The organism is Leptospirales bacterium (assembly GCA_019694655.1).
GTDB lineage: Bacteria > Spirochaetota > Leptospiria > Leptospirales > Leptonemataceae > SSF53.
This window is the reverse complement of the sequence record JAIBBN010000009.1, coordinates 56,386-114,056: the sequence shown is the minus strand read 5'-3', so window position 1 is coordinate 114,056 and position 57,671 is coordinate 56,386. Positions and strand designations below refer to the sequence as shown.

Genomic DNA, 57,671 nt, shown 5'->3' with positions numbered 1-57,671 from the left:
GAGGCGATCAACTGCCGGCCGAAGCGGCGCGGGAAGGAGTCGATCTGCTTTATACCGGCGCCTATGCCGATGGCAATATCATCAACCTCCTCTTTCTGAACATGAGTCGCCTCGGCGTTTTGCCGCAACTCTACCACGAACGCAGCATCTACTACCATCGACTCAAGAACGATCTGGCCGCAGAGAAGAACCGCTTCCTGATGGAGGCCCAGGAAAAGCAGTTCTTGTTCTTGAGCCAAAGCGATGTGGCCGGCGTATTCCAAACTCAGGATCCATATCGTGCGGATACCTTCGACGAAATCCTTGGCGTATATCGGTCGGCACAGGGAGAAGCGGCCGATGCCGGCGACCTATCGATGATCTATGGCTACGCCTATGCCCTGATCAAGAAGAACGTCGAGAAGGAGGCCTTCTACGCTCGCATCCAGGAGGCCGCGGCATCCGAACAACGCACGATAACCGAACGACTGCGCCCAGGCGGAGTCTATCTGCCTCCGGATTTGTTGCGCCAAAAAAAGGAGGAAACGCTCAGGGACCTGAAGAGCGCCGAATACTTGCTGATCTACATGCTCAACGTCGATCCGCTGCAGGCCGATGCCTACCTTCTGCTTGGCTGGCTCTATCAATATCTCGACGAACAGCAGCAGCGCCGAGTATATACTGTCCCGACTTTATTGGAAGATACATACTATTTTGTTACTCGCACCGAACCTGTCGCTCCAACCGATCGCAACTTTTATGCAGACCTGTATCGCAACTATTTCCCGGAGTCATTGTATGAAGGCAGCATTGAACTCTACCGCCAGGCGCTGGAGAAGCAGAGCGCCCTGAATGACCCGCAGGCCTCAGGTGCATTGAATCTGAATTTGGCCAATAGCTATTTTCGACTGCTGAACTTCAAAAGGGCCATTTTGCACTACCAGGCGGCGGAGGACAGTTTTGCGCGCATCCGCGGCGAGGGCTTCACCGACTATCGGCAGCGCGCACTTTTTGAAGCGAATCTTGGACGTGCGCTCTACTACGATGGCCAGCCCGGACCCGCGGCAATACGCCTGCAGCGCGCCTATCGCATCTATGATGAAATGGAGCGCAAGCCGCTGCACGAGCGCTACTCAACTATTAGCTTTCTATTGCGATCTCAGGCCGGCGAGCGACCGGCGGGAAATGCCGTAGAGTCCCCCGAGGTTCTCAAGGTTCGTCTGGATCAATTGCAACATGCCATCGAGCAGGTACGCTACAAAATGGCCTTGCTGGCGGCGCTAACCGGCCTGTCGCACTGGGAGGCCGGCGAATACGAAGAAGCGCATCTGCACTATCGAGACGCCGAGCTTCGACTCTATGGCGACGCCGGCGGCCACACCGGCTCGATTGATCGATCCAGCTTGATGAACTTTATCGCCCTTGCTCTGCAGGGGCAAGGCGAGTATGCCCAGGCCGATGAGCGCGCCGAGCAAGCCGCCCGCTACGCGCGCGATTCCAGTCTGATTCGCTTCGACGAGCAGTATTTGCCGCAGACTGTGGGCGGTCGCGCTCTGGGCTGCGTATTGCCCTATGGCGAGGACTTTTCGGTTGTCGGCGATGGTCGCAATCCCTATGGGTTTTCTCCGCTCCGTCAGTACGAGCTGGCGCTGGGCATTCAACTGGAAAACCGCATCTTGCAGGGCGACCTCTCCGGCGCCGAGTACCTGCTTCGGCAACGTCGCCAGATTTTCGAGGAGCGCGACTTTGATCTGCGTCTGGGACGCCTGGGCGCCATTGCAGCGCTCAGCCAGTCGGCGGTGAATTCTTACCGTTCGCGCGATTTTTCGCGCGCCGCCAGCCTTTTTGGGGATGCTGCCAGCGCCGCGCGTCGCTATTCAATTCTGAATAGTTTTCGAAGGAATTTTTCCAATCGATTCAAGTCGCTCTTTGCCTTTTTTGAGGAAGAAAGGACCGAGGCGACGGCGGTCCTGAGGTCCATTGATGAAGGTCTGGATGAGGTAGCTGCCTTCCGCAATGACTATCGCGAGCAGGTCAAGGCGCAGTTTATTGCCGAGCAGCAGCAGGAACAGCCGGACTACGAATATGATGATCTGCGCGATGGGCCGGCCCTGGCGGTCCGCGTCAATCGGCAACTGAGCGAAATCCTCACCATTGAAGGAGGCCTGCACTTTTATCGCGGGCGCAACCTGCAGCGCGCCGGCGGCCAGGATGCCGCCGTACAGGCCGAATATGAGGCGGCCCTGAAAAATTACGGCGATACGCTCTCGCTACTGAGCGGCGAGCAAAACTCCTCGCCCCGCGCAATTCGCCTGAGAATCAACCAGTCGCGGATACTGACTGCCGCTGGCCGTCACTATGAGGCGCGACGTCAATTGAATGAACTCATCGAACTCAGCTTTGAGTTTGGATTGCGCGCCGAGGAGTGGCAAGCGCGTTCCTTGCTGGCCCAACTGGAAGCCGAGCTAAGCCGACTGCCCGATCGCGAGGGACGCCGCAGCGCCGCGCTGGAACAATTCAATCGATGCATCGAGATGCTGGTGGAAACGCCTCGTCTCTACGCCTCTGTCTCGCGCAGCGCTGATTCGCTGTTGCAGCAGGCGGCGGAGTATCTGATTGAGTCAGGCAAAAGCAATGAGGCGCTGCGTTCGCTGGAACTGCAATGGGAGCTCCATCTCAACTGGCAATTCCTGCGCAATCCCATTCAGTTTGCCGATGCCGATCTGCAGCGGGCCTTCCGCCGCATGCGTTTTGCCCAGAATGAATTGATTCGACTGGATCGCGAAGAGTCGCGTCTGCGCTACTCCCGACAGAATTTGCAGGAATTGTTGGCGGCGCGCGAACGAATGCTTTCGGATTTTCGAAAGCACCGAGATTTGATGCTCCAAATGAGACCGGCGTGGCGTCCGTTTCTTGTTTTGATCTCGGCGCAAGGCGTTCCATTGCCGCAACTGCTGCCTGATCAAGCCATCGTTCGCAATTTTCAGACGCGCCATGGCGTCGCGCTGTGGTGCCTGCGCGGCGGCCAGCCGCTGCACTTCATTGCGCCTTCTCCCGAAGTCGGCCCCGATGACCTCCGACCCGGACTGCAGGCCTGCCTGGGCGCAAATAGCAACCTTCAGTGGACTCTGATTCCAGATTCCCGCCTCTACAACGGGGCCTATGAAAACCTGGCCCGCGAAGCGGGATGGAGGCCGCCGCTCTTCGCCACCCGATTCAGCGATCTATTTCCCGCATATCTAGATCGTCCGCAGCTCAGCGCGCCGCCGCAATTGCGCGCCTACAATTTGAGGACATTTGCTGCTCTGGACTATGAAGGCGCGGCAGCGCAAGACGCAGACATAGTGGCCCTGCCCGCGCCCGATTCCGAGATCCTATTTCGAGCCGGCGAACGACTCTTCTTTGATGCACGAATCTGGTTTTCCGAGGAGCGCTTCACCTCGCTGGCGTTCGCCTGGCGCACGGGCGACGATGGTTCCTCGTTTCGCGCCGTTGCCAGACTGTACGAGGCGCTGCGCGCCCAGGGCGTCAGTACGCTGGCCGCTGCCAGAATAGAGCAAAACGACGTCGAAACAATGCAAACTATGTTTCGCGGCGGCAATCCGCAGGCCCAGGCGGCAGCGCTGGTCGCCGCCAGGGGCGCGACAACTCCCGATTTGCGGTACGTTGCCAGGCTGCTGGAAGAACGAGGCGCAACTCCCTACGAGGAAAGCGGACTGCGCATTTTCGGCGCGGCTGGCTTTCGTCGCGAAGCGCAACAGCTGCAAATTGCGGCGCAGCGCAGCCAGACATTGAGCGAGGCCAGGCGCCTGGAGGCCGCGGGGAACCTGATCGAGGCTGGCGACCGCTATCGTTATGCCGCTTCGCTGCAAACAGCCGCCGTCGACGAGCTGCAGCTTTTTGAGGACGATCGCGCCGTGGCGCGCATCGACCTGCGCCTGGCGCGAAATACTGTAGAACGCGAGGCAATTTGTCAGCGATTGCTCAATCAGGCTGGTGCGACCGGTCCGCTGCGACAGGCGGCGCTGCACGATCTTGTCGAGTCTCTGCTGGAGGTCGGCGATCTAGGTCTGGCGCGGCGAATGAGCGAACAAGGGGCGGCAGGCGGCGACCGTCAGGAAATGGCCAACCTCGAGCTACTGGCGCGCCTGCGGCGCAATCGCTTTGGCGATCGTAACGACGAACGCGCTCAATTTCCGCAGAGTTTTGATCGCGCTCTGCCACAAATCAGCGGGAACTCGCGCGCCGTTGAAGTAGGCGCATTGCTCAACTCTCACGCCCTGCTGCGAGAAGCGACGCTACTGAGCGATGCACTACAAAGACGAGGCCAGACCGAAAGTGCGGCGCTAATTCGATTTGAAAGCCAGTGCGTTCGCTACTTTCTTTTTGGCGGCGCGATGCCGGCAAATCTGACCGTTGATCAGGCGCCGCAGCCCGATCAAATGCTGGCCAGCGCGGCCTTCGATTCCGACGTCGCCTTCAACGCCAGGATCGATACGATAGCCATCGACCGCGGCGGCCTGGCGCTGGCCAAGTTTCGACGTCGCCTCTATGAACAAACGCGCGCCTTCATGAAAGGCCAGACGCCGACCCTGCTCGATTTGAGCGATGTGACAACCCCGGAAGGCGGATCCGCCTATCGTTCCGTTGCGCCACTGGAGCGGGCGGCGCTGTTTCGGTTGCTGCTGGCGGCGATGCCTTACGATGGCGAATTGCAAGCTCTACAGTCGACCGAGATGCTGCTGCGGGCCGAGCGATCGGGCAGCGAAAGCAGAGCAGCATGGATGGCCCTGATTGCCGCAGAATACTTGATTGAACTGGAGGACTTTGCGGGCGCTGCGCGACTGCTGCAACTGCATTTTGAAGCGGCAGCGAACGCAATTCCGGATGATATGCGAGATACGCGCGCAGCGCGCGCCGCGTTGATCGAACTACGCGCGGGGTGGCGCACGCCGCTCAGTAGCCGGGCGGCCTCATGGACGTTGCAGTTGCAGCGGCGCGGCCCTGGCGGTTTGACGGATCTGCTTTCTGCTATTCCGCTAAATGCTTCTCCAGATTCGATCGCGCACTGGAACGCGGCCATTGGCCGCATAACTCGCGACGGCGACGGACTGCTTTCCGGCGCCGCGCAATTGAAGGCTGCCGCAGCGCTGGCCAAGCTGGAGGCTATCCGCCAATCTAATTGGACTTTTCTGGCGAACGCCGCTTTGCACCAGGAAGCGCTGCTGCGCTGGATGCAATCGGAAGAACAGAGTGCATCCTCGCCGCCAATGTTTGAGGACGCCGTTGCCGGACTACTGGCCCGCCTGCCTGCCAGTCAAAATTACGCAATTCTTGCGGATACTGCAGATCAGGCCTTTCGCATCCTACTGCACGACGGCAAGGTAGAGGCCAGCGAATTGGATGGCGGCGGACGATACTTGCGCGGAAGTACGCGGGAATACCTCTCCCGCTTGCGACGCGGACAGGATGCCGGCGCCGTGTTCAGCGATCTTTCCCGACGCATGCGCGCTATGGCGCCTATTTCCGCACGCGGATTGATCTATGTCTGGATGCCAGACGTTCTGGCCATGGCCCCGATACCGCCGCAACGCGGAGACCGCCTGTTTCAGGCGCTGGACCCGCGATCGATGGCGCGCACCGCGCCGGCCGCCTGGCGAGGGGGGGAGGAATATCCCGATCAATTCCTGGTAGCACTGAGCCGATCTGGCGCCGCCGAAGGCGCCTTGCAGCAGACGCTGGATCGCATGGAGCAACTCTCTCTCGGCCAGCGCGATGACCGCAATGCGGCCGCCGCCCGGCACTGGATGTTGCGCAGCCGCGACGCTGAGGGCGCACTGCGACAGTGGACGCAGGGAGCATCGACTCAGCCCTGGTTCCTGAGCGCTGCTACCGATAGCGACGACGTTCTGGCCAATGTTCGCACCTTTCGGTCCTTGCAGCGTCAGCTGGCGGCGCGCCTGCACAGCCCCGGGCTGATGACCCTGCACGAACCAAACAACTTCCAGCACGCCTATTTCATTCGGCTGTTTTACAATCGATCCCTGCGCGAAACCGATATTGCCCGTCGCTACCTGGCGGCAATCTTCAATCTGCGCCGGAACAATGGCGCCGTTGAAACGGACGCCAATCTTTACCGTATTTTCACGCCAGTCTGGATTGAGGATCCGCCCGTTCAGTAGTCGATGCTGAGTTCGCGAATTTTCTTATCCAGCGTGTTGCGGTTGATGCCCAGATAACGCGCCGCCTGTGTCTTGGTGTAGCGGAACTTCTTGAGCGCCATCAGGATCAGTCGCTTCTCTACTTCCGCTATGACAATGTCGTAGACGCGGCCCTCCATTTCGCGAAGTCGTTCCTCGGAAGGCAAAGTGCGCTCGGCCCAATCGCCGCCGCCAACGGCAAGCTCAACTGTTTGCGGCGCAGCGTGGCCGACCTCAGCTTCCGCCGTATAGTTCTGGAATTCCCGAAAAGGCAGAGTACTGTCCTGAAAATCCTCGGCGGTCAATGCATCGCGCTGACTGAGAACAACGGATCGCTCCAGCACATTTTCCAGCTGGCGGACGTTGCCCGGCCAATCATAGTTTTCCAGCAATTGTATGGCATCGGGGGCAATGCCGGCGATGTTCTTCCCGTTCTCCTTGTTGAATTTTTCGATAAAATGGTGCACCAGCGCCAGAATATCCTCTTTTCTTTCGCGCAATGGCGGGATCTTCAAATGAATTACATTCAAACGATAGTAGAGGTCGGCGCGAAAGCGCTTTTGCGCAATCTTCTCTTCAAGATCGGCGTTGGTCGCAGCGATGACGCGGATATCGACCTGTCGCGTGCGGCCGCCGACCGGTTCGATCTCCCGCTCTTGAAGTACGCGCAACAATTTGCTCTGCAGATTTAGATCCAGCTCGCCAATTTCGTCGAGAAAAATGGAACCGCCATCCGCCGCTTCAAATTTGCCCTTCTTGTCCGCCACAGCCCCGGTAAAAGCGCCCTTACGGTGACCAAAGAGTTCGCTCTCCAGCAGATTTTCGGGGATCGCTGCACAGTTGATTTTTACGAATGGTCCGTCGCGTCGCGGGCTATTGTAGTGGATCGCGGAAGCGATTAGCTCCTTGCCGGTTCCCGATTCTCCAGTAAGCAGAATCGAAGCTCGCGAATCGGCAATGATGCGAACCTTTTCAAAGAGCCTCATCATCGCCGGCGAGCGGCCAATGAGGCTGCCAAACTGGTATTTGCCGGAGAGCTCTCGCTTGAGTTGAATGTTTTCAAACATTACAACTCGCGTTTCATCTCTCACCAGCTTCTGGATGGTAATAGCCTGGGAAATGAACGAGCCAACGATCTCAAGAAATTCGAGCATCGAATTGGCTTCGTCATCGCGCGCCTGGCGGGTAAAGGTTGAAAAGACGCCGACCACATCCGGTCCAGAGAAAATTGGACAACAGAAAAAGGCCATGTCCTCGCTATCGCCTACCAGCTTCATGCGGTTCAGAAAATCGGGCGCCTGCAACACGCTGGGAACATAGGCTGCCTTCTTGTTCAAAAACACCTGGCCGGTGATCCCCTCGCCCGGCGCATAGCGCAGCGCCGCTGTTTCATCGCGCGGAGCATTCACGCTCGCTTCGATCTTCAGTACGTCCTCTTCACGATCGTAGAGCAGAAGGGTGCTGCGATGCAATCGAAAGGCCTTTTCCGTAATCGTCATGATCTCTCGAAACACGTCCTCAAGGCGCAGCGAGGCGGAGACAACGCGAGAGATTTCGATCATCACGCGGTGGAAGCGGTCGCGAATCTTCAGCAATCGATTGTCGCTGAGCTTCTGGAAAATCTGCGCGGCCAGATTGGCCATGATGCTCAAGATATGTTCCTGCTGAACGTTGAAGGCGTTCGCTCGCCTGGAATCAACGGAGACTACGCCAATTACGTCGGCGCGCACAAGCATTGGCGCCACAAGCTCGCTGCGCAGCTCGTCATTGACCGCCACATAGTCCGGCTCCAGCTGGGCATCATGCACCAGGCGCGACTTGCCGTGCAGGGCCGCCCAGCCGCTAACCCCCTGCCCCACCGCCAGACTGAAGGTCTCTGTATCCACGCTGAGTCCGCGGGCTACGCGGATACGCAGAGTCTGTTTGTCCTGATCAAGCAGCATTATGCTGCCGGAATCGGCAGCGGTGATCTGCATGCAGGCAGAGAGAATTTGGTCCAGAACCGATTCTGGCTCATCATTCTGGCTCATCGCCCGCGTGATATTGCTGATGAAGTTGAGAGCCTCGCCCCGCATGCTAAGTTCGCTTTGCATCGCCTGTCCCTCTGCCTATTTTTGACGCACCAAAGGGTCAATCTGCCCCTTTTGCAGACACTAGTTTTTTTACCAGTGATCAGCGACCATAAAAAAAGCGAATTTCCTGATTTGAGGCGCCGTCTGGACCCTGAATTATTCTAGAATCTGCTGGTAGATTCAACAAGGCAAAGCAGATCGCACGGAAAATGCAATATATGCCTTCTTTTTATACTACCTTTTTGGAGTGGAGGGGTATCAGACTTGCGCTTCATCACCTTGGCGCGCCTGCTGAAGCGGGACAGATCAAGCGACGCGGAAGTCTCCTGCTGCTGCATGCCACGGGTTTTCCCTCCGGGGCCTACCTTCCACTGCTGGAACGTTTTGGCAGCGAAGGCCTCGACGCCTGGGCCCTGGATTTCAGCGGACACGGCGATTCGGAAGCCGTGCGCCCGCAAAGCTGGGCCGACTTTGGCGACCAGGCGCTTCACGCCCTGCGTTTTCTCCTGGCTGAGCAAGTCACCGGCCAGGAACAACCGCTGTTTCTGGCGGGTCACAGCCTCGGCGGCGCGGCGGCCCTTCTGGCCGCTGCACAATGCACAGATCGGCGCCTGCGGGCCCTGGCGCTCTTTGACCCAACCGTTTTCTCGCCCTGGCTCAGCTACCTGCTGCCCTACCTCCCTCATCCGCTGGCCAGGCAAGCGCTGCGCCGACGCGAGCGCTTCGCCTCGCGGGCGCTCGTAGAGCGAGCCTACTTGCGCAGCCCCACCTTTCGCGCCTGGGACAGAGCTTGTTTTCAATCCTACCTTGATTGCGCTCTCAAAGAAGATGGGGCCGGAGGGATGCAATTGCGACTCTCGCCGGAGCTTGAAGCGCAAACTTTTCTGAGCTTTCAGGGCGGGCAGTGGCGCAGTCATCGGAAAGTACTACAACCGATGCTGCTGCTTCGCGCCCAGGCTTCCGGCGTTTGCCCGCCGCGCGCCGCGCGCCTGCTCTGCCGAGGCCATTCCGCTTCACGCCACGAAACCCTGCCAGCCGCCTCGCACTTCTTTCCCTTCGAATCGCCGCAGCGAACCGTAGAAAAGACGCTGGCGTTTCTCAAGCCGTGGACGACCAACTAACCCTTTACGCACAACAACTGTTTTAGTTCCGCAAAGACTTCCACCAGATCGCGCTGACGCTCCATTACCTGATCGATATCCTTGTAAGCCCCAGGAATCTCGTCGACGACGCCGGCATCCTTTCGACATTCGATGCCGGCAGTCTGGGCGAGCAAGTCGTCTTGATTGAAACGTCGCTTTGCTTCCCCGCGGGACATCCTTCGGCCGGCGCCGTGTGAAGCGGAATGCATGGAGTCGGCGTTGCCCAGACCCCGCACCACAAAGGAACGAGCGCCCATGGAGCCCGGGATAATGCCAAACTGCCCTTTTTGCGCCGAGATCGCGCCCTTGCGCGTAACAAAGAGCTCTTCGCCAAAGTGCATTTCTTCGGCCAGATAATTATGGTGGCACTGGATCATTTCGCCAAAGGAAATTCCCGGAAACAGGTCGCAGAGGATATCTTTCAGATACTCAACCATCAATGTTCGGTTCCAGCGTGCGTACTCTTGCGCCCAGTTGAGATCGCTTCGGTAGCTCTCCATTTCCGGAGTGCCGGCCAGAAAGACAGCCAGGTCCCGGTCTGGCAGGGACTGATTGTGGATCAACTCCCTGGCCCTTGCAATGTGGATTTCTGCCAGACTCTTGCCTATGTTTCGACTGCCGCTGTGCAGCAGCAGCCAGATTCCTCCCGCCTGGTCCGCGCAGAGCTCGATGAAATGGTTTCCGCCGCCTAGCGTTCCGGCCTGGCGCTCCAGGCGCTGGCGAAGCGAAGCTACGCCGCGATCCAGCTCCGCCGACTTTTGCAGGTGAGCGTAGAGTTGCTCCTGCAGGGAGCCGCTGCGAAAAGCCCGAGGAAGCTGCCGATTTTCCGGATGAGATTCGAAACCAACAGGTATTGCGCCTTCTATGGCGTTGCGCAATGCCCTGAGCGAGTCAGGCAGCTGCGAAATTTTCAAGCTGGACGGCAATGCACACATGCCGCAGCCAATGTCTACGCCGACCGCCGCCGGACTGACCGCGCCGCGCATGGCAATGACCGATCCAACGGTCGCTCCCTTTCCAAAGTGAACATCCGGCATGATCGCCAGGCGCGCGCACCACGGCATGGAGGCGATATTGCGAATCTGACGCTGAGCCGATTCCTCCACCTCCGAGAGCGGAATCCAGAGTTGCGCTTGCACATTGGTCGAGGATAAGGTGTCGATCATTTGCAGAGCCGCTTTTCGGGGACAGCTGACTGCCACACTGCAGGCAGCAATTCTATTTGTCGAAAGCCCGAGGTCGTTCAGCATGATACATGCGACCAGGAGTGAAACTTGTTTTTTTACCTCTCCAAAATATTCAGCGGCTTGCTTTTCCCCTATGCTCTGTTTCTGTTACTGTCCATCGTCGCTGCAATCAAGCTGCCACGCTCTCGCTTTCGTTTGGTCTTTCGATTGGCCCTGGTTGCAATTTTCTTGCTCTCCACCAACCGCATCAGCGGCGCGCTGATTGCGCCGCTGGAGTCAGCCTACCCGCAAATGCGCAGCGCCGACGCGCCACAGGCTGACGCCATCGTTGTTCTGGGCGGAATGAGCGATCCTTTGAGTGCGCGACTGGAAGGACCTGAGTTTCTGGATAGCGTAGACCGCATCCTCGCCGCCGAGCTCTTGTGGCGGGCGGGCAAGGCGCCGCTACTGGTAATCAGCGGCGGCCTGGGTTTGATGTTGCAGCGCGGCGAGCCGGAGGCCCGCGCCTTGCAGCGTTGGCTGCTGGCCCGCGGCATTCCACAGAGCGCGATCGTCATCGGAGACCGCTCTCGAAATACGGCGGAAAACGCCATTGAAACGGCGGCGCTGGCGCGCAGCCGCGGCTGGACTCGAGTGCTGTTGGTGACTTCGGCCTTCCACTTGCCGCGCGCAACGCTCTGTTTTCGTAAACAGGGCCTGGCGGTTATTCCCTTTCCGACAGACTACTATCGCTCAGTTGTCGATCCAGGCCCGGAGGGAATCATGCCGGCGCCGGGGGCCATGTCACTGTCGACAGTGGCAATCAAGGAGTACCTTGGCATCGTCGCCTACTGGCTACGAGGTTACATTTGACAAACACTGTCTATGGAGACGGCGGGAGTCGAACCCGCGTCCTACGGTGCGCAACCAGAACCACTACATGCTTAGCCGGCGGAGTTTAGAGCGTCGCCCTTACCCGTCGGCGCGACGAGCGACGCTTTGCGAACCAAAGGCTTACTCGGAATGCGATTCGCGCCATTCCGCAGCGCCCCCCGAAGTTTGACGCTCTACGACCGCCCCGAGGGGGAGGCGATCAAGAGCGCTGGAAGCTTATTAAGCAGCCAGTGCCAGTTCGTTGTTGGCAGTTAAAGGTTGAGGTTTTTACGAGTTCCTCAACTCGGCATGCGCCCCTGACTACGGATCACAGCAGTCGAAACCGTTTCGTCCCCGTATTCAAACACAAATAAAGCATACAAATCGAATGGAAGCAAGGATTTTTTCGATTGCTGGGTTGTAGCTCAGAGCTCGTTTTCCTGGCCCGGGCCAAGCAGCAGAATCTCCATATTTTCACCAAGCACCGTATCGCCGTGGGGCGCAAAGATCATTCGACCGCCAACCGTTCGAATGCCCACGGCCAGGTAGCCTCGCTCGCGAAAGTCGGTATTTGCCAGGGTTGCGCCCAGCAGCGGATCGCCGGCGCGCAGCGTATGGATTTTCATCTCGAATTCGTAATGCGCCCGCTTCAAGATCACTTCCAGAAACTCGTCTACCTCCGGATGCAGGAGGCTGCGCGCCATATGCAATCCGGCCGTGGAGTACGGCGACAGCACCCGGTCAGCCCCGGCCTGCAGCATTTTTGGGCGCGTGCTTTCTCTGGCAATGCGCGTCTCAATGCGAATTGAGGGATTCAGGCGCCTTGCCGATAGCACAACGAAAAGATTGTCGGCATCAGTAGGAAGCACAGCTGCCAGGCCGCGGCATTGTTCAATGCGCGCGGCAAGCAAAGACTCCTCCTGCAAGGCATCCAGCAGCAGGACCAACCACTCAACTTTGCCAGCCGAACGCAGCAGCTGGACTGCGGAATCCGGGTTTGGATCGAGGACCACAAAAGGAACGCCTGAGCGATCAAGCTCGCGGGCCATCGCTTCCGCCATACGGCCTCCGCCACAAATGATAAAGTGATTCTTCAATCTGCTGATGCTTTCTTGCATGCGGACTTCCTCAAAGAATGTGCGAAAGCGAGCGCCGACAAAGGCCTTTAGCACCCCGTCCAGAGCCAGACCATAAAAGAGTACGCCGCCCAAAATGAGCGACATGGTAAACATTCGTCCGTGATTGGAGAGCGGATGTATCTCGCCAAAGCCAACGGTGCTCACCGAAATCACCGTCATATACAGAGAATCAAACAGCGTCCAGCCCTCGATCAGATGGTAGCCGCTGACGCCGCCGGCCAGCAAGAAGCAAAGAAAGAAGGTCGGCCTTGCCAGGCTGAGTCCGCTATCGCGGATCAGACGCCAGGCCCCCCGCAGCGGCAGACGCCAGCGGCGCAGTAAACCAACGTTTCCATTTGTCTTGATCATCGCCCCGGCAAAGCGCCCCACATTGGACGCCTGCAGCATTCCGCGATTCCCGTTGCCAGAGGCAAGCGAAGGTCTCCTGCATCTTACAATATTGTAGTCGTCGTCATCGCCCGGAGCGAGCCCGCTGACCATGGAGCCGCGATGATTTCCCAGCAGCCGCGAGAGCAGCGCATCTTTGCCGCGCTTTGTCTACTTTTTCTGGTCTACAGCATAGCTTCCCGAGTCTGGGTGACAGAGGACGCCTACATCACTTTTCGCTCGGTGGAGAATCTCTATCGCGGCCTGGGCCTGGTTTACAACCCCGGAGAGAACATCGAGTCCTTTACCCATCCGCTCTGGATGATGTGCCTGGTATTGTTGAAGGGCGCCGGCTTGCCGCTGCACAGCGGCGCCATTGTGATCGGACTGTTATGCAGCGGCTGCGCCCTGGCGCTGCTGGCCCGCCCGGCTCTATCCGCCGGCCGCCTGCCGCTTGCGGCCCTGGCCCTGGCCGGGATTTCAGGATTTCGCGATTTTGCCACCGCGGGGATGGAGTACTCGCTGCTCTTTGTGTTGCTGGCGCTTTTTCTCAGGAACGCCTACCGCGGTCGACTGCTGGATCATCCTCTCCAAAATGCCGTACTGCTGGGACTGATCTACCTGTGCCGACCGGAACTGGCGCTGCTTGGCCTCTACTACTCGGGATTCGCGGCGGTGGAAGCGCTGCAACGCGACTGGCAAGGACGCTGGCAACTGCGACTGACGCCAGCGATATTCTGGGCCGCTGGTCTGCTGCTTACGGTAGCCCCCTATCACCTGTTTCGCTTTCTCTATTATCACGATCTATTTCCGAATACATACTATGCGAAGTCCGGTTTGCAACCTTACTACCGCCAGGGACTGCAGTACCTCTACGCCACGCTTTCGGGGGCGCCGATTCTCTGGCTGCTCGGGCCGGCGGCCTTCCTGCCAACGCTCTGGCATCGGTGGCGGCGAGAGCTTGGACCCCAGCGTTCGCTGGCCAATCTGCGCGAGGCCGGCGCCGCGGCGCTTTCCGCTTGGTACATCGTACGAGTGGGCGGCGATTTTATGGCCTACCGTTTCTTTTTACCGCAAATTTTCATTCTGTCCGTCCTTGCTGAGCGCTGGCTCCAGGCGACGCCGGCGATTGCTCCGTTACAATCGCTCCGCAATTGGCTGGAAGGCATGCTGGCCCAGCGCACGACAGCAGCGCTGCGCTGGGCGGGCCTTTTAGCGCTGACTGCGCTGAGCCTCTGGCCCCAACCCTTAACGCGCGGCGGAATCGCCGATGAGCGTCGCTATTTCTTTGAAGCCTCCGGCGCCTCGCCGCTCTCGCTCTTCTTTGGGCAGCGCCACGCCTGGGGTTTGACAGGCGATCGCTATCGTCGTCTTGCAGAGTGCCTGGACCTCCGTCCCCTGCACATTGCTAACAGTCAGGCACAGGCGCACTGCCTGCGCGGTATTGGCCTGGGATACTCGGGAGTCGCCGCCGGTCCTCGCGTCTACATTCTGGATGAGCAGGCCCTGCCCAATCGCGACGTTGCGCTGTCGCCGGTTCTGGTTCGCTGGCGACCGGGACATGAGCACTACCTGGACCGCGAACATGTATTGCGACGCGGGATGTTGTTTTGTTCCAGCGGAGAACCGCACTACGATCGCGCCATGCGCACCGACCTGGGCATCGTGCTGAGCCTTGATCCGGAAATCCTGGCCAGACTGGACCGGCCTGTGCAGCGCCTGCAGCAGCTCTTGCTCTTGAAACAGGAAGGCAGCAGCATCGTCAAACGCCTGGAGCTGCGCTACGGTCAAACCATCGAACAGCTCCTGCCGCTGGCTGCCAGATGGGAACAGGATCCATTTCTGGAACGCTACCGCAGTTGCTGGCAGGATGCGCGCGGCAGCGACGCGCTGTTTTTTTATTGAGCCTGGCGCTTGCAGCGCGCGGCCAATCATTCAGGCGGTTGCGCCTGCCTTTCAGAGCAGCTATTCGGGATTGGGCGCTGAACCTCCCTTTCAGGTGATCAGCCGCAGCGACATCTATGCACAATCGGCAATTCCCTACCTGAACTTACAAATGCGTTTAGAAGTCTCCGCTTTTCATTTCCTTGCAAATTACACGGTTGGCCAGCGCTACCGCGTCGTTGCGCTGGCAGTTGAGGCCTTCTGGTAGATCCTTGAGGCGGGCGCCGCTTCTACTTTCAGTTGACCGTGGCGCCGCCTGGGAATACACGGTATCCGGTCTCCAGAAAGCGCCCATAGCTCAGCTGGATAGAGTACTTGGCTACGAACCAAGGGGTCGGAGGTTCGAATCCTTCTGGGCGCACAAAACTGCGCAAAGGCCTCAATTCAGGCGGCCTCATGCGAGACCGCCGGCATTGAGCCCTATTCGCACACGTAGTCGATGCGCCATTCGGTAATATCCCGAGTGGTCAAATTGCTCACGGTTTGACTTTGACTGTCGGTGCGGCGTTGACCGACGCCCACATTGCCAACCCGGACGCCTGCCGCGTTGGTTGTGGATTGCCCGCTGGTCTGGCTGGAGCCGCTGCTTGTCTGACCAACGACTACTTCACCTTCGCTGACGATGCGCGGCGATTTGTTTCCACAGTTCGTCGCCATCATTGCATTGGCATTGGCGCGCGCGTCATCGCGCTGCAGGAATCCTCCGCCGATGCCTATCGTGCCGCCCGCGCCCGGCTGAACGGAAACCATCCGGGCCGATGCACAGCCGGCGGTGACTGACGCAGCCAGCAAAGCCAAAAACAGCGAAATTCGTTGAATATGCCTCATATCCTTTAAGAGACCTCCAGATCAAATACGAGATTTGGCGCCTGTCTGATCAAAAAAAAGGGGGCGGCCTCGGAATTTTCTGGGGCTTTTCGTTGCAGCGCTCGCGCAAATGATCGTAGGTATAGATGCCCGTGTCGTGGCCGTCCGACCAGTTCAGTTGCAGGGCATAGCGACCCACTTTCTTCCAGGAAAGCAAGGCAATCGATTCAATCCCGCCGGTTGTGGGACGCGCATCGGCCTCATGTCCGCCGCGGCAGACGGCACAGGGGCAATTGCGACGCAAGGCCAAAAGCCCAAGCCGACACTCCTTGCCATCCTTCCAGCGGATGTGCAGGTCCTGAGCATCAAAATCGATCTGATCGGGAAGGGTTGATAGCATTCTACTCTCGCTTTGCGCTTGACCAAAATTGACTGACTTGTCAATCAATACCTGAGCCCTGTAGCGCCCGCTTGCAGCGGCGCTCAAGAGGAGAGGCCTCACGCATGAATCGAAATGGCGCACTGCGTGCACAGCGCAAGGCCAATCGTCAGGAGCACATTCTGTCCTCGGCCATTACTGTCATTGCCGAGAAGGGCTACCACGGCACGCGCATTGCGGACATTGCCGAGCGCGCTGGCGTCGCCTACGGCCTGGTCTACCACTACTTCGGTTCCAAGGAGCGGATCTTTTCCCATATCGTGGAAAGTCTCTGGCAGCGCTTTGGCGATCGTATCCGCCGCATCCGGCAGCAGGAGTTGTCGGGCGTCGAAAAGCTGACGCAAATCAGCGATTACATGCTCGATACCTTGATTGCCCGGCCAGATTTGATTCGGCTGCTGGTGCAGGAGGTGGTGCGCGCTCGAAATTTCAAAGAACTGCCGCACTTTGAGCTGGTACGACGCATCGTTGAAATGATCGAGGAGATTTTTCAGGCGTCCATTGAACGCGGCGAATTGCCGGCGGATGCCGATCCACGCTTCTTGAGTTTTGCTTTTTTTGGCGCCGTAGACACAACGCTGACAATGCTTTCCAGCGGCGTCTACAGCGATGGTCGCAAAGTAGACGCACGCTATGTCAAGGGCGTAAAGCGACGCATGCGCACCTTTCTCCATTCCGGAAGTTTTGGGAGAGTCGTATGAACTTCGCCATGCCAGCGGACGTACTTGAGTTTCGCGAGGCCGTATTCGATTTTGCCCGGCAACATGTAGCTCCCAGCGCCGAAGAGCGCGATACCGAGGAGCGCTGGGACCCGCAGCTATGGCGCAAAATGGGCGAGATGGGTCTTCTGGGGCTGAGCTTTCCGGCAGAGTACGGCGGCCAGGGCGCCAGTTGCCTTGCTACCACCGCAGCTACCGAGGCCTTTGCTCATGGCAGCAGCGACGGCGGTTTGACCCTCGCCTGGGGCGCGCACACGATCATTGGCGGCATGCCCATTGCACTGTGTGGTACGGAGGATCAGAAGCGGCGCTACCTGCCGCTACTGTCCAGCGGCGAATGGACCGCCGGTCTCGGCCTCACCGAGCCAGGCGCCGGTTCCGACGCTGCCGGCAGCATGGAAACCCGGGCGGAAAAGCGAGGAGATCGTTATATATTAAATGGTTCGAAGATGTTTATCACCAACGGACCGATTGGCGATCTCTTTACGGTCATGGCCGTAACCAACAAGAAGCGCGGGGCCATGGGGATATCCGTCTTTCTGGTGGAGAAGAATTTTCCGGGCTTTCGCGTCGGTCGAAGGCTCAAAAAGCTGGGTATGCGCACCAGCCTCACTTCCGAGCTCATTTTCGAAGATTGCGAGGTCCCGGAGGAGAATCTGGTAAGCGTCGAGAACAGCGGTTTTGCCCGCGTTGGCAGGGCGACGCTCGAATGGGAACGCACCGTTCTCGTTGCTGGCGGCGTGGGCGGCGCCATGGCAGCCATGGACAGCGCATTGCGCTACGCGCGGGAACGACATCAATTCGGTCAGCCGATTGCAAATTTTCAGGCCATTCAGGACAAGATTGCTCGAGCGCGGATGAAGCTCGATGCCAGTCGCCTGTTGCTTTTCCGCAGCGCCTTGAAAGAGGACCGCGGCGAGGCGGCGCCCATCGAATCGTCGGCGGCAAAACTCCACGCTACGGAAGCGATGATCGAAATCGGCTACGAGATGGGTCAAATTTTTGGAGGCTACAGCTTCATGCACGAGTATCCGGTAGAGCGCTTTTACCGCGATGCGCGCCTTGGCACGCTGGGCGCCGGCACCAGCGAGGTGATGCGCTCGATCATTGCCGCCAATCTCTAGTCCGGAGTCGCACATGGATCTGGAACTGAATAGCGAAGAACAAGAGTTTTATGATAGCTTCCGGGAGTTCTGTCAGCGTAAGATCGCGCCCACAGCGGCCGCGATGGACGCCGCCGGAATGTTGCCGCGCGAACGCTGGCAGGAGCTGGGACGCGCTGGATACAATGGCCTTGGCTTGCCAGCTAAGTACGGCGGCGACGGCGCCAGTTATCTGTTGAACACCCTGGCGCACGTGGCGCTGGGCGAGGCTTGCGGTTCCAGCTTTCTTTCGGTGGGCGCCTCGGTCAGCCTGTTTGGCGGTCCGATTGCCATTCACGGCAGCGATTTGCAGCGCCAGCAACACCTGCCGGAGCTGATTGCCGGCAATGAAATTGGCTGCCTTGCTGTGACCGAACCGGGCGCCGGCTCGGACGTTTCGGCTTTGCGCTGTAACGTTCGGCAGCGCGGCGACGAATTTCTGCTGAACGGACAGAAGACCTACATCACCAATGCGCCGCTTGCCGACTACGCTTTGACGCTTGCTCGCACCTTCAGCGAGGATGGCCGCGATCTGGGTTTGACGCACTGGATTGTGGACTTGCACGCCGCCGGCGTCAGTCGCGGCAAGCCCATGGAGAAGCTTGGCTTTCGCGCCTCGCCTACGGGCGAACTTTTCTTCGAGGATGTGCGATTGAAGCGCGAAAATATCATGGGCGGCGTTGGTCGCGGCTTTCGGATTACTATGGAAGCCTTCAATAAAGAACGCCTGGCCCTTGCCGCCTATTCCGTTGGCGCCATTGAGGCCTGTCTCACGGCCGCGCGTCGTTACGCTCGCGAACGCAAATCCTTTGGCCGCCCCCTGCAGAAGCACCAGCTGGTTGGCTTCATGCTTGCAGATATGCTTACGCGCCGCGATGCGGCCTGGCTGCTCTTAATGGAAACGGCCTGGCTCTACGATCAAGAGCGCGAGGCAACAGGCGAGGGTGAAGAAGGCAGTTCAAGCAGACGCCGCGGACGACAGCGTCAACACAACGGCGTGGGCATCGAGCTGGCCGCTCGCTCGGCGGAGGTCAAGTTGCTTGCTTCCACCTACGCTCGCGAGTGCGCCAATATGGCGCTGCAAATCCACGGCGGCGCCGGCTACATGGAGGAGTATCCTGTAGCCCGGCTGTACCGCGACGTGAAGCTGGCCGAGATTGGCGGCGGCGCTTCCGAGATCCAGAAACAGATCATCGCCCGCGCCGAATTGCGTCGGCTGCGATAAAGCTACGATTGGCTTTCCCGCCCGGCACCATCGGCAGCCGTTAGATCCTGCGCCTCAAGCAGCACTCAATCAGGCAAGTCTCTTTTAAGGCAGTCAACGGCCCTGACTCTTTTTTGGGCGCCATCGTGGCGGCCGCTATTTATGTTTGCAGGCGATTGCCAGGCTGCAAGTCTGAGAAGGCCTGTAGAGTCATGCGCCTGTTTCATCGCCAGCTTATCACCGCGGCAGTGGCAATCGTTCCGATGGCCGTCCTTGGACTGCTGGCCATTCACTTTTTTGCTCAGCGGCAGCTGCGCGCCCAATTTGAGGATTCCGCTCAAAGCGAGGCGCGTTTGAGCGCCCATTTGCTGGGCGCGCGCTTCGAGGAGCGTCTTGCGATTCTAGAGACAATCGCACGTTCGCCGGAGCTTTCCAAACTTCCCGCCAATGCGCTTGCTGTGAGCTTGCAACACGAGCAGCGGCGAATTAGCGACGACCTCTCCTATCTGGCCTTCGCCAATCTGGATGGCATGGTAACAAGGCCTGACGGCAGCCGGGTAAATATGGGCGACATGCCCATTGCTCGACAATTTCGCACCGGCAAACCGGAAATCAGCGACTTTTACGAAAGTCGGATCTCTGGACGGAGCGTGGCCTTGTTCATGGTTCCGGTCCGCGATCCTGCCGGGAGTTTGCGCGGCGTCGTAGGCGGCACCGTGTTTCGCGAGGAGCTGCAAAACGCTGTGGAGGCGCTTTCCATCTCTCATGGCGGACTGGCCTTGTTGATGGACCGCCACGGCGCCTACGTGGGCGGCGGCAATCGCTTTCAAGCCAGAGAACTGGCAGCGCAGGGTTTGCCAGGCGAGGAAGGCGGCTGGATCGGATTTCGCTCTTCCGGCGAAAGCTACAGCGGATATCGGCAACCAGTCTATCCAGGCGGCTGGACCGTAGCTGTAGTTTATCCGGATGCGGCAATTGGCGCCTCGACTCGCTGGTTGCGCCTGGCATTGATGGCTGTTGTAGCCCTTGCCTTTTTCGCCGGCGCTGCACTGTTCATCTCTGGAGACCGCCAGTTTCTACGCCCTCTGGAACATCTGGTCGATGCAATGCGTCGCTTTGGCGAAGGCCAGCATCGCGCCCGTGCGTCGATCGATTCACACACGCACGAAGTGCGAGATCTCGGTTTGGCTTTCAATCGCATGGCCGCCGCCCTGGAGGAACGCCAGCGTGATCGCGAGTCGACATTGCGCGAACTGGCCGACCGCGAGGCGCTGTTGCGGATTGCATTGAGTTCCTCGAATCTTGGCGCCTGGGTCTGGCACGTCGCAAGCAACCGCGTCGATTGGAGCGCCGAGGTTGCCGCCCTCTTTGGCGTGCCGATGGCGGCCTTTGGCGGCAGTTATGAAGCATTCATACATCATGTTTTTGCCGACGACAGGCCGGCCATACCTGAAGCAATCCAACGTTGTTTTCTGGATCCGGCCGGCGCATACTCCGTAAAATTTCGCACGCGCCGGCCGGATGGCGCCCTGCGCTGGATGGAAGCTTCCGGTCGCCTCTACCGCAATCCGCTTGAGGAACCAGAACGATTGTTTGGCGTGATGGCCGATATTACGGATCGTATCAAACATGAGGAACAGCTAAGAGAGACCGAATACTTGATCAGTTCGATCGCCAATAATATTCCTGGCGGCGCAATCGCACGCTACGTCCGCACTGCCGATGGCGCCATACAGTACCGTTACTTGAGCAACTCCATCGAAGACCTGCTCGGCTATTCAACCGAAGAGATCATGAGTCATCCACAACTTTCCTTTGCTGGATTGCACCCCGAGGATCGCCAGTCTCCTGCGCTGGGAATGAAGGATTGCCCCGGGGATTTACGAATTCTTGAGGAAATTGTGCGCGTGCAACATCGCAATGGCAGCTGGCGCTGGCTGCAAGTCCGCGCCCAGCCGCGCCGCGAATCCAATGGGGCGCTGCGCTGGGACAGCGTTATACTGGACGTTACGGAGCGGATCCGCAATGAACAGCTGGTGGCCGAGCAACGCGGCCAGCTCGCCGCAATATTTGAAAGCGCCGGCGATCCAATCTTTTCGCTGGATGCGCAGGGCAAACTGCTCTCGTTTAACCAGAAACTATCCGACTTCGTCAGGAATATCTACGGCATCAGCGTTGCCGCGGGACAGAGTTTTCTGGAAACGCTGCCGGCCTCCGCCGATCGACAGATCTGGACGCAGATCATTACCGCCGTAAACCAAGAGCGCGCCTACAGTCGGCGCGTCGAATTGATAGACCGCCACGGTCGAGCGCACTACTATGATTTTTCCTGCCAGGCCATCTACGGCCAGAATCAAGAGGCGGTAGCTGGATCCTACTTTCTCCGAGACGTTACGGCGCAGGTAGCCAGCGAGCGCCGTGCTGAGGCATTTCGGCTGAAGCAGCAGGCCGCAGCGAGCCGGCGCCAGCAGGAACGCTCGCGTTTGCTACTGCAGGGACAGGAAGAAGAACGGCGACGCTTTGCGCGCGAGCTGCATGACGGCGTCGGCCAGATGGTATCGGCGACGCTGCTGGGCGTCGAAAACGCGCGAAGCATGATTGCCGATGATCAAAGGGGCGAGGCCTCCGAAGCGCTCGATCGCATCCGCCAGATCGTCCTCGATACTATCGACGAAATTCATAACATCGCTCAGCTTCTGACGCCTGCCACATTACAGGGCTTTGGTCTGGCCGCAGCATTGCGGCAAATGGCGGCGCAGATTACAGCCATTGCCGGATTGCAGGTCGAAGCGGCCGAGGACATGCCGGAACAGCGTTTTGAAGAGGTCGTTGAAATTTCAGTTTTTCGAGTCATGCAAGAGGCGCTGAGCAATGCGCTAAAGTATTCGGCAGCCAGTTTGTGCCGGGTACGGCTGCATCTGTATCGCAATCGGCTGGTGGGGCTGGTCTGCGACAACGGCGCAGGTTTTGCGGCCCCAGCACGGCGGCCACAGGGCGGCAGCGGTCTTGGATTTATGCGCGAGCGCATTGCACTGCTTGGCGGACGAACGCGTATCTGGTCGCGTCCGGAACGCGGCGTGGTCGTCTATTTAAGCGTTCCGCTTCTGCCGACCGCTCCCGATATCCTCGAACCTGAAAATGCCGAAGCGACGCACGGCCTTGAGATCAGGCCAGCATGATCAGGCGCCCGGGGCCGTAGGCTGCTTCAGGCGCTGCCAGAGGAGCGCAGCACCCACTCCACTGCAGCCTTGACCAGCTGACTGTTACTCTGTAGTTTCAGCTTGCTTTTGATATTAGCGCGATGCGTTTCGATCGTCGACACGCTGAGCGCTAAAGCTTGCGCTATTTCTCTGGTGCTTGATCCGCGGCCGATCATTTCGAAAATTTCAAGCTCGCGATTGGAAAGATTCTGTACCGGCTCGCGCCGCGTTTCCGGCTGTCCCTGAAAGAGACGATCGACAATGCGACTGGCATTTTCGGGATTCAAATAGGTCTCATTCTTGAGCGCCTTTCGAATGGCAGCCAGCAGGGCCTCATTGCCTTCGCGCTTGTTGACATAGCCGCGCGCCCCGGCATTGAGCGAGCGCTCGATATAAGTATGCTCGGTGTGCATCGAATGCACCAGAATCGGCAGTGCGGGATGTAGCTCGCGCAGCTTGCTGATCGATTGCAGTCCGTTTTCTTCGCTTTTCAGATTGAGGTCGAGTATCAGGACATCTGGGGCTGCGCTCTCAATTTTCTTTAGCGCCTCGGCTATTGTCTCGGCGCTGCCGCAGACTCCAAGGTCCGGCGTGCGGTTGATGGCAATCGTCAGCCCCTCGACCATCAAGGGATGGTCTTCAACTATCAGGACCTTTTTCTTTTCCTGGGTCACGACCTGAGTCATCTATCCCTGCCAACCCGGAACAAATCAATCGGATTCGTGGCTGTATATGGCGTCAATTTCCTTGTGGTAGAGGTCCTGAACCACGTTTCTTTTTACCTTCATTGTCTCGGTCATTTCCCTGCCCTTCTCGAAATCGCGGTGGAGAATGGAAATACCCGAAAGACGTTCAAAGGCCTTAAAGCCGCTTTGCGCTGAGACCTTCTCTTTGACCACTTCCGCAAAAAGACGCTTGATATCGGCGTTGTGGGCCCACTGACCGCGATCCTCCGGCGGACTCTTGCCCTGCTCTTTCAATCGTTCGGCCACCCGATCCCAGTTGGGTACAATCAATGCGCCAAGGGTTTTGCGATCCTGACCGATCACCATGCAATGACCGATAAAATCGCTCTCCAGCAGCTTCATCTCAATTGGACCCGGCTCCACATTTTCTCCGCCAGCAAGCACAATGGTATCCTTGGCGCGACCGGCGAACTTGACCTCGCCGCTCTGGGTCCACATGAAGACGTCCCCTGAATTCAACCATCCGTCCTTCATAACTTCGGCCGTCTTGTCCGGGGCCTTGAAGTAGCCCTTCATCACGTGCGGTCCTTTATGCCAGAGGATGCCTTTGACGCCAGGCCGGGCTACAACGCGGCCCGTTTCATCGCGCAACTGAATTTGCACTCCGGGCAGAGGTTTGCCTACCGCTCCGCGCTTGGGCCAGGGAAGTTCGCCAAGCGCCGCCACGCCGGTTGTCTCGGTCATTCCATAACCGTCGAGAATCGGTATGCCAACGGCGCGGAAGAAGACGGCAACATGTTCCGGGATTGCACCGGCGCCGGAAATGGCAAAGCGAATGCGTCCGCCCAGCGTCTCGCGCACCTTCTTGAGGATCAACTGGGCGACGATGTTCAGTACCGAATAGGGAATCAAGAGTCCAATGGCAATTCCTTTGCGCAACGCTCGATCGACAGGCTTTTCCTCTTCGGTCTCGGCAAAACGATCGAGCAGCGTATCCAGGGCGTCGGTGTAAGTCAGGGCCACATCCAGCGCAAAATTGAAGAGTCGCTGCTTCTTCTCGTCCGCTTTGCGTACGTTGTCAAAAACGCGCTTGTAAAGGCCCTCCCAGACGCGCGGCACCGATACCAGAGCGGTCGGCTTGATGGCCGCCAGGTCGTGAGCCAGATGGATGACTGAAGAAGGCGCCATGCTTGCGCCACAGGCCAGCAGCGTCAGCTCCAGCAGGCGCTCAGCAATGTGCCAGGGCGGCAAGAATATCACTACGCGGTCGCGTTCCTCCAGCGGCGTGGCAGTCTGAACCTGCGAGACCTCCCAGCAGAAGGCGCGGTGATCAAGCATTACGCCTTTGGGCGAGCCGGTAGTGCCGCTGGTGTAGATAATGGTGGCCAGATCATGCGGACGAATCTGCTCGCCGCGTTTCTTCAGCAGACTCTCGCCGTGCTGCTCGATCAACTCTTCGCCAATTGCCAGGGCGTCGGTCATGAAGTGCAGCTTGACCTTGCCCAGCTTTTGCTTGCTGTCTTCCAGCTTCTTGTGTCGCTCCGGCGGTTCGATGGAAAGGATATGCTTTACATGCGGCAGTTCTGAAAGCAGATCCAGGATTTGCCTGAACATTCGCTCATGCTCAACGACTACAATGGCGCTTTCGGTGTGATTCAGGATGTATTTGATATCGCCGGCGGTTGCGTCGCATCCGCGCGGCACGTCCACGCCGCCAACGGTATCAATCCCCAGGCAAATCAGATTCCATTCGTAGCGATTGTCGCAGAGTAAAGCGACCGGCTCGCCGTGCTGCAGATTTAACTTGTGCAGCAGGAAAGCGCTAAAGCGCTTCATGTCGGCCCGCCAGCCGAAGTAGGAGACAGCTTGAAAATTCTGCCCGTCCGGCTTTACCCAGTAGATTGGACGCTCAGCAAAGGTTGCCACCGTATCGCGCACCAGGTGGTAAAGCGACTCTTTCTCCATGCAGCGGAGCCTCCGCCGGCTGCCCGCCGGGGGTCAACTAAAGACGGAAGTCCGGTCCGCAGGCGTCTGCCATTGGCAAGAATACCAGGCCCCTGGCAGCGACCATTGACCTCCGCCGCCGCGGCCGCTTCAGGCCTGAATCAGGCCAAGCCGATGGAAAATGGCGTCCACATTGCGCAAATAGGGGCCAATTTGAAACAGCTCATCAAGTGCGGTCTTATCCAGCAGGGGGCCGGCGACCGCATCACGCTGGATACGATCGCGCAGTGTCAGGCCGGGATCGGCCCATACATCCATCGACGCGGACTGCACACACTGGTAGGCCTGTTCGCGTTCCAGGCCCAGGTCAATCAGTCGCAGCAACAACTTTTGAGAAAAGAGCAGTCCGCGCGTGTGGTTGAGTACACGCTGCATATTTTCTGGATACACATGCAGGTTGGCAATGACGTAGTGCATCTTGCCAAGGATGTATTCCAGGGCAATGATGCTGTCCGGCAGGATTACCCGCTCGGCAGAGGAGTGTGAGATATCTCGCTCGTGCCACAGCGGCATATCACGGTAGGCGGCTTGCACATTGGACTGAATCACGCGCGCCAGGCCGCAGATTCGTTCGCAGATTACCGGATTGCGCTTGTGCGGCATGGCGCTCGACCCTTTTTGACCGCTGGCAAAAGGCTCCTCAAGCTCCCGGCCTTCGGATTTCTGCAGCAGTCGAATCTCCTGGGCCATCCTTTCCAGGCCGCCGGCGATAACCCCCAGCACGGCCATGAACATCGCATGGCGGTCGCGATTGATTACCTGAGTGCTGATCGGATCCGGCTTCAGGCCAAGCGCTGCGCAGACCTCGGCCTCAACATCCGGATCGATATTGGAAAATGTTCCGACAGCGCCGGAAAGTTTGCCGACAGAAATTTCTTCGCGCGCCCGCTGCAATCTGGCCAGATCGCGCTGCAGCTCCGCGTAAAAGTAGGCAAACTTCAACCCCAGCGTCGTCGGCTCGCCATGGATGCCGTGCGTACGACCAATCATCGTTTGATCTTTGTGGCGAATGGCCTGCAGGCGCACCGCCTCGATCAGAGACTGCAAACGTTGTTCCAGAATTTGCGCGGAACGCATCATCTGAACACAAAGCGCCGTGTCGCCGACGTCGGAACTGGTCAGACCGTAGTGCACAAAACGGCCGGCCGGTCCAATGTTTTCGCGCAAATTGGTCAGGAAGGCAATTACATCGTGCTGCACCTCGGCTTCGATTTCCAGGATGCGCGGCAGCTGAAAGCGCGCTCCCTTTTGAATTGCGGCAAGATCTTCGGCGCTGATCACGCCGCGTCGCTGCCAGGCCTCGCAGACCGCCAGCTCGATTTCAACCCAGACCTGAAACTTGTATTCCAGTTCCCAGAGACGGGCAATTTCTGGATTGGAGTAGCGATCGATCATATCTGGTTCCTGCAGCGACGAAAGGCGCAGTTCCACTGGCGTGCGCCGGCGCCTCGGGTCAATCGCGTTCGCTAGCGGACAGGCCCAGAACGCGCTGCAGCCGGAAGTAGAGACTCAAGGCGGCCAGGAGCGACAGGCCGCCAAGACGAAGCACGTGCTTGCCGCGCAGAGCCAGCGCGCCTTCAAGATCGCCAGCTTCTCGGAACAGAATCAAGGCCGGTTCCTGATCCAGACGCAGATAGAGCTTCATCGCCCGCATTGAGCGGCGCTCCATGCTGTAGCCCTCCAGCGACAGCCGGCCCTGCTCAAGTTGCAATGTCGAAGCCCGACGCCAACGGCGCATCGCCGCAAAGAGCGATACCGTCGCCAGAACTGCGAGGATCAGCGCCACTGCCGTAGAGATCCAGACCATGAGGCCGGCGTCTTGCAGCCTGCTTTTCGAAAACAGTTCGCTCAGGGGTCCGCATGCCGCCAGCGCCATCGCTGCCAGGAAAAGGGCCAGCCATAGCAAACTACCAGCATCCGTGTTGCGCCACTGCCAGCGCCAGCCCTCGCCGTGGCGACTCTCGACCACGCTCTCGTCCAGATCGGGCGTCGACTGCGAACGTCTGCGCATCCGTTGCAGACAGCGGTCGAGGCAAGCAGCAAAGGCTTCGGCGCGCCGCAAGCTACCGGGTCGTTGCAGCACAATGACGCTGCCATCTCTTAGCAGCAGGCTGGCGGCTGAGCGTCCGCGACCGAGGGGCTGGACGCCAATGCCAGCAACCTGCGCGGCCCCAAGATCCAGACGCCTGGCGCCCTGGCGAAAGCGAAGCTGTCCCTCGCCAAAATCAAAACTCAGTAAGTCCGGTATCGCCTGCGTCTGCCGGCGCAGGATGCGCGCCGCCGCCGCCAATGCCAGAGCCATGGCCAGCGGCGTCAAAGCCGCCGCCGGCCAATTGTCAGCTACGATCCAGAGCGCCGAGCCGGCCAGGGCCAGCGCCGAAAGTATCCGCGCCGCCCATGCCTGTCGCATGTACAGCGCTTCACGGCGCAAGACAGCCTGGCGATCGTCTTCACTGAACAATTGGTAGGGCACGATCGCTTACTCGGAAATCGACGCTTCAGGGCGTCTCCCAGCCAACGCGACGCATCACCAGCTTGATGTCTTCCCAGACTTCGCGACGCAAGGGCGATCGATCGCCGCCATTGCGTAAGACGTAGCTGGGGTGGAAGGTGGGCATGACTGGCGTGCCCTGCCGCTCGCCCCAGTGTCCGCGCAAACGCGTGATGCCAACATCGGTCGCCAGCAGATGCTTTGCTGATGGGCCGCCCAGGGCGACGATGGCGCGCGGTTTGATGATGGCAATCTGACGATCCAGGTAGGGCGCGCAAGCGGCGGTTTCATCAGCGGCGGGGGCCCGATCCTTTTCGAACTTCATATCCACTGTCGGTCGACATTTGACAATATTTGCAATGTAGACCGTCTGCCGCGGGACGCCCATCCCCTGCTCAATAATGCGCGTTAGCAATTCGCCAGCGCGGCCGACAAAGGGACGCCCGCTTAAATCTTCCTGACGGCCTGGACCCTCGCCCACAAAAAGAATCGCCGAATTGGCATCGCCCTCGCCAAACACTGTCTGGGTCCGCGTCTCGCAGAGCTGACACTTACGACATTGCGCAACCTCGGCCTGTAAGGCCGAAAGCATTTGCAGCTTTTCTTTTCCAGCTTCGCTCATTTCGACCAGGTTGCAGAGCCTTCCCGCGCAGCTCAAGGTCCAAGCTATTTTTGTGTTGTCGACTGCAGCGCGGCCAGTTCCTCGCGCATCCCCGGTTCCATCTCCTGGAAACGCTCCCGCCAGGAATCGCCTCCTCGAGCCTCTCCCTCTTTGGCGACCTCCAGCGCACGCTCCATCAGATTGCAGGCGGCGCCGGACGGCCCAAGCAGCAGGGCATGCAGGCGCAGCATGCCGGAAAGCATATAGGCGCGCTCTGCAAAGCGATCGGGGTCGGCGCTGATCAATGCCAGCAGGGGCCCCAGGCCGAGCGCCTGCACCGTTTCCGGCGGCAGTCCAAGGTACTGACGGTACATGTTTTCCAGCGCCATCCGGGCCTGCAGCTGATCGCCATCGCGCAGCAGTCCCATCGCTCGCGCCAGAGCGATCACAAATTGTTCAATCAAGTGCAATATGTAGTCGCGCACCGCACTCTCCGCCCCGCGCTAACGGCGCAGGTCCGGCCCGTCGGCGGCCATTCCTTCAGCTGCGGCGCCGCGTCCGTTTGCCGCTTGATCCTCCACCAAGAGTACGACTCTTCGATTTTCGATCGTAATGCGCAGCTGACCGTCGATGCGTTCCACGCGGATATCCCCGCCGAGATCGCGGCGCAATTGCTCTACAGTGTTGCGGTCCGCAACTGAAGCCGACGCGGATGCAGCCGGCGACGACGCCGTCGGCGTTCCGCGGGCGGCCGTGGGCGCAGAAGTTGTGGCGCGTCGACTGGCGGCCCGGGCCCGCTGCAGCTGCTGGCCAAGCTGTGCGATGCGCGCCTTCAGTCCCCGGATCTCCGACTGCAGAGACTTGATCTGCATCTGCTGCTGCGCGTCTGTGCTGCGCATTGCCATTTCCTTTTCGGCCAGGCGGTCGCGCTCCTGTCGGGCCTGATCGCGCTCTGTACTGCGCTCCTCAAGCCTTGCTTCCAGTGCTGCCATGTTGTCCATAGCGCGCTGGCGCTCGGCGTTGCTGACACAGGCCAGTGGCAGGAGCATCAGCAGCGCAGCCGTCGTCGACTGAATCAGGAGCAGAGTGCGATTGCGTCGGAATCGATTCACCTGCCGATCGTAGCGCCTCCCGCAAGACCGGTCAACCAATGCGCGGCGAACCTTTCCTGCAGCCAGCGCTTGCAGCTAGGCGCCGCAACCTAGCCCTGCCCTGGCTAAACGCCGCGAATGAACTCGTCGACCTTCTTGTAGATGCCGCCAAAGGCCCCGTTGGACATCGCCACAACCACATCGCCATCTGCGGATGGCTTGAAGCGCTTGCGAAAGACCTCGACCAGCGCATCAGGATCGCGGGCAAACTGCGCCTCAAAACCGCGCGCCGCCTTGCCGCGCTTTGCCGACTGCGTCTTGATATCGGCGACCAATTTCTTTACGTCCAGACGCAGGCCGGCCTCGACCTTGTTGCGATCGAAGACATCGCAGAGGTAGGCGGAATCGGCCTGAGCAAAGGCAGTTGCATATTGCTTGTGAAACACAGACCGATGACTGGAGGCGCTGCGCGGCTCAAAGAGCGCGTGGACGCGGCGACCGGGATAGGCCTCGCGCAAGGCGGCGATGGTTGCCGCGACCGCCGTGGGATGATGAGCGAAGTCTTCTATAAAGGTGACCGGCCCTCCGGCGCCCTTGCTGCGATCGGTCTCCACACGCACTTGCTGACGGCGCAGGACTCCCGGAAAACTGACCAGCGCTTCACGAATCTTCTCCTGGGGGACTCCAACCTGCCGGCCGATCAGGGCCGCAGCCAGAGCATTGCCGGTGTTGTGAGCGCCAATCAGGGCAAAGCGCTCCAGGCGGCCCGGAAAATCAAAGGAGACGCTGCGACCGACGCGGGTGAAGGTCTGCACCTTTCCATGGGGCGATAGCTTTTGCTTGAGCGCCGCAAATTCTTTGGATGCGTACCACTCGACGGGCGCCAGATCATAGTGATCCAGCGCGGCGCGCACGCCGGCATCGCTGGCGCAGGCCACCACCAGACCTTGCGACGGAATCAGGCGCAGCAGACGCTGGTAACTCTGCATATAGGACGCTTCATCGGGATAGATGTCAGCGTGGTCATACTCGATGGCTGTAAGCGCCAGGAAGCGCGGTCGATAGTGCAGAAATTTCGGACCTCTGTCAAAAAAGGCGGTGTCGTATTCATCGCCCTCGATCACAAAGTACGGCGAGCGCGGCGAGATGCGAAACCCATCCATGCCATCGGCGCGAACGCCTCCGGCAAATAGTCCGGGCTTGCCTTCCTTGCCATGAGCCAGCACATGATCGACCAGGAAGGTAGTCGTGGTCTTGCCATGCGTTCCGGCAATGACCACCACCTGCTTGTCCTTGAGGGCGAACTCGCGCAAGGCCTGGGGCATGCTCAAATAGGGCAGCCCCAGATTGAGCATGGTCTCTACCTCGATATTGCCGCGAGAGACGGCATTGCCAACCACTACCAGCTCGGCGCCCTTCAGGTTGGACTCGCCAAAGGGGCGCGCCTCGATCTTCCAATCCTTGAGCCGATCGGACATCGGCGGGTACAGCGCCTTGTCCGATCCGCTGACCTGATGTCCCAGATCGCGCAGCATGGCGGCCAGATTGCCCATTGCCACGCCGCCAATGCCTATCAGATGGATGCGCATGTTTCTCCCCCCAATCCGCTAGCTCAACTGAACGCACGCCAGAGGCGCACGGCGCTGATCAGATTGGTCAGCAACAGAAACAAAAGTAATGGCAACATCAGCAAGACCAGCGCGCCAATCAGCGAGGTCAAAATGCGCGCGGCGCTACGGTGGTACAATCTCCCCAGAACGCCAACCGCCAGCCAGAGGCAGTAGGCGGCGCCAGCCACAACGCCCATCAAACCCAGCAAAGGATGGACCACAGCCAGCAGCCCCAAAGAGAGGGCTGGCAATTGAAGATACAGTGCAACATTCTCGATCGGCGGCTGGTCCAGGTTTTCCAGGACAGGATGCTGGCCGTAGAGCAAAAGACGATCGAAGGCCATAGACGCCAGCATCGCCCCACAGGCAGTTAGAGCAGGCGCCAGGGCCATTTTCCAACCAGGGCCGCCGGAAAAGATCCAGCTCAGTGGCGAGAGGATTGCCGCAATCGTTGTTAGCAATAGGAGCGGCAGGTGCCAGCGCCAGATCATCTCTCGAGCGCGCGGCGCGACAGCGGCAATCAGCTCCAGCGCCGCCGTGTTTGGATCGGCGAAGATGCGGCGCAGATGCTCAACTGCCGCGGCTAGCTGCATGGCGATCGGTTGCCAGAGCAGCGCAATCAGCCGGCCGCGGAGGCCGCCGCCTTGAGCGCCTGCTCGTAATTTGGCTCTTGCGCAATATCGGGGACCAACTCGACGTAGCTCAGTCGATCATTCTTATCGACGACAAACACAGCGCGCGCTGAGAGTCCGCGCAGTCCGCCTTCAGCTATCAAAGTGCCGTAGCTTCGCGAAAATGCGGCGTCTCGAAACTGCGAGCCAGGAGTGACATTCGCCAGACCCTCCGTCGAACAGAAACGCTTCATGGCGAACGGCAGATCGCCAGAAACGACGATGACCGCTGTATCCTTGAGCGCCGAAGCGCGCGCATTGAATTCGCGGGTTTCTTTGGCGCAGACGGGAGTATCCAGGCTGGGCACAGCGACCAGCACCTTCACCTTGCCGTTGAAATCCTTTAGCGAGACCTCGCTCAAATCATCACGAACGACCTTAAAGTCGGGGGCATTCTGACCGACGGCAGGCAAATCGCCTTCCAACCGCAGGGTTGCGCCTTTATGGGTCACTGTAGCCATGCTTCAAACTCCTGATTGAGAGGCGGCCCTGCCGCCCGCTCCCGCCGAAGGGGCGGGGACCTGTCTCAGGAGATGCGATTTCCGGGCAATTGCGCTGTCACGTAATTTACCGCCAGCGATCTGAAAACGGTTGCAGCTCGACCGGCTGACCGGCGGCTGTAGGCAACGATGCGGCGCTTTCTCTTCGATTGGTCCGCCTTTCTGCTGCAGCCTGTCGCGATTCTTTCGCTGACCCTGGCCTTTGTGCCGCTGCTGCTTACGACCGTCTTAACTCTGGCGGCGCTGACAGCCTTGCTGGCGGCGCTGGTGGTGGCGCTCTATCCGCGGGCGCAAGGCGAGGCCGCCGATCCTGCCGCCCGATTGCCTGGCCGTTTCACGCGCGAATTCCTGCGCAGCCATGGGGGGACGCGTCGCGCTATGCGCTCCCTGCGCATGAGCGCTTACGCTTCCATCCTGTCGCTTGCGCTTTACTACGGTTGTACTGGCTATACTCGCTGGTTCTATGTTGACAGCTTGCGCAACGATCTGGAACCCCTGCGTCAGTCTTTCAAAGATGAACTGCGGCCCATTGAAGCGCCTGCGGAAAGCCCAGCCCAGGAGAGCAGCCCATGAATATCGTAATCTTTACAGATACCTACCTCCCCAAGATCGATGGCGTCGGCATTTCGGTCAGTAATTTCTCGCGCCTGCTTGCGGCCCGCGGCCACCATGTGACAATCTGCGCGCCGGAGTACGAGGCAACGGAATCCATTTCGCCGCCGTCGGGCGTTGAGATCCTGCGCTTCAAGAATGCGCCGCTGCCTTCTTATCCCGAAATCAAGGTGGTCCTGCCTTCGCAGAAGAAAATCCGCAAGGCAATGACCGAACCCAGGGCGGACTTAATCCACATACAATCGCCCGGCCTGCTGGGCCAGTATGGCGTGCTGGCGGCGCGCATGTATGGCGTGCCGCTAATCGGGACCTACCACACCCTGGTCTCCGAACAAGAAACCTATGTATCGCTTTATCGATTGCTCAAAGTAGATACCTTGTTGAATTACTTCACTTCGAATAAGAAAGTGAAGAAGCGTTTGGACAAAGTAGAGCGCAAGGAAGCCAAGAGCCTCAAAAAGCGAATCATCATGAACCTGGTCAACCGCATGTACGATCAATGCGAACTGGTCATCAGCCCCAGCCACCTGATTCGCGAGGAGTTGATCGAGTCCGGGCTGCGCAAGCCGGTTGAAGTCGTCTCCAATGGCATGGACCTGACCAAATTCCGCGGCTCGGTAAAGGATCGTCCGGCCAGCCCGCCTCGCTTCCTGCACGTGGGCCGCATTTCCTATGAAAAAAACTGCGAGGTGGTGTTGAAGGCTTTTGCCCTGGTGCGCGAGAAAATTCCGGATGCCACTCTGGACATAGTTGGCGACGGACCGGCCATAACCTCGCTTAAGATTGAAGCCAACCACCTCGACATCGCCGGCCATGTTCGCTTTCACGGATTCGTAAAGCACGAGGACTTGCCCGATCTTTACCCGCAATATGACGTACAGATCACGGCCTCAACCATGGAAACGCAAGGATTGGTTGTTCTCGAATCTATGGCCTGCGGCCTACCCTGCATTGGCGTCGACGCCTTCGCGTTGCCAGAGCTGATTCATGACAACCGCAACGGCTTCATAGTGGAGCCCTTTGATCACATTCGCATGGCCGAGCGCGCCATCGAACTGGTCAGCGACGCGGCCATGTTCCGCCGTTTTTCCGAGCGCAGCCTGGAAATTGCCAGCGAACACGAAATCAACAAATGCGCGGACAAACTGGAGACCGTCTACCGACTGGTAGCGGAGCGAAAACTCCACGCCTGAATGCCCTCGCCCGCTCCAAGCGGCGGCGGCGAATCTTCAGCGCAGCGAATCAAAGCGCGAGGGTTCATCAAGACGAACAACGTCCGGTATATTGCGAAACAACCCGGAATAATCCATGCCGTAGCCAGCAACAAAGGCTTCTGTATCGAGTTCAAATCCTGTATAGCGCAGTCCCGGCAGGCCGCTGCGTTTCCCGGAACGCACCAGTAGCGCCGCAGCCTCCACTGATAGGGCGCCGCGTGCGCGAAACATGTCGTAGAGGTAGTGCATGGTCAGGCCGGTATCCACAATATCTTCCACCAGCAGGATGTGCCTGCCGGCCGGATCGTGGCTTAGATCGCGCACCAGCTTCACGGCCCCGGAGCTGCTTGCCGCCGCGCCGTAGGAGCTTACCTCGATAAAGTCGATCCACAGCGGCAACGGCAGGCGCCGCGACAGGTCCGCCAGGAAGACAAATGCACCCTTCAATATGCCAACCAGTGTAAGCGCCTTGCCGGCGTAATCTGCGGCAATCGTCTGCGCCATTTCGTTGATGCGGGCGGCCACCGCCGCCGAGGAAATCAAGACTGGCAGATCCGGGATTGACGCGGGTTCGCTCATAGCGTGGCGCTATACCGGATGGGCCAGGCTACGCGCCATTGCTACATTTTTTGGTAGCAAGCTCGCCGAAAGACGATGGAATGCCAATACTTGCGCCGGTACGGCGCTCCAGAGACGACCATGTCGGCCAATTATGAACCCATAGAGGCGCCTGCAGCGTTGCTACAATGGCTCAAAGCGCTTGGCCCCGCGGCGCCGCATTTGACCGGCGAGAGCTTGAAGTTTTTCGCCGCTGGCGCCCCGGTCGCACGCGCCGTGTTGCCAGCCGATCAATTGCAGCGAAGACTTGAGCACTGGCAGCAGGATCCGCCGCCGGGGTGGATTCGGCAGGCGCGCAGCGGGGAGCAGTGGCGCATCTGGCTTGATCTGGAAACGCCTGACGACGATTTTCATCTCTTGTTGCATAGCGAGGAAGCAGCCAGACAGGAGTGCCGCTACAGTATCGATCGGCTGCGCTTTGATTTGCAGGCCGGCCTCTGGCATGGGGACGCTTCGGATCTTGCCGATCTGGAGGCGGCTCGACTCCGCCCGCTTCAGGATGAAGCCGGGCCGGCGGCGGCGCTGCAGGCCATTGGCGCGGCGGCGATGCTTGATTTCGAACTGCCTGAGGACTATTTGCAGAGGGCGCGAATTAGTTTTCGCCCTGAAGCTGCAACACAACTGAGTCGAAAATTTTTGAATCGCCAGCTACGCCGTCTGGTGTCCGGTCGAAAGCCGAGCCGCGGCTTTCTTTATTTGCTGCAGACTGATATCCTGAAATGGTTCCTTCCGGAGCTGGCTCATGGCGTCGGGCTCAATCAGAATCGCTATCACAGCCATGACATTTTCTATCACAGCATCTACAGCTGCGATGCCGCGCCGCGCAACGATGTCACGCTGCGGTTGGCCGCGCTCTTCCACGATCTGGGCAAGGTCGATACGCGCCGCGAAGGACCGGATGGGGAAGCAAGCTTCCACAACCATGAAGTAGTCAGCGCCCGTCATAGCGAACGAATCCTGCGACGCTTCGGCTTTGATCCGCAGCAAGCCCGGCGCATACGATTCCTGGTGCGCAATCACATGTTCCACTATACCGATGAGTGGACGGACCGAGCCGTGCGCCGCTTTACCCGGCGGGTATCGCCGGATGTGCTGGAGGATCTGATTCGCCTGCGCCTTGCCGACCGCAAGGGCAGCGGCAAACGCCATGCGCTGCCCCGGGCCATCAAGGAATTGATCCGTCATATAGACCGGCTGCGGCGCGAAGAGGCTGAATTGAAGATCCGCGACCTGCAGATTGACGGCAACGATCTGATCGCCATGGGCATGGCGCCGGGACCGGCGATGGGCGTACTGCTGGCGGAATTTTTGCAACGAGTCAAGGAAGGCGAATTGGAAAACGATGCTGCGACGCTGCGCGCTATCGCCAGTGAGCGATTGGCGCCGGCGGGAGCGCTGCGATGAACGCACCCCGTCGGCCCTTGTTCGAAAAGCTTGCCGCACGCCTGGCGCGCGCCGATCGCTTCTTGATCACCACCCACCGCAACCCGGACCCCGATGGCCTGGGCGCCGAGCTGGCCCTGCAATATCTGCTAAGAAAACAGGGCAAAGACGCCCTGATATACAATCATGATCCGTTGATGAGTCGTCTTGGCTTTCTGGACGAGGAGAAACAAACGCGCAGTTCGCAGGACGCCTTCGAGCCGGGGGCGCTGGAAGGTCGGACCGTTGTGATGGTGGATAACTCCGATCTGGCTCGCGCCGGCGACGCCGGTCGCCTGGTGCTGCCTGACCTGTCCAATCTGGTAGTCATTGACCATCACGACGGAATGCATGGCGCCGTAGACGTCCATTTCCTGAGCGCCGATTGCGGCTCAACTTCTGAAATGGTCTTTGAACTGCTGGAGATGCATAGCATTCCGATTCCCTTGCCAATTGCCCGCGCGCTGTATGCCGGGATTGTCATCGATACGGGGCATTTTCGCTACCGCAAGACCAGGCCTCGCACCCACCAGATTGCCGCCCGATTGCTGGAGATTGGCGTCGCACCAGACCAGATGGCCGATCGCCTGCTTGGCAGCTGGCCAACAGCGCGCCTGCGCGGCCGCGCCTTCCTGTATCAGCATATGCATGTGGATCAGGAAGACGGCGTTGCGTGGTTTGCAATTCGCAAATCCGAATTGATTGATGCAGGCTGCACAGGCGACGACATTGAAGGGCTCGTAAACGAATTGCTGGAGCCGGATGAAATCGAGGCGGCCATTCTCTTTACGGAGCGCGAAGCTGGCGTAACGCGCGTCTCTGCGCGCAGCAAAGGCGATGTCGATCTGCTGCCTGCCAGCGGAAAGTACGGCGGAGGCGGGCACAAAAACGCCTGTGGCGCCACAATTCCGCTCGACCTGGAACCGGCGGTTGAAGAGTTTATTCCGGCTGTTGCGGCCTGTGTGCGCAGCGCGCGCGCCGCAACAAGTCGATCCGCGCCTTGAGGGGGAGATTCCGGCAGATCAACTTGGCTTGCGCCCGGCGCCGCGTCGTTGATTTCGCATAGCTACCGGTCCTGCTGCAGCAATGCTCTTCAATTCGGTTGTCTTTCTCCTCTTCTTTCTGTTCGTCTATGCAGTCTACTGGGCGCTGCCTGGTCGCGCCAGAAAGATCTTCCTGATCCTGGCATCGATCTTCTTCTACGCCGCTTGGGGTTTGCAGTCCGAGGGCTGGTGGGGCCTGCGCTGGACGGCCCAGTTTCTGGGAATCACTGGCCTCAACTATCTGGCGACGGTTCGCATTCTGAAATCGGAGGGTGCGGCGCGCAAACGCTGGCTCGGCGCCATCATTCTGCTCGACCTGCTGAATCTCGGCTTGTTCAAGTACTTTGATTTTTTGCGCAGATTGCTGCTTGATCTTGGATTGCCGCTTCCGGCCGAAGCGCAGGGCTTCAACCTGTTTTTGCCGCTGGCTATCAGCTTCTATACATTTCAGGTGATGGCCTACGTCGTCGATGTCTACCGCGGCGTAGTGGATCGCGACTACGGCTTCACCCGCTTCTTCTTGTTCATCCTCTTTTTCCCGCAGCTGATCGCCGGCCCAATCATGCGTTCCACTGATTTCATGGATCAGATCGACGATCCCTGGATCGACCGCCGCAGGATGTTTGACGGCCTGTGGCTGGCGCTGGCCGGTCTGACCAAAAAGGTCCTGATTGCCGATCCCATGGGCCAGATTGTTGCGCCGGTCTTCTATGAACCGCAAACCTACGATGGCGTATCCTTACTTCTGGCCGGCGTCTGCTTTTCCATTCAGGTCTATTGCGATTTTTCAGGCTATACGGATATTGCGCGCGGAGCGGCGCGGCTGCTGGGCTACGAGATCCCGGAGAACTTTCTGGCGCCCTATTTTTCGCGGAGCGCACAGGAGCTCTGGCAGCGCTGGCATATCACACTGGCGACCTGGCTGCGCGATTACATCTATATTCCGCTGGGCGGCAATCGACGTGGAAAATTGCGCACGTATGTTAACCTGATGATCACTTTTACCCTGGGCGGCCTGTGGCATGGCGCTGACTATACCTACGTTGCCTGGGGGGCATTCTGGGGCGCCCTGCTGGCCGTGGAACGGTGGCTGCAAACGGATCTCGGCCTGCAGCTCACGCCGCAAAAAAGTCGACCGCTGATGATATTGAAGGGCGCTTTCATGTTTTTGCTCTTCTGTCTGGGCGCTTTGATGTTCCGCTCGCAGCCAGTGGCCCATTATGGCCATAGCGCCGCAGCCATCATGGCGGAGATGTTTGGCGGCCTCTTTACCCACTACGGCAGTTGGCGCGCCGCCTTTGCCGCCGGCGGCGCGGACATGGCTATGCTGCAGAGCGTCTTTGGCGACGATCTCTTCGTCTTTCGCAACATTGGCCCCGCCGAACGCATTGCATTGATGGCCGCCGGCGTGACGCTATTTCACATGATTCAATTTCAACCCGGCATCTTTGAACGCTGGCGCCGCCTTGATTCCTTCCTGCTGCCGCTGGCGGCAGTCATTGTTCTTGGCTGGCTGATGCCGGCCATCGCCGTAGATTCCCACCAGTTCATCTATTTTGTATTCTAGAGGAGGTCGCCATGCACGTTGAAGCAAGCCAGGCTGAAGGGCGCGGGCCGCAACTGCGACGGCTGCACGCTCTGCACCTCTATCCATTGCTCCTGCTATTTCTGGCCTTCGCCGCCGATAAGCTGCTCTTCATCTGGCCGCTGCCAGATTATTTTTTGCGGACTGCGTCGTACATGAGCTATGACCACAAGCAGCACCTGACCAATGAGTTACAGAACTACCTTCAATTGCCTGGCCGACGCAAGACGCTGGTTATATTTGGCAACTCACGAACATATAGTTTCGATAACGAATACCTGGAGCGGCGCTATCCAGACTGGATTCTGTTCAACTTCAGCGTTCCCGGCGGCACTCCCGACTACTACGTTCGCGTGCTGGAGGAGTTTCGACAGCGCAACATTCATCCCGATTTTGCCTTCTTCGCCGTCACGCCGCAGGGCTACAATGCGAAGCCCTTGATCCGCACCGACGAGGTAATGCTCAACGGGCTTCCGGCCTCCTTTGTGCTGCGCCATGCATCTTCCTACAGCGTCGATGAGATCGCCAATTTTGCGGCAAAGAAGAGCTTCTGGTCCTTCCAGTATCACTTCAGCATCGGCACGATCCAGGAGCGCTTGAGCGGCAACGGCGAAGCGCTGTTTGCCTACCGCAGCTTCCTCGCCGATAGCTATTCCATTATGGTCCGCAATCGCGGATCGACGCCCTTCAATCTGGAATTGGACCCGCCACAGGATCCCGACTTCTTGCTGGCTACGGCCGAGGATGCCTGGCGGAACTTTCTCAGCCCCTTTGCCATGAGCGAGGGCCAGCTGCAGTTCAGCCGGGAAATGCTGGAGCTTTCGCGGCAGCTGCGGATGCCGGCGGCGTTGCTGTGGGTGAAGGTGGGACCGGATCTGCGTCGATTCAAAGCCACGCGCCCGGTAGCGCGCGATGCTGGCGGCAAACCGGCAAGCATTCGCGCTGTTTTTGTCCCGGCCATGGAATCGCTGGCCGCCGATTATGGCGCTTCCTTTCTGGACATGAACTACCAGCCGGCCATTACTTGCGATCGCTTCTACGACACCAGCCATCTGGCCGGGATCTGCATGCATGAATTTACCGACTATTTGATGACCCATGTCCGCGCCAGGGAAGCGTTGCTGACCGGCGCCGATGCGAGCCGGCGCCGGTGAGCCGCCCCGAAGTCGAATCGTCCGGTCCGCGCCGTTTTATCCTCTTTACTCTGGCCATTCCCCTGCTGGCTTTCCTTGGCCTGTGGCTTACGGCGCGCGTCGGCTGCAGCGCAGATCATACTCAAAGACAGCGCGTTCAACAATCCGCGCTTGATCTTATTTCCGCCGATGGCGCATCGCTTCAAGCGCAACTCACTGCGCCACAGCAAACGGAAGTTGCCGTTCTCTTGGTAGGCGACCGCGCCCTCGATGAAAACTGGAACTCTGGCGCGGTGCGCGCCGCCGCCGCCGAGCGTCTGGCCCTGGCGCTGGGCGAAGAGTACGGGGCTGCCAGCCTGCGCTTTGCCGGACGCGCATCGGCCGGCAGCAGGGCCTCGCGTGAAAGCTACCATGATCTTGATCTGGCGATCGCCGACATTGCAGCGGCGTGGCGGGCTCTACACATGCGCTTTCCTGAAGCGCGAAAAACGCTCCTGGCTCACGGCGAGGGCTGCGCATTGAGTCTCGCCGCTCTTGGCAAAATGCAAACGCACGATTTGCCGCTGCGGCTCGCTTTGAGTTCCTGCTGGTTGAGCGATACAATGCTAGATTTGTGGGGCGAACGCTTGCTCTGGAATCTGCAGCGGAGCGGCGCATCACAGGAAGTGCTGCGAAGGGCCAGCGAGACCTGGCGCACATTCCGTATGCGCTGGCCGCACGGACAACTTCCCGATGATCGGGCGACGCCGGCCGATCTGCAGATCTTTCTGGCGGCCCTGCGCGAATTGCAATCGCCAGGGTGGGAGAACTTTCGGCAGCAGTCTACGCAGCTTCGGCCGCGACTGCTGCTGGCGGATTACGGCCGCCGCAACGGACGGTGGCGTTTTTTCCCAGGGGAATTCGACGAGGAATTGCCTGAACAGCAGCGACTCGCCGCTTCCGCTATTGCTTCCAGCAGGCCAGAAACGCTGCGCGGTGCGGATCATTTTCTGTTAGAAACCGATCGGCGCCGCGAAGGACTGCCGCTTGCCTGGCAGCGCTGGCGATCGAATCGCGGGCTGGCCAGTGACGTATCGCGCCTGACCGCATGGCTCAGTTTTCAAGATGATCGACAATGAATTCGACAGCATCTTCCTCGATGTCACGCGCCCACGCGCTCTGCGAAATTTCGAAATTGTGCGGAGCGGCTGGAACCAGACGCAATCGTGTGCGACCGGGCGCTATCTCCTCAGCCCGATGAAAAAAGGCTTCGCTCTGCGTCGATGGCACCAGCTGATCGGCCTCGCCATGCACCAGCATCATTGGCGGCATAGCGGCATGGATCGATTCAATCGGGCTGTGTTCCCTCAATAGACGTTGGTAGTAGAGCTCGTGCGCCTGTCGAACTTGCGCCAACCCCTCGCCGCGCGGAAGCATCGGCAGATAGTTGTTCACGATTTTTCGAATTTCTTCGTTGTTGCCCTGTACCAGCCGCTCCAGATCCAGAGGCGCATAGTAGGCGACCACCGCGCGGACCGGCGACGGATGCGAAGCATCTTTTGACAGCAGCAGGGCCGATAGGACCGCCAGGTGTCCGCCGGAAGAAAAACCAATCAGTGCAATGTTCTGCGGCGGATAACCAAAGCGTAGCGCATTGCTTTCCAGATAATGAATGGCGCGGACAATGTCCTCCACCTGATCGCGTCCGCGGTAACGCGGAGGCAGTCGATGCTCCACGGCAAAAGCGCGCAGATTGGCGCCCTTTAGCAGCGGCTCCCAGGCTGCGTACATGGGCAGCGCCGCCTCGCCAACGGCCCAACCGCCGCCGTGGATAAAAAGAACCGCGCCTTCGCTTGCCTCGCGACCTGGCGGAAATTCGGCGATACGCAGAGGCTGCGGATACTGAACGTAGGTTTCGACGATCGTTCCCTGCGGAGTGTAGAAGAGCTGCGCCGGCGCCGCGTTGCAACTGATCGTCATCCAGAGCGCCGGAGCAAAGATTGCAGTGCAAAGGATGCGCAGCGGTAGAGCCTTGCTGCAGGTGTTCCGCACCATCAATAGATGCCCATGTACATCCTGGCCTCCTCGGAGGCCATTTCTCGCGGATTCCAGGGCGGGCTGAACACGATCTCGACGTCGACATCGCTGACGCCCTCGACACGCGAGGCGGCGGCATGGACCTCGGCGCGCATCTGCGGCCCGTAAGGGCAGGCCATTGAAGTGAAGGTCATTTTGACGTCGGCGCGTTTCTCCGGCGTGAGTTCCAGCCCGTAGATCAATCCTAGATCGACCACTCCCAGACCAATCTCAGGGTCCTGAACCTTGGAGATTTCCGACCAGATTGCCTGTTTCAGCTCATCGTGGACGGCATCATCAACAGCTTCTGCGCTCATTGCATGAAGCGTAGTGGCGCGGCCCTCTGCAGGCAACCACAAGTTGCCGCAGCTCCGGGCGCAAAAAAACCGCGCGGCAAACACCGCGCGGTCGTTCTGGATGCATCCGGACTGAACCGGCGCAATTTGCTTAGATCAGCGGGGTCCGAATCAGGGGCGCAATGACCAGCGCTACAACGGACATCAGCTTGATCAGAATATTCAGCGATGGACCGGAGGTGTCCTTCAGCGGATCGCCCACTGTGTCGCCGACCACCGCCGCCTTGTGCGGCGCCGATCCCTTATGGAAAGAGTGGCCGTCCATATGGACTCCGCCCTCGAACATCTTCTTGGCGTTGTCCCAGGAACCGCCGGCATTGGACTGGAAAATAGCCATCAGCACGCCGCTGACCGTTACCCCAGCAAGGACCCCGCCCAGCGCCGCTGCGCCAAAGAGGTAGCCGATAATGACCGGCGTAAAGACGGCCAGCAGACCTGGCAGAATCATTTCACGCAATGCGGCCTGTGTGGAAATCTCCACGCATTTGCCGTACTCCGCCGCTCCTTCTGCCGCATCAAAAATCTCGCGATCTTTCTTCGACATCTTGGATAGGTCTTCATGGTTGCGCTTCATCACTTCTAGAGCGGCCTTGAGAGCCGGGATCTCATTGAACTGACGGCGCACCTCATAGATCATATTGTTGGCGGCGCGTCCCACGGCGCCCATGGCCATGGCCGAAAAAAGGAAAGGCAACATGCCGCCAATGAAGAGGCCGGCCATCACCTTAGGATCGGCGACGTTGATCGCCGTAATGCCGGATTGCTTCATGAAGGCCGAGAACAGCGCCAGCGCTGTTAGAGCAGCGGAAGCGATGGCAAAGCCCTTGCCGATTGCCGCGGTGGTATTGCCCACAGCATCAAGCTTGTCGGTACGGTGGCGAACTTCTTTGGGTAGCTCGCTCATTTCTGCAACGCCGCCGGCGTTGTCCGAAATCGGACCGTAAGCATCGACGGCCAGCTGGATGCCCGTGTTGCAGAGCATGCCCAGTGCTGCGATGGCAATGCCATAGAGACCGGCCAGCTCATACGATGCATAAATTCCGACGGCAATCAGGATGGTCGGGATAGCCGTCGACATCATGCCATTGCCAAGACCGGCAATGATATTGGTAGCCGATCCAGTGATGGATTGCTTCACGATCTGTACCACCGGCTTGCGATCGGAGCCGGTGTAGTATTCGGTCACAATTCCAACCAGAATGCCGGCGATCAGGCCAATGATCATGGCGAAGAACACATTCATGGCGGTGAAGCTGCGCTCCACGCCAGTCAGGACGCCAGCGGCCTTCCATTCGGTTGGCAGCATATAGTTGATGATGAAGAAAGCTCCAATCAACGTCAGAGCGGCCGCTACAAAGTTGCCTACGTTCAACGCGCGCTGCGGATCGCCGCCCTCGCTTACGCGCACGAAGAAGGTGCCGAGGATCGAGGCGACAATGCCAAGCGCTGAAAGCGCCAGCGGCAGGAGAACGGCCGACAGACCGCCAAAGCCATCAAGGGCCGGCTGGCCTTCCGGGGCAAAAGCGGCAATGAAGCCTGTGCCCAGCACCATCGAACCAAGGATTGCACCTACATAGCTTTCGAAGAGGTCGGCGCCCATACCGGCGACGTCGCCGACATTGTCGCCCACGTTATCAGCAATGGTAGCCGGATTCAAAGGGTGGTCTTCGGGAATGCCCGCTTCCACCTTGCCGACCAGGTCCGCGCCTACGTCGGCAGCTTTGGTATAGATCCCGCCGCCCACACGTGCAAAGAGTGCAATGGAGGAAGCGCCAAGCGAGAAGCCGGCCAGGATGTTCAGCACCTTTTCCGCCGATCCGGCGCCAAAGCCGTACATTGATTCGTACAGCAGGAAGAGTCCGCCAAGACCAATGACGCCCAGGCCCACAACGCTCATGCCCATTACCGAACCGCCGGTGAAAGCGACAGCGAGAGCTTTTTCCAGGCCGCTGCGCGCTGCGTTGGCAGTGCGGATATTGGCACGTACAGCCACGCGCATACCCAGAAAGCCGGCAAGCGCAGAAGCCAGACCGCCGCAAACAAAGGAAAGGGCGACGAAGGCTGAAGTCGCTCCGCCCTTTTGCTCCTCATTCCAACCCTGGAAGCCAAGCAGTGCGGCGACTACGACAACGAAGATGACCAGCGTGCGGTACTCAGCCTTGAGGAAGGCCATAGCGCCTTCGGCAATGTACGAGCCGATTTTTTGCATCTTCTCAGTGCCCGGATCCTGACGCTGAATCCAGGCCGTACGCCAGAAGGCATACAGCAGCGCCAGAACGCCCGCACCGATCGTCAGATAGGTGTAGATCATTCAGTTATTCTCCTAATAATGGATAACAGAGAGACCAGATCGAAGCACTGTCAGGCGGCTGTCCGTCAAGCCGATTTGGGCTTATCTCAGCCCCGCAAGAGGCGATAATAGCAATATGTCCGGCAAACTGCCGCTGCTTGCGGCCCTCGCCCTGCTATGGACGGCGCCGCTGGCTGCCACACGCGAATCAGAGGCGCCAGGCTACCTGCGTCAGGCAGCCTTCGAATTCCGTCGCGGGGCGCCGGAGCGTTCCCGTTTCTACTACAATATCGCCCTGGGCCTGGACCGAAGCGCCTTGCAGGCCGATCCTTATGCCCGCCGACTTGATACTTTGCTCTATTTTGCCGAGCGCAACGATCGAGTTGCGATAGCCCGAATTGTCGAGGGCCACGTAAGCGGCGCAGATCCCTTTTTACTCTATATGATGGCTCGACTGGAACTGGAACGCGCTCCGCTACCGGTAGCGCGGCGCGCCTACCTGCAGGTCGCCAGCCAGACGACCATAGCCAGCGCCGATCGCGATGCAGCGCCCATCTCGCTGGTTGCGCTCTCCCCTCTGGCCTGTCCGCCTGAATCGCCGGAGCTTGCCGATCGTTGGCTGACTTACTCAGCCCAGGGGCCCTTTGACGATCCCCTGGAATATGGGGCCCTGCTGGAGCGTCAGCTGGACCCCTTCGAGCTGGCCCAGGCGGCCGCGGCGGCGCTGTTTTTGACGCCGGATGACGCACGGCATCGTCCGCAGCGAAAAAGCGCCCGTGAGGCGCTGCTGCGCGCCAGACAGCAGATGCTGCCCGCCCCGCAGGCCGAACTACAAATGCCGCTGCTCCACTTGCTGGCCCACGTGGACGAGGACGAGGCTCATCGCCTGTGCCTGCGCAACCTGGACCGACTGGCTGCAACTCTCCGCCAGCGGATTCAAACCGGCAACGTAGAACCCTCGAGCTCCTTGCTGCGTCATCTGCGCCAGCGCAGCGATCTGATGCATCAGATGCGATCCATCTTCTTCAATACGCCGGCGGCGGCTTTTGCCTACGGCATGCACCTCTTGAATACAGAACGTCCCCTGCCGGCTCTGCACAACTTTCGGATCTCACTGCTACGCAGCATGAGCCAGCTGCGCGCCAGCTCCGCCTCTGGCATCGACTGGCAGGATGCTTCGACGCTGGCACAAATGCACCAGAGCCTGCGCCAGCTGGAGCTCAGTTACCAGCGCCTCGGCCGCGCCGCCGATGCACGCACCAGCGGCGCGCTGGCGCGAATCATTGAATCGCGTCTGGCAGAACCGGACAAAGCTGTAGCCGAACTTGAAATTGATTTTCTGCAGCGCGCTGGGGAGAACCTGCTCAATCGCGAAGCTCTGCTATTTCTGCGACGCGGCGCAAACGGCGAACGGCGACAGCAACTGGAACTGAAGCTGCGTCAGCGCGATCAGCGACTCGACTTGAGCGAACTTCTTTCGGCATACGATTACGCCGGCCTGCGTCCGTGAACTGGCAACGCTGCAGGAAGCGCGCGCTCAGAGCGCGCCAGCGTAGCCAGAATAGAGACGAATATCATCCACTTCAGCGCCAGGCTCGGGGTCATCGAGTTCTTCGGCTACGCCAAGACTTGCCGGGCCTCCCTCGGGCGTGACCATGAACTCAACCTGATCCACCGCCATTGAATTGTGTGCGATCTTCAGCAAGTAGCGACCCGGCGAAAGCTGTTCGTAGTTCTGTCGAATGACCACTCGCTCTTGAATCTTTTCCGGACGAACGCGACGCAGATCCACGGCCACCGGCTGCGGCGTCGTATTGTTTTCGTAGAGAGCGACCAGATACTCCTCTTCGGCCGGCCCCTTGTCGATTTGATAGATCCACCAGAGGGTTTCGTAGTCGCGAAAGTACAGTCCATCGCGGCCAATGCGGTACTCAGAAACGGAAAGAAGCGTACGCTCCAGGTCGCTCAATTCGCGATCGTCGGTCGTCGCCCAGCCAAATTGTCCCTGGATCTGACTCTGGCAGGCCGCGAACCCGAGCAGCAGCAGGCTGAGTATGAGTGAAGCGCGTCCAAGCATCTGGCGCCTCAGATACGCGATCGTCTGACCAGATCGAGCAGGATTGCCGCCTGCCAGCGCTTGATGGCGAACATTTCGGCAAGGGCATAGGCGCGCAATGGATCAGTCGCGTACTCGTCGATTACGTTCCAGACAATGACCGTAAGACTGCCCGGAAAATTCAGTCCCTGAGCAAGGCGCTCGCGCTGCTGCTGGTCATCGCCTTCAAAATGTTTGCGATAGGCGCGAACCACGAACTCAGATTTTGGCTCGCGGCTGTCGCGATAGGCCAGAAGCGCATTGTGAATCTGCTGCGCCACGCCGGCTGCGTTGTCGCCCAGACTGTACTCCATTGCCTGCAACAGTCGGCGGCGGTAGTCATCGGGAAAATTGCGACGGCGATTGGCGCTTGAATTCCGATGCCGGGGTTCGCTTTGCGGACGTGGATTGCTGGGAATTAATGTCTGTTGACGTTCGCGAAGAAACTCGATCGATGCCGGACCGTCGCGCAGCGAGTCCGGTCGTGTCGCAGGTTGCGGATTCAGGCTGGCCAGCATCTGCTCGACGCTGATTCCACGAAGGCGAGCCATTGCAACAAGCGCGGCCTGCTTTGTTTCAGCATCGGGCGGATTGTAGTACAGGGCGCGCAGCGGCGGATAGGCGCTGTCAACCTGACCATGTCGACCAAGTTCAGCGACGGCGAGGCGTAGAATCTCCGGCGTCTGGCCCTGCGGGTTGCGGACCATGCCTTCGTAGAGTGTGGCCGCTTGTGTTTGCAGGCCCGGGTTCTCCACGGCAGAAAGCGCCTCAATTGCAAGCTTTCGGTTGGCCGGGTCTTCGTTCAACACCTGGGCCAGGATAAATTCGTGACTGGCATCGTCGCCGATCTGCGCCAGAGCCGCGATCACCGGCGCAACCAGTGCGGGGCGCTCCTCTGCCGCCCGACGCAGCAAGGGCACGGATTCGCGATCACGCGCCGCGCCAAAGGCCCGTACCATCGGCTCGTTGATTAGGCGGGGCTCGCGTTCCAGAATCCGCCGACTTTCGGCGCGTGCGCCCTCGCTTTCACGTTCACTCAGGCGCTGCAGGGCGAGACTGCGATGTTCGTCAGAAAGGCGGTTTTGCTGGGCCACTTCTGCCAGGGAGTGATCGCCAACCGCGCCCGGGGCCTGCGCCAGACTCTCAATGGCCTGTGCTCGCAGGCCGGCAGGGACCTCCTGCATGTGTTCCACAAGGTCTCGCGCCGCGGCGCTATTGCCGCCGGCAATCTGGCGCTCCGCCTGCTGCAGATCTGCAGCGCTGGAATAGCTCTGGCAGGCAAACAACAGCGGCGGCAGCAAGATCAGAGGAAGGACGCGGAAGTGCTTCATAGCCTTGTCATTCTTATCGGTCTTCTCGCCGGCCCTCCTGGATCATTCTTGTGCGCCCTCGAACCTCTTTTTCCGGCGGTTCCAGTTCATCTCGAATTCCGCCAAAGAGGGCGCGCAGATTGTCCAGCGCCCGTCGGGCGTTGAGCAAGAGGGCAACCACTCCGGCAACCAGCAGAATCTTGATCAGCATTGGACTCCTCAAGCTTCCGGCGGACAGCCGCCGGAAGCGAACTTGCCGCGTTGGCCTAACGCGGCGGATTCAGGTTCATGCGCTGCGTGAGAACGATATCGAGGTTGGTAGTCTGCCCATCCTCTACTGTTATCGTGCGATCATCCAGCGCCGTACTTTCCAGGAAGGAGGCTTTGATGAAGTAGTTGCTATTGGGCGGCAGATTCAAGAACCAGAAGCTGCCATCCTGCATGCTGCGCATCCGATGTTGCTGGTTTGTCGTATTGACTACCGGCATCCAGATGTCCTGCCCGGCCAGCGGCGAATCAAAGCTTCTTAGAAACACCTTGCCGCGTATTGTGCCGTAACCGGAAAGCGACGCTACTACAAAGATCTTGTTGTTGGCGGCGTTGCGCTCCACTCCCAGACGCTCGTTGATGATCGGATAGCCGTCGGCCTGAATCTCCACCTCGTGCACGCCGGTCGGCGCGCCAGTCACTTCAAGCATCGCTACCTGATTGTTGATGCGCCGACCCTGGTAGCTGTAGAAGCCAAGCGGGATTTGTTCGCCCGTGCGCTGGCGCAGCTGCGCCTCAGTGAGCCACGTGATTCGCGTCTGCACCGGCTGGCCCGAAAACTTCACAGCAATATTCCGATCGGAATTGCCGCGACGGTTGCGCATGATCAGAGTCATCGGATCCATGGGCGTGGGACCGGCGGCGATCGATCGCAGAATGGTGGTGTAGATCACGGCATTGCCGGTTACATTGCCAGGCGCCGGCTGCGGCTCATCAGGGGTTACCGGATCAGGCATGTCCGGCGGCGTGGGTCCGGGCTGCGGCGGTTCGGGCGGCTGTGGCGGCGTCGGCTGTGGCGTTGGCTGCGGCGGAGTGGGAGTTATGTTGCCGGCGATAAAGATGCCTGACGCCCGGCCGGAGATTTGCGGATTCTGGTTGTGATTGAAGCGTTTGGCCTCGTTGGTCACGCGCGGCCTCGCCCACTCGAAGGCCTCCAGAATTGTAACCGTGCCATCGCGATTCATGTCGCCATTGGCAGGCGTGAGCGCCTGGGCAAAGAAGTAAGTGAAGATACCGTGGTTGATGCTACCGCGCACCTCGATTGAGGTTTCGTCCGCATCGCTTGATGCTACGATGGCTTTGTCGTCGAAGAAGATATCTTCGCGAGCGTTGACCAGTACGCGGCCCTGCTCGCCCGGGTCAATGGGCACCTGACCCGTGCCGCGCGCCCGCTGGCCGCGGTTGGCGAGCCCTCCAGAGAAACAGCAATCGAAGATCCAGACCAGCTTATCGGTATGGATCTTCTTCACCCAGGTGTTCAGCACGTTGTCTGGAACGTGCGGTCGCTCGTACATGACGACATAGTTGCGCACTCCGTTCTGAGCATTGGGATCGCGCTCATAGGTGCCGTGGCCAGAAAAGTAAATGGCCACAGTGTCGTTGGAGCTGACCTTCGTAGCCAGCTCATTGATCGCCGCTTCGATATTTTGCGCGGTGACCATTCGGCCGAGCAGAACTTTTACATCCGTGAAGCGACCCTGGCTGCGCAGACTTTGCTCCATCAGCTCAGCATCGCGCTCACAGAGGTCCAGCGGCGGGATGCCGGAGATGTTCTGTTTGTAGTTCGAGCCGATGATCAGCCCGTAACGATTTTGCGCCTGCAGCGAAACCAGCGCCATCGGAGCGGCAAGGATCAGCGCCAGCAAGAAGTGCGTTGCGCCGGGACGCCAGCGCCGGCCGGGGCGAGCAAAGAACGACATAGAGACTCCTCCGGAAAAATAGACGACTCGATCCACGCCCCGGTTCAGGGGGGCGTCTACTATTTTTGGTCGTCTTTCAGCCGGCGCAATTCGCGCTCAACTTGCAATTCCACAATTTCCCGCTCCAGCAAGCGCTGTTCGTGGCGCAAGAGCGGAAGAATGGCCAGATTGAGGGTTTGGCATTGCTCTTGCAGCCTCGCCTCCCGAGGATCAGGCGCGCCTTTCTGCCCCTCGCGCTCCTCCAGCTGCCGCCGGCTCTGCGCAAGGGATACGTTCAATGCGGCGGCTTCCTCGAGGTGTCCCATTTGCGCCAGGCGGAATTGCCGGGCCAGGCGGGCGCGCAGCAGGCGAAGCAGAACGATTTGATTGTGTGGTTTCAACCCTGAATGGAAAAGCTGGCGCCCTGGCGCCGCATTTCCGCACGAGGACTTTCGGAATGTACGGAATCCTTTTGGGAGACTTCCTCCCAGGCGCCGCGCAATTGCTCCAGCAGGCCAATGACCTCGCTGAGTCCGCCGCTTTCTTTGGCAATGTTCGCTTCCAGCAGACGACGCTTCATATAAGCATAGAGACTGAATAGATTTTGAGCGATTTCGCCGCCCTCTTCCATGTTCAAGGCCAGCATCAGTTCGGTCACGATATCCTGGGCTTTGATAATGTTGGCGTTTGCCACGTCATAAGTCCGCGGCGACATATTCTCAATTGCAATACGCAGGAAGCGAACCGCTCCATCGTAGAGCATTACAATCAACTTCCCCTGATTGGCCGTTGCAATCTCGGTGGTCTTGTATGCATCAAAGGAATTCTGTCGTGCCAGCGCCATGGTTCGCTCCCGTACAGCCTCTATCGGCTTGATCAGGCGGTCCCTTAATAGACAGAAAATTTCGGCCGCTGCCGGCCTGGCTTCTGCTGGAATATGGTCCTGCACCGAAGCCGGGGCAAGCGCTTTTGGCTGAGAGCCGGTCCCAGGGCAAACGAATGGCGTAGCGCCTGCCGGAGCGGTCAATGCCGACGTGATTCAGCGCAGCCGGCGGCGCAACGCTCAGGGACTGAGCATGCCCAGAGCAAGCAAGGCCAGTATTGCAAGACCCAGCAGCGTGCGATAGGCGACAAAGACGCTCAAGTTATGACTGCGCAAGTAGTGCAACAGGCCAGCGATGGCCAGGTAGCTGGAAACTATTGCCGCCAGCGAACCTAGAATCAGAAAGCTAAAACCCTGCGCCGCAAGATTGCTCCACTCCGAATAGAGCTCATAGAAGCCGGACAGGGCAATGGCCGGGATTGCCAGCAGAAAGGAAAACCGCGTGGCCGCGGGGCGCGCCAGACCAAGGAACAGGCCCATCATCAAGGTGCTGCCGGAACGCGACGCGCCGGGAATCAGCGCCAGGCACTGTGCCAGACCAATCCAAATAGCATCGCGGAAGGTGATACTGTGCACATCGCGCTGGCGTCCCGCATTGCGATCGGCCAGCCACAGCAGCAAAGCCATGACGATCAGGCTGCCGGCTACAACGTAGAGCGAACGAAAGGGCCCGTGGATGAAGTCTTTTAGAAGCATAGCAGCGATGCAAATGGGGATTGTTGCTGCGACCACCTGCCAGGCCAGCCTGGCCTGGGGATGCTGCAAGGGTTGCCGACTGATAAGACCGCGCACAACTTCCAGCGAAAATTCGAGCAGGTCCCTGCGAAAGTAAACGAGGAGAGCGGCCAGCGATCCAAGCTGGATCACCGCAGTGAAGGCGGCGCCTGGGTCCGGCTGGCCCAACAGCGCCGGGAGGATGCGCAGATGCGCCGTGCTCGAAATAGGAAGAAATTCAGTGAGGCCCTGGAGCAAACCCAGGAGCAATGCGTAAGCGGCTTCCACCCGGACAGGCTTGGCTGAGGTCTCCGGGTGGCAAGATCGAATCGCGGCGCAGGCAGCTGCCTCCGGCGTCCCGCGCCGTCAGTAGACGGCGGGCTTCAGCTTTTGTGCAGTCTTGACCCAGCGGCGAACTTGCACCAGGCCTGGAACGCGCTCAATCATCTGCCGGCGTCCATTGATCTGGACCATTTTCTCGTAGAGCGTATCAGGGTTTTGTTTGGCCAGAGTGCGTACGTTTGGTACGCCGACTGCGCCAAGCAACTCAGCCTTCAATCCGGCGATCCCTTTGATGCGGAAGAAATCAGCATGATGCACCCATTTTTGAACAAGGCGCTCATTGATGCGCGCTTTGATAGCAATGGCTCTCCGGCCCTCGCGCGATTCGCCATGCTCCAGAAGTTTTTCAATCGTTGTGACGCCTGCACTCCGCAACTGCTCAGCCAGACGGTCGTCAATTCCAGTAATTCTATTAAGTTTGGCCATGGTGCACACTCTTTTTATTGTATTGCCGCGACTCGGACAATAACCTATCTTCTCCCAATTTGCTTTAAGGTTGATGCACGTCAAGTGGTTGCCGTGCAACGGCTATTGGAAAATCAAAAACGCCTGGATTGTTCCTTGCACCAGAGGTAACGCAGCGTAAAAACTTATTAAAACTCGATTGTTAAATAGTTAGCGCAGCGTCTCAATTTTTGATCCTATGCAACGGGCTTATTTTTACCAGATTGATCAATATGGCGGCCTGCATCATGAGGGCGTCATCCAGGATGATGCGGATTTTCTCACCTTTTTCTTACAGAGACTGCAATGCAACGACAGCGGTCGCCACACCAATTATCCGTACCTATCGCGATGCGGCAGTGAAATGAACTTCGTTCAGTCCGCCGGAGCGCCCATAATATTGCGGAGACTGGAAAACGGATTGCTTCACTATTCGCACGGTCGCATCGCGATCGACTTTGATGTGCGGATGCTCTCCGTCGATCCGCATGGGAATCTGCTGCATTGCGTCGGCGCCGGATTGCAGGGCCGCATCGCCGGACCGGCGCTGCAGGATTTGGCCGAGTGTATTCGCAGCAGCGGCGACGGATACCTGATGCGCTGGCAGGGCGAGGAACGCCTGCTGCCTGCGGCTCCGCCCTACCCGCTGCAGGGCCCGGAGCCCGCCGCTGCTCCCATCTCTACTTGACGCAAGCGCCGCCGCGCCGTCCGCTGCAATGTGCGCATGAGAATTTTAGTTCTGGCGGCTCTTCTGGCTCTCTCCGCGGCGCTGCCCGCCTGCGAGGCCTTTCAGTGGAGCGACGATACGCGGCCGCGGGTTTTTCTCACCTACCAGGACAAAGCCAATCGCATGCGCATTCTTATCTCGGATCTTCAATTGCCGGCGATCATCCTGCCGCCCGATGATCTGCCCTATTCGGCCAACGCCAGCGGCGCCATCTGGATCGGCGTAGAGTTCCCCTTCGACAAGGCGCAGCAGATCATCAAGTGGGCCCGTAACTACTACAGCGAGCTTCGCTACGTTGCGCTCTCCGACTACTCCAATCCGGGCGCCTATCGTTTCCAGTACGAGCTCTTTATTGGCGGCAGCACGGAGACAGCGGTTCGTGACTTGCGCTTGCGGGCCTGGACCGAGGCCGACTTCCGCAAACTGGACCAGGCGCGAAACGCTGAGGATTTTCAATCCTTGATCCGCTCACACTATCCTGCCGATTCCGGCGGCGCCCCGGAAAAGCCCGCCGGTCGCAGATAGATTCGCGCCGCCGGGAGCGCGCCGCTGACCGCCAAAACTGCTTTATTGGGAAGGCCGAGCCGTGAGACTTGGCCGCAGCCTCTCACCCAGCGCAGGATTCTATGTCACAGGCCATTGCCCCACAAAATGAAGCCACAGAGTCGCCTTACTTCGCGCCGGATGCCTTTCCACGCGGCCTATCGCGCAAGGTTGTAGAATCGATTTCGCACATCAAGAGCGAGCCGGGCTGGGTAACCGAATTCCGATTGAAGGCGCTGGAGATCTTTGAAGCGAAGCCCATGCCGCAGTGGGGCTTCATCCCTTCCTTTGGCATCGACCTGGATCGCTACGTGCACTATGTGGGCGCCAACAAGCAGAAGAAAAAGAGCTGGGATGAGGTCGATCCCGAGGTGCTGCGCAGCTTCGAACGCCTGGGTATTCCCGAACACGAGCGCCGCTATCTGGCGGGCCTCGAGGCGATGAACGACTCCGAGACGGTTTACGCCAATGTAAAAAAGGAGCTTTCGGATTTGGGCATTCTGTTTTGCGACATTGACACCGCCATCCGCGAATATCCTGATATTGTTAAGAAGTACTTAGGAACCGTAGTCGGCGCCGCGGACAACAAGTTCGCCGCGCTCAATAGCGCCGTTTTCAGCGGCGGAAGCTTCGCCTACTGCCCCCCGGGCGTAAAGACGCCGATGCCGCTGCAGGCCTACTTCAAGGTTACGGCCGCCTCCTCCGCCCAGTACGAACGGACGCTACTGATCGCCGATGAGGGCGCCGAGATCGTCTACAGCGAGGGCTGCAGTTCCGTGCAAGATTCAGAGACCAATTTTCACACAGCGGTGGTAGAACTGATCGCCCATGATCGCGCGCGCATCTACTACACTACCATCCAGAATTGGAAAAAGAATATGTACAACTGGACGGTGAAGCGCGGTCTGGCTCACCGTGAAGCGCACATCACCTGGACCGATGTCAACATTGGCGCGCAGACCATCAAGTATCCAGGCATCATTCTGAAGGGCGACCGTTCAACCGGCGATATTCTTTCGCTGGCCTTTGCCGGCGGCGGCCAGATTCAAGATACCGGCGCTCGCATCATCCACGTAGGCAAGGAAACGCGCAGCAACGTGCTGGCCAAAGGCGTCTCGCTGGACGGCGGGGTAAACAGCTACCGCGGCCTGGTGAAGTTTGATAAAAATGCGGAGGGCGCTTACAGCCATATCAAATGCGACGGTCTGATGCTGGACGATCGATCGCAAACGCACGCCTACCCCTACAACGATGTAAGCGGCGAACACGGCGCCCTGAACTATGAGGCGACGGTCTCCAGAATTGACGACGATATGCTGTTTTTCTTGCAAAGTCGCGGGCTCAGCGAGGACGAGGCAAAATTGCTGATCGTCAACGGCTTCTGCGAGGGCGTGGTGCGCGACCTGAATGTCGAGTATTCGGTGGAGATGTCGCGTTTGATCCGGATGATCCTGGAAGACGGCCAGGCCATTGCCGCGCCGGCCAGCGATGGGCTCAGCGCCTGAGAGTTCTTGCTACCGGCAGTTCGCTTGCTGCCAATTTCAGGACTTCCCATCTGGCGGCGCCGTACGCGGGCGAACGCCGCTGGCCGCAAACCACGCGGCACAAAGCAGCAGCAGGTTGAGCAAGACCATTGCCGGCGCGTTCCAAAGCAGATCGCGGGCCAGAACAATCTCCAGACCATTCATTGTTGGGATGATTAAACTCTGCAGCGTGGCGCAGAGCTTTGGCCACCGGCCGCTCAGGACCCACAGCCCCATGGCCGCTTCGGCGGCCCCGATGCCCAGGGTCAGCATGGGCGCAACGTCCGGCCCCAGAATTCGGGCCACAATCCCCTCGTGCCGGGGAATCTGATGGAGAAGCTTACTGTAGACGCCGTGGAAAATCCAGACCGACGCTACGATCCAGCGCGCCACAAGGCGCAAGCGTTGGAGGTTCAGGGCCTGCATCCTGCTCGAGCCCTCTGGCTGTAGATTGCAGCGCAAGAAAGAAATTGCCCGCCTTCCATCGCAGACGTCCAATGAATTGCCATGTTGCACCTGTTACGACGTCATCCCTTTGCAGTGCGCGCACACTTTGACTACTCGGCGGTGCTAACCTATGCCCTGCCGGCAAACATTTTGCAGCCGCTGCTTCCGCCAGGATTGGAACTCGACCAGCGCGAGGGATTGGGCTTTGCGGCCATCGCCATGGTCAAGACGCGCCGCCTGCGACCGGCGGTCTTTCCGGCGCTGCTTGGTCAGGACTTCTTCTTGATCGGCTATCGCATCTTCAGTCGCTTCACCACGCGCGAGGGCCGGCGTCTTCGCGGTCTGCGCATCCTGCGCTCCGAGACCGACCGGCGACGCATGGTTTGCTCCGGAAATCTGCTCACACACTATCACTACCACTACGCGCCAATCCATGCGGCATGGAGCGAAGAGAACCTGCACGTTGTACGCGAGGGCGGTATGGACGTCGTTTTTCATAAGAAGTCCGACGCGCGTTTGCCGTCTGGATCGCCCTTTGCCGACTGGCGCGAGGCGCGTATGTATGCGGGACCGCTGCCTTTTACCTTCGACTACGAACAGGAGACGCATTCGATTGTGATCATCGAGGGCGTTCGCCAGAATTGGACGCCGCAAGCCGTCGAGGCCGAAGTGCGTACTCTGGATTTCTTTGATCAGCCGCAGTTTCAGGGCGTCAGGCCGCAGCTATGCAGCGCCTTTATTGTAGAAAACATCCCCTTCATGTGGAAGAAGGGCAGACGGGAGCTGCTGAATGCGCAGTCGATTTGAGGGCGTCGCCAATGTGCTGCGCTTCAACTGGCCGTTTTACGCAGCGGCTCTGCTGACGCTAATCGCAGCGCTTCTTGCCTGGCCCTGGGCGACGGAACTCTGGCAGCAGGCCCTTCTCCTGCTGGCTTCATTTTCTGCCCTGTACTTTGCGATTGCATCCTTGCTCGTCACACACTGGATCTATGACCGTTCCGATCTTTACCAATTGAGCTGGCTCGATCAACTGCAGCGCCAGCCGCAACATGTGGCTCTGGTCCATGCCGGCTTCGACGATCTATCGCCGCTGCTCAGGCAGCGCTATCCCGATCTGGCGCTCAACGAATTTGATTTCTATGATGCGCAGAAAAATCCGGAGCCCTCGATCCAGAGGGCGCGCAAGCGGCAGCAGCGGCTCTCTCCGTCCTTTGCCGCAGCTGCTGCGGACGGACGCCAGTTCGATTCGATCCTGCTATTTCTTTCAGCGCATGAGATGCGACGGCCGGAGGACCGAGCCTCCTTTCTGACTGCCAGCGCCGGGCTGCTTGCCCCCGGCGGCCGGATGGTCGTTGTCGAACACCTGCGCAATCTGGCCAATTTGCTGGCCTACGGACCTGGCTTCTTGCATTTTCACAGCGACAGCGCCTGGCGCAGCAGCTTTCGTGCAGCACGGCTGCAGATTGAGAATGACTTTGCCCTCACGCCCTTCGTGCGCGTCTATGTATTGCAATGATTCTCGCTCTCTATGCAACCGGCTTGCTTCAGATTGGCCTGGCCTTCTTGCATCTGTACTTTGCCCGGCGCTTCCAGTGGCGGCAGGAAGCTGCACGGCTGTCGCGGCTGAATGAACAGATCTTTCATGTTCATACCTTCTTTGTCTGTCTGACCCTGATCCTCTTCGGTATCTGGACCCTGGCGCAGGCCGCGGACCTGGCCGCCGGCAAGCAGCGCTGGCTGGCCGGCGGCATATCAGTGTTCTGGTTCTGTCGATTGGCGGCGCAGTTCTTCGTCTACGATTCGGCGCTCTGGCGCGGTAAACGGCTGGAGACAGCGGTGCATGTTCTTTTTGGGCTGCTGTGGAGCTATTTGACTGCGGTCTATGCCTGGCTTGCAATGCAGGCGTAGTAATAGTCTTCTGTCGCCTGCGATTGGAAAAAGCAGCCAGCGCGAGACCAGGAAATGGCTTAACCGGGGACGCGCGATGAGGAGTCTGGCCGGATCATGGATGCCCTGCTCGATATCCGCGGCCTGAAGGTAGAAATAGAGGGACGCGAGATCATTCACGGCCTCGATCTCAGCCTGCCGCGCGGAGAGACTCACGCCATCATGGGGCCCAACGGCTCTGGCAAGAGCACCCTTTCCTACACCCTGCTGGGCCACCCGCGCTATACTGTGAGCGGCGGTCAGATTTATTTCGAAGGCCAATCGCTGGCCGGCCTCACGGTAGACCAGCGCGCGCGCCTCGGTATTTTTCTCTCCATGCAGTATCCCACGGCGATCCCTGGCGTCACCGTTACCAACTTCCTGCGCACTGCTTTGA

General features: G+C 59.2%; 52 protein-coding genes, 1 tRNA gene and 1 other RNA gene (2 of these 54 only partly in view). 25 read left to right on the top strand and 29 right to left on the bottom strand.

Translation table 11 applies throughout. From position 1 onward, the window contains the following. Window positions 1-6,161, top strand: the 3' portion of a protein-coding gene (locus tag K1X75_13045; protein MBX7058985.1) for a hypothetical protein. 2,413 nt of this gene lie to the left of the window's left edge; only the last 6,161 of its 8,574 coding nucleotides appear in the window; the start codon falls outside the window, past its left edge; it ends in the stop codon at window positions 6,159-6,161. Here the strand turns inward: K1X75_13045 and K1X75_13040 are convergent. Further along, complete coding sequence (locus K1X75_13040; protein ID MBX7058984.1) at window positions 6,155-8,209, bottom strand: sigma 54-interacting transcriptional regulator; 2,055 nt, start codon at window positions 8,207-8,209, stop codon at window positions 6,155-6,157. The genes K1X75_13045 and K1X75_13040 overlap by 7 nt on opposite strands. A 260-nt stretch (window positions 8,210-8,469) precedes the next feature. On the opposite strand from K1X75_13040, the gene K1X75_13035 reads away from it, so the two are divergent. Next, window positions 8,470-9,372, top strand: coding sequence for an alpha/beta hydrolase (locus K1X75_13035; GenBank protein MBX7058983.1), 903 nt, complete (start codon window positions 8,470-8,472; stop codon window positions 9,370-9,372). On the opposite strand, the gene K1X75_13030 is transcribed toward K1X75_13035, so the two are convergent. Then, window positions 9,369-10,559 carry an RtcB family protein gene (locus K1X75_13030; protein MBX7058982.1) on the bottom strand — a complete coding sequence of 397 codons (1,191 nt, stop codon included), beginning with the start codon at window positions 10,557-10,559 and terminating at the stop codon, window positions 9,369-9,371. The two genes, K1X75_13035 and K1X75_13030, sit on opposite strands and share 4 nt — an antisense overlap. Before the next feature lie 108 nt (window positions 10,560-10,667). On the opposite strand from K1X75_13030, the gene K1X75_13025 reads away from it, so the two are divergent. Beyond that, a complete protein-coding gene (locus tag K1X75_13025) occupies window positions 10,668-11,432 on the top strand; it encodes a YdcF family protein (protein MBX7058981.1) in 765 nt (254 codons plus the stop codon). Between the two features lie 10 nt (window positions 11,433-11,442). On the opposite strand, the gene ssrA is transcribed toward K1X75_13025, so the two are convergent. Next, window positions 11,443-11,788, bottom strand: a transfer-messenger RNA (tmRNA) gene (ssrA, locus tag K1X75_13020). Between the two features lie 69 nt (window positions 11,789-11,857). Beyond that, window positions 11,858-12,958 carry an NAD-binding protein gene (locus tag K1X75_13015; protein ID MBX7058980.1) on the bottom strand — a complete coding sequence of 367 codons (1,101 nt, stop codon included), beginning with the start codon at window positions 12,956-12,958 and terminating at the stop codon, window positions 11,858-11,860. A 102-nt stretch (window positions 12,959-13,060) separates the two neighbouring features. On the opposite strand from K1X75_13015, the gene K1X75_13010 reads away from it, so the two are divergent. The 3 genes from K1X75_13010 (at window position 13,061) to K1X75_13000 (ending at window position 15,242) form a co-directional block, all read left to right on the top strand. Then, window positions 13,061-14,842, top strand: coding sequence for a hypothetical protein (locus tag K1X75_13010; GenBank protein MBX7058979.1), 1,782 nt, complete (start codon window positions 13,061-13,063; stop codon window positions 14,840-14,842). 70 nt (window positions 14,843-14,912) lie between these two features. After that, entirely contained in the window at window positions 14,913-15,089 is a 177-nt protein-coding gene (locus K1X75_13005; protein MBX7058978.1) for a hypothetical protein, read from the top strand. 79 nt (window positions 15,090-15,168) lie between these two features. After that, window positions 15,169-15,242: transfer RNA gene (locus tag K1X75_13000), tRNA-Arg, on the top strand. 59 nt (window positions 15,243-15,301) lie between these two features. Here the strand turns inward: K1X75_13000 and K1X75_12995 are convergent. Then, on the bottom strand, window positions 15,302-15,709 hold the full coding sequence (locus tag K1X75_12995; protein MBX7058977.1) for a hypothetical protein: 408 nt from the start codon (window positions 15,707-15,709) through the stop codon (window positions 15,302-15,304). Window positions 15,710-15,758: 49 nt separating this feature from the next. After that, complete coding sequence (locus tag K1X75_12990) at window positions 15,759-16,088, bottom strand: DUF971 domain-containing protein (GenBank protein ID MBX7058976.1); 330 nt, start codon at window positions 16,086-16,088, stop codon at window positions 15,759-15,761. Between the two features lie 104 nt (window positions 16,089-16,192). Between K1X75_12990 and K1X75_12985 the strand changes: the two genes are divergently transcribed. From K1X75_12985 to K1X75_12970, 4 genes are all read left to right on the top strand, one after another. Then, complete coding sequence (locus tag K1X75_12985; protein ID MBX7058975.1) at window positions 16,193-16,828, top strand: TetR/AcrR family transcriptional regulator; 636 nt, start codon at window positions 16,193-16,195, stop codon at window positions 16,826-16,828. Continuing rightward, window positions 16,825-17,970 (top strand): acyl-CoA dehydrogenase family protein, encoded by a 1,146-nt coding sequence (locus tag K1X75_12980; protein MBX7058974.1) that lies wholly within the window; start codon window positions 16,825-16,827, stop codon window positions 17,968-17,970. Before K1X75_12985 ends, K1X75_12980 begins: the two co-directional genes overlap by 4 nt. Window positions 17,971-17,983: 13 nt before the next feature. Further along, on the top strand, window positions 17,984-19,213 hold the full coding sequence (locus tag K1X75_12975; GenBank protein ID MBX7058973.1) for an acyl-CoA dehydrogenase family protein: 1,230 nt from the start codon (window positions 17,984-17,986) through the stop codon (window positions 19,211-19,213). 191 nt (window positions 19,214-19,404) lie between these two features. Next, a complete protein-coding gene (locus tag K1X75_12970; GenBank protein MBX7058972.1) occupies window positions 19,405-22,371 on the top strand; it encodes a PAS domain S-box protein in 2,967 nt (988 codons plus the stop codon). 26 nt (window positions 22,372-22,397) lie between these two features. On the opposite strand, the gene K1X75_12965 is transcribed toward K1X75_12970, so the two are convergent. From K1X75_12965 to tpx, 10 genes are all read right to left on the bottom strand, one after another. Then, complete coding sequence (locus K1X75_12965) at window positions 22,398-23,078, bottom strand: response regulator transcription factor (GenBank protein ID MBX7058971.1); 681 nt, start codon at window positions 23,076-23,078, stop codon at window positions 22,398-22,400. A gap of 24 nt (window positions 23,079-23,102) precedes the next feature. Further along, window positions 23,103-25,043, bottom strand: a complete 1,941-nt coding sequence (locus K1X75_12960; GenBank protein ID MBX7058970.1) for an AMP-binding protein — start codon at window positions 25,041-25,043, stop codon at window positions 23,103-23,105. A gap of 129 nt (window positions 25,044-25,172) precedes the next feature. Further along, window positions 25,173-26,477, bottom strand: coding sequence for an adenylosuccinate lyase (purB, locus tag K1X75_12955; GenBank protein ID MBX7058969.1), 1,305 nt, complete (start codon window positions 26,475-26,477; stop codon window positions 25,173-25,175). Between the two features lie 58 nt (window positions 26,478-26,535). Beyond that, complete coding sequence (locus K1X75_12950; GenBank protein ID MBX7058968.1) at window positions 26,536-27,555, bottom strand: hypothetical protein; 1,020 nt, start codon at window positions 27,553-27,555, stop codon at window positions 26,536-26,538. A 25-nt stretch (window positions 27,556-27,580) separates the two neighbouring features. Continuing rightward, a complete protein-coding gene (locus K1X75_12945; GenBank protein MBX7058967.1) occupies window positions 27,581-28,195 on the bottom strand; it encodes a uracil-DNA glycosylase in 615 nt (204 codons plus the stop codon). A 44-nt stretch (window positions 28,196-28,239) separates the two neighbouring features. After that, window positions 28,240-28,659 carry a hypothetical protein gene (locus tag K1X75_12940; protein MBX7058966.1) on the bottom strand — a complete coding sequence of 140 codons (420 nt, stop codon included), beginning with the start codon at window positions 28,657-28,659 and terminating at the stop codon, window positions 28,240-28,242. Window positions 28,660-28,677: 18 nt separating this feature from the next. Then, entirely contained in the window at window positions 28,678-29,286 is a 609-nt protein-coding gene (locus tag K1X75_12935; GenBank protein ID MBX7058965.1) for a hypothetical protein, read from the bottom strand. 104 nt (window positions 29,287-29,390) lie between these two features. Beyond that, window positions 29,391-30,854, bottom strand: coding sequence for a UDP-N-acetylmuramate--alanine ligase (locus tag K1X75_12930; protein ID MBX7058964.1), 1,464 nt, complete (start codon window positions 30,852-30,854; stop codon window positions 29,391-29,393). 23 nt (window positions 30,855-30,877) lie between these two features. Beyond that, window positions 30,878-31,468, bottom strand: coding sequence for a hypothetical protein (locus tag K1X75_12925; protein MBX7058963.1), 591 nt, complete (start codon window positions 31,466-31,468; stop codon window positions 30,878-30,880). Between the two features lie 26 nt (window positions 31,469-31,494). Beyond that, entirely contained in the window at window positions 31,495-32,007 is a 513-nt protein-coding gene (tpx, locus tag K1X75_12920) for a thiol peroxidase (protein ID MBX7058962.1), read from the bottom strand. A gap of 168 nt (window positions 32,008-32,175) precedes the next feature. On the opposite strand from tpx, the gene K1X75_12915 reads away from it, so the two are divergent. Both K1X75_12915 and K1X75_12910 read left to right on the top strand, forming a co-directional pair. Further along, a complete protein-coding gene (locus K1X75_12915; GenBank protein ID MBX7058961.1) occupies window positions 32,176-32,619 on the top strand; it encodes a hypothetical protein in 444 nt (147 codons plus the stop codon). Then, window positions 32,616-33,851 (top strand): glycosyltransferase, encoded by a 1,236-nt coding sequence (locus tag K1X75_12910; protein ID MBX7058960.1) that lies wholly within the window; start codon window positions 32,616-32,618, stop codon window positions 33,849-33,851. The genes K1X75_12915 and K1X75_12910 overlap by 4 nt, the downstream gene beginning before the upstream one ends. Window positions 33,852-33,887: 36 nt before the next feature. Here the strand turns inward: K1X75_12910 and hpt are convergent, their stop codons facing one another. Further along, on the bottom strand, window positions 33,888-34,451 hold the full coding sequence (gene hpt, locus K1X75_12905) for a hypoxanthine phosphoribosyltransferase (protein MBX7058959.1): 564 nt from the start codon (window positions 34,449-34,451) through the stop codon (window positions 33,888-33,890). Between the two features lie 120 nt (window positions 34,452-34,571). Here hpt and K1X75_12900 point away from each other — a divergent pair, with 120 nt between their 5' ends. The 5 genes from K1X75_12900 to K1X75_12880 all read left to right on the top strand — a co-directional run bounded on the left by K1X75_12900 (window position 34,572) and on the right by K1X75_12880 (window position 40,791). Then, window positions 34,572-35,894 carry an HD domain-containing protein gene (locus K1X75_12900; protein MBX7058958.1) on the top strand — a complete coding sequence of 441 codons (1,323 nt, stop codon included), beginning with the start codon at window positions 34,572-34,574 and terminating at the stop codon, window positions 35,892-35,894. Further along, the gene (locus K1X75_12895; protein ID MBX7058957.1) at window positions 35,891-36,916 is read left to right on the top strand and encodes a bifunctional oligoribonuclease/PAP phosphatase NrnA; all 1,026 of its coding nucleotides are present in this window, start codon (window positions 35,891-35,893) and stop codon (window positions 36,914-36,916) included. Before K1X75_12900 ends, K1X75_12895 begins: the two co-directional genes overlap by 4 nt. An 82-nt stretch (window positions 36,917-36,998) precedes the next feature. Then, window positions 36,999-38,522 carry an MBOAT family protein gene (locus K1X75_12890; protein ID MBX7058956.1) on the top strand — a complete coding sequence of 508 codons (1,524 nt, stop codon included), beginning with the start codon at window positions 36,999-37,001 and terminating at the stop codon, window positions 38,520-38,522. A gap of 11 nt (window positions 38,523-38,533) precedes the next feature. Next, the gene (locus tag K1X75_12885) at window positions 38,534-39,694 is read left to right on the top strand and encodes a DUF1574 domain-containing protein (GenBank protein ID MBX7058955.1); all 1,161 of its coding nucleotides are present in this window, start codon (window positions 38,534-38,536) and stop codon (window positions 39,692-39,694) included. Then, window positions 39,691-40,791, top strand: a complete 1,101-nt coding sequence (locus tag K1X75_12880; GenBank protein MBX7058954.1) for a hypothetical protein — start codon at window positions 39,691-39,693, stop codon at window positions 40,789-40,791. Before K1X75_12885 ends, K1X75_12880 begins: the two co-directional genes overlap by 4 nt. Here K1X75_12880 and K1X75_12875 read toward each other — a convergent pair. From K1X75_12875 to K1X75_12865, 3 genes are all read right to left on the bottom strand, one after another. Next, complete coding sequence (locus tag K1X75_12875; protein ID MBX7058953.1) at window positions 40,766-41,707, bottom strand: alpha/beta hydrolase; 942 nt, start codon at window positions 41,705-41,707, stop codon at window positions 40,766-40,768. The two genes, K1X75_12880 and K1X75_12875, sit on opposite strands and share 26 nt — an antisense overlap. Continuing rightward, entirely contained in the window at window positions 41,707-42,045 is a 339-nt protein-coding gene (locus K1X75_12870; protein MBX7058952.1) for a metal-sulfur cluster assembly factor, read from the bottom strand. Before K1X75_12870 ends, K1X75_12875 begins: the two co-directional genes overlap by 1 nt. 130 nt (window positions 42,046-42,175) lie before the next feature. Beyond that, a complete protein-coding gene (locus K1X75_12865) occupies window positions 42,176-44,395 on the bottom strand; it encodes a sodium-translocating pyrophosphatase (protein ID MBX7058951.1) in 2,220 nt (739 codons plus the stop codon). Between the two features lie 115 nt (window positions 44,396-44,510). On the opposite strand from K1X75_12865, the gene K1X75_12860 reads away from it, so the two are divergent. Then, window positions 44,511-45,884, top strand: a complete 1,374-nt coding sequence (locus tag K1X75_12860) for a hypothetical protein (protein MBX7058950.1) — start codon at window positions 44,511-44,513, stop codon at window positions 45,882-45,884. A 27-nt stretch (window positions 45,885-45,911) separates the two neighbouring features. On the opposite strand, the gene K1X75_12855 is transcribed toward K1X75_12860, so the two are convergent. The 8 genes from K1X75_12855 to K1X75_12820 form a co-directional block, all read right to left on the bottom strand. After that, window positions 45,912-46,451, bottom strand: a complete 540-nt coding sequence (locus K1X75_12855) for a hypothetical protein (protein MBX7058949.1) — start codon at window positions 46,449-46,451, stop codon at window positions 45,912-45,914. A gap of 8 nt (window positions 46,452-46,459) precedes the next feature. Next, a complete protein-coding gene (locus K1X75_12850; protein ID MBX7058948.1) occupies window positions 46,460-47,800 on the bottom strand; it encodes a hypothetical protein in 1,341 nt (446 codons plus the stop codon). Window positions 47,801-47,813: 13 nt separating this feature from the next. After that, window positions 47,814-47,990, bottom strand: a complete 177-nt coding sequence (locus K1X75_12845; protein ID MBX7058947.1) for a hypothetical protein — start codon at window positions 47,988-47,990, stop codon at window positions 47,814-47,816. A 55-nt stretch (window positions 47,991-48,045) separates the two neighbouring features. Next, window positions 48,046-49,746, bottom strand: a complete 1,701-nt coding sequence (locus K1X75_12840; protein MBX7058946.1) for a caspase family protein — start codon at window positions 49,744-49,746, stop codon at window positions 48,046-48,048. A gap of 59 nt (window positions 49,747-49,805) precedes the next feature. Continuing rightward, window positions 49,806-50,126, bottom strand: a complete 321-nt coding sequence (locus K1X75_12835) for a hypothetical protein (protein MBX7058945.1) — start codon at window positions 50,124-50,126, stop codon at window positions 49,806-49,808. Beyond that, a complete protein-coding gene (fliS, locus tag K1X75_12830; GenBank protein ID MBX7058944.1) occupies window positions 50,123-50,569 on the bottom strand; it encodes a flagellar export chaperone FliS in 447 nt (148 codons plus the stop codon). Before fliS ends, K1X75_12835 begins: the two co-directional genes overlap by 4 nt. Window positions 50,570-50,788: 219 nt before the next feature. Further along, the gene (uppP, locus tag K1X75_12825) at window positions 50,789-51,610 is read right to left on the bottom strand and encodes an undecaprenyl-diphosphatase UppP (GenBank protein ID MBX7058943.1); all 822 of its coding nucleotides are present in this window, start codon (window positions 51,608-51,610) and stop codon (window positions 50,789-50,791) included. Window positions 51,611-51,688: 78 nt separating this feature from the next. Beyond that, entirely contained in the window at window positions 51,689-52,090 is a 402-nt protein-coding gene (locus K1X75_12820) for a DUF4332 domain-containing protein (GenBank protein ID MBX7058942.1), read from the bottom strand. 217 nt (window positions 52,091-52,307) lie between these two features. Here K1X75_12820 and K1X75_12815 point away from each other — a divergent pair, with 217 nt between their 5' ends. From K1X75_12815 to sufB, 3 genes are all read left to right on the top strand, one after another. Continuing rightward, window positions 52,308-52,796 (top strand): DUF4505 family protein, encoded by a 489-nt coding sequence (locus tag K1X75_12815; GenBank protein ID MBX7058941.1) that lies wholly within the window; start codon window positions 52,308-52,310, stop codon window positions 52,794-52,796. A 36-nt stretch (window positions 52,797-52,832) separates the two neighbouring features. Continuing rightward, window positions 52,833-53,360: a hypothetical protein gene (locus K1X75_12810; protein ID MBX7058940.1), complete on the top strand. Its 528-nt coding sequence runs from the start codon at window positions 52,833-52,835 to the stop codon at window positions 53,358-53,360. Between the two features lie 101 nt (window positions 53,361-53,461). Further along, window positions 53,462-54,883 carry a Fe-S cluster assembly protein SufB gene (gene sufB / locus K1X75_12805; GenBank protein MBX7058939.1) on the top strand — a complete coding sequence of 474 codons (1,422 nt, stop codon included), beginning with the start codon at window positions 53,462-53,464 and terminating at the stop codon, window positions 54,881-54,883. A gap of 36 nt (window positions 54,884-54,919) precedes the next feature. Here sufB and K1X75_12800 read toward each other — a convergent pair whose 3' ends face one another. Continuing rightward, entirely contained in the window at window positions 54,920-55,327 is a 408-nt protein-coding gene (locus K1X75_12800; GenBank protein ID MBX7058938.1) for a DoxX-like family protein, read from the bottom strand. Between the two features lie 81 nt (window positions 55,328-55,408). Between K1X75_12800 and K1X75_12795 the strand changes: the two genes are divergently transcribed. The 4 genes from K1X75_12795 to sufC form a co-directional block, all read left to right on the top strand. After that, entirely contained in the window at window positions 55,409-56,155 is a 747-nt protein-coding gene (locus tag K1X75_12795; protein MBX7058937.1) for a DUF2071 domain-containing protein, read from the top strand. Continuing rightward, a complete protein-coding gene (locus K1X75_12790) occupies window positions 56,139-56,864 on the top strand; it encodes a hypothetical protein (GenBank protein ID MBX7058936.1) in 726 nt (241 codons plus the stop codon). The genes K1X75_12795 and K1X75_12790 overlap by 17 nt, the downstream gene beginning before the upstream one ends. Further along, on the top strand, window positions 56,861-57,256 hold the full coding sequence (locus tag K1X75_12785) for a hypothetical protein (GenBank protein ID MBX7058935.1): 396 nt from the start codon (window positions 56,861-56,863) through the stop codon (window positions 57,254-57,256). Before K1X75_12790 ends, K1X75_12785 begins: the two co-directional genes overlap by 4 nt. Before the next feature lie 96 nt (window positions 57,257-57,352). Next, window positions 57,353-57,671, top strand: partial view of a Fe-S cluster assembly ATPase SufC gene (gene sufC / locus K1X75_12780; protein ID MBX7058934.1) — the 5' portion only. Its footprint extends 446 nt past the window's final position; only the first 319 of its 765 coding nucleotides appear in the window; it begins with the start codon at window positions 57,353-57,355; its stop codon lies beyond the right edge, outside the window.

Excerpts from the sequence above, each read along its gene's own strand:
- K1X75_13040 (MBX7058984.1), bottom strand. The coding sequence starts at position 8,209 with ATGAGCCAGAATGATGAGCCAGAATCGGTTCTGGACCAAATTCTCTCT.
- K1X75_13035 (MBX7058983.1), top strand. The coding sequence starts at position 8,470 with ATGCCTTCTTTTTATACTACCTTTTTGGAGTGGAGGGGTATCAGACTT.
- K1X75_13030 (MBX7058982.1), bottom strand. The coding sequence starts at position 10,559 with ATGATCGACACCTTATCCTCGACCAATGTGCAAGCGCAACTCTGGATT.
- K1X75_13015 (MBX7058980.1), bottom strand. The coding sequence starts at position 12,958 with ATGCTGCAGGCGTCCAATGTGGGGCGCTTTGCCGGGGCGATGATCAAG.
- K1X75_13010 (MBX7058979.1), top strand. The coding sequence starts at position 13,061 with ATGATTTCCCAGCAGCCGCGAGAGCAGCGCATCTTTGCCGCGCTTTGT.
- K1X75_12995 (MBX7058977.1), bottom strand. The coding sequence starts at position 15,709 with ATGAGGCATATTCAACGAATTTCGCTGTTTTTGGCTTTGCTGGCTGCG.
- K1X75_12990 (MBX7058976.1), bottom strand. The coding sequence starts at position 16,088 with ATGCTATCAACCCTTCCCGATCAGATCGATTTTGATGCTCAGGACCTG.
- K1X75_12985 (MBX7058975.1), top strand. The coding sequence starts at position 16,193 with ATGAATCGAAATGGCGCACTGCGTGCACAGCGCAAGGCCAATCGTCAG.
- K1X75_12980 (MBX7058974.1), top strand. The coding sequence starts at position 16,825 with ATGAACTTCGCCATGCCAGCGGACGTACTTGAGTTTCGCGAGGCCGTA.
- K1X75_12975 (MBX7058973.1), top strand. The coding sequence starts at position 17,984 with ATGGATCTGGAACTGAATAGCGAAGAACAAGAGTTTTATGATAGCTTC.
- K1X75_12970 (MBX7058972.1), top strand. The coding sequence starts at position 19,405 with ATGCGCCTGTTTCATCGCCAGCTTATCACCGCGGCAGTGGCAATCGTT.
- K1X75_12965 (MBX7058971.1), bottom strand. The coding sequence starts at position 23,078 with ATGACTCAGGTCGTGACCCAGGAAAAGAAAAAGGTCCTGATAGTTGAA.
- K1X75_12960 (MBX7058970.1), bottom strand. The coding sequence starts at position 25,043 with ATGGAGAAAGAGTCGCTTTACCACCTGGTGCGCGATACGGTGGCAACC.
- purB (MBX7058969.1), bottom strand. The coding sequence starts at position 26,477 with ATGATCGATCGCTACTCCAATCCAGAAATTGCCCGTCTCTGGGAACTG.
- K1X75_12945 (MBX7058967.1), bottom strand. The coding sequence starts at position 28,195 with ATGAGCGAAGCTGGAAAAGAAAAGCTGCAAATGCTTTCGGCCTTACAG.
- K1X75_12930 (MBX7058964.1), bottom strand. The coding sequence starts at position 30,854 with ATGCGCATCCATCTGATAGGCATTGGCGGCGTGGCAATGGGCAATCTG.
- K1X75_12925 (MBX7058963.1), bottom strand. The coding sequence starts at position 31,468 with ATGCAGCTAGCCGCGGCAGTTGAGCATCTGCGCCGCATCTTCGCCGAT.
- tpx (MBX7058962.1), bottom strand. The coding sequence starts at position 32,007 with ATGGCTACAGTGACCCATAAAGGCGCAACCCTGCGGTTGGAAGGCGAT.
- K1X75_12915 (MBX7058961.1), top strand. The coding sequence starts at position 32,176 with ATGCGGCGCTTTCTCTTCGATTGGTCCGCCTTTCTGCTGCAGCCTGTC.
- K1X75_12910 (MBX7058960.1), top strand. The coding sequence starts at position 32,616 with ATGAATATCGTAATCTTTACAGATACCTACCTCCCCAAGATCGATGGC.
- hpt (MBX7058959.1), bottom strand. The coding sequence starts at position 34,451 with ATGAGCGAACCCGCGTCAATCCCGGATCTGCCAGTCTTGATTTCCTCG.
- K1X75_12900 (MBX7058958.1), top strand. The coding sequence starts at position 34,572 with ATGTCGGCCAATTATGAACCCATAGAGGCGCCTGCAGCGTTGCTACAA.
- K1X75_12895 (MBX7058957.1), top strand. The coding sequence starts at position 35,891 with ATGAACGCACCCCGTCGGCCCTTGTTCGAAAAGCTTGCCGCACGCCTG.
- K1X75_12890 (MBX7058956.1), top strand. The coding sequence starts at position 36,999 with ATGCTCTTCAATTCGGTTGTCTTTCTCCTCTTCTTTCTGTTCGTCTAT.
- K1X75_12885 (MBX7058955.1), top strand. The coding sequence starts at position 38,534 with ATGCACGTTGAAGCAAGCCAGGCTGAAGGGCGCGGGCCGCAACTGCGA.
- K1X75_12875 (MBX7058953.1), bottom strand. The coding sequence starts at position 41,707 with ATGGTGCGGAACACCTGCAGCAAGGCTCTACCGCTGCGCATCCTTTGC.
- K1X75_12870 (MBX7058952.1), bottom strand. The coding sequence starts at position 42,045 with ATGAGCGCAGAAGCTGTTGATGATGCCGTCCACGATGAGCTGAAACAG.
- K1X75_12865 (MBX7058951.1), bottom strand. The coding sequence starts at position 44,395 with ATGATCTACACCTATCTGACGATCGGTGCGGGCGTTCTGGCGCTGCTG.
- K1X75_12860 (MBX7058950.1), top strand. The coding sequence starts at position 44,511 with ATGTCCGGCAAACTGCCGCTGCTTGCGGCCCTCGCCCTGCTATGGACG.
- K1X75_12855 (MBX7058949.1), bottom strand. The coding sequence starts at position 46,451 with ATGCTTGGACGCGCTTCACTCATACTCAGCCTGCTGCTGCTCGGGTTC.
- K1X75_12850 (MBX7058948.1), bottom strand. The coding sequence starts at position 47,800 with ATGAAGCACTTCCGCGTCCTTCCTCTGATCTTGCTGCCGCCGCTGTTG.
- K1X75_12845 (MBX7058947.1), bottom strand. The coding sequence starts at position 47,990 with ATGCTGATCAAGATTCTGCTGGTTGCCGGAGTGGTTGCCCTCTTGCTC.
- K1X75_12840 (MBX7058946.1), bottom strand. The coding sequence starts at position 49,746 with ATGTCGTTCTTTGCTCGCCCCGGCCGGCGCTGGCGTCCCGGCGCAACG.
- fliS (MBX7058944.1), bottom strand. The coding sequence starts at position 50,569 with ATGGCGCTGGCACGACAGAATTCCTTTGATGCATACAAGACCACCGAG.
- K1X75_12820 (MBX7058942.1), bottom strand. The coding sequence starts at position 52,090 with ATGGCCAAACTTAATAGAATTACTGGAATTGACGACCGTCTGGCTGAG.
- K1X75_12815 (MBX7058941.1), top strand. The coding sequence starts at position 52,308 with ATGCAACGGGCTTATTTTTACCAGATTGATCAATATGGCGGCCTGCAT.
- K1X75_12810 (MBX7058940.1), top strand. The coding sequence starts at position 52,833 with ATGAGAATTTTAGTTCTGGCGGCTCTTCTGGCTCTCTCCGCGGCGCTG.
- sufB (MBX7058939.1), top strand. The coding sequence starts at position 53,462 with ATGTCACAGGCCATTGCCCCACAAAATGAAGCCACAGAGTCGCCTTAC.
- K1X75_12800 (MBX7058938.1), bottom strand. The coding sequence starts at position 55,327 with ATGCAGGCCCTGAACCTCCAACGCTTGCGCCTTGTGGCGCGCTGGATC.
- K1X75_12795 (MBX7058937.1), top strand. The coding sequence starts at position 55,409 with ATGTTGCACCTGTTACGACGTCATCCCTTTGCAGTGCGCGCACACTTT.
- K1X75_12790 (MBX7058936.1), top strand. The coding sequence starts at position 56,139 with ATGCGCAGTCGATTTGAGGGCGTCGCCAATGTGCTGCGCTTCAACTGG.
- K1X75_12785 (MBX7058935.1), top strand. The coding sequence starts at position 56,861 with ATGATTCTCGCTCTCTATGCAACCGGCTTGCTTCAGATTGGCCTGGCC.